This window comes from Mycoplasmopsis agalactiae 14628, from assembly GCF_000266865.1.
Taxonomy (GTDB): domain Bacteria; phylum Bacillota_I; class Bacilli_A; order Mycoplasmatales; family Metamycoplasmataceae; genus Mycoplasmopsis; species Mycoplasmopsis agalactiae_A.
In genome coordinates this window covers 115,343-173,013 of the sequence record NZ_AJPR01000011.1, presented here as the reverse complement: position 1 = coordinate 173,013, position 57,671 = coordinate 115,343, and the positions used below count along the sequence as shown (strand labels likewise).

The following is a 57,671-nucleotide window of genomic DNA, read 5'->3' as shown; positions in this document are numbered from 1 at the left end:
CGCTATAAGCAAGCAAAGCAGCCCCTATTATAAAGGTTAAATCCTTAGCAATTCTTTTAGGGCTGTATATTTCAGGTTCTTTTTGTCATTTAGCAAAATAAAGAGACAAAGTAACAATAAGTATAATTAAAGCAGCAGCCACAAAATGCATACATTTTTTTCAGGTAAAGGACTTTCTAAAGTATTCTGCATTCATTTTTAATTTCATATGTTTATATTATAAATTGTAATTTTTACAATAAGTAAATTTGAATAATAAAAGCAAGCTTAAGCCTGCTAATATCTTTTTACACACTATCAGGTGTATTTGTATTCATATTCTTTGTCAGAAACAACTTTAGTTTCCTTACCTTCAGAATCAAACAAACTAGTTTGTAGTTTGAACTTGATTGTGGCTTGTTTATCGCCAGTTCCATTTGTAACATTTATATCTGTCAAAATGGTGTCGCCAGCATTTTTTAACGAAATGTATGAAGTAGGCTCTTTTTTAATCTTTTCAAAAGTTACATCAGTTGCCGATGATTTTTCAATGAATTTATCAGCACTAAAATCTTCAAATCCAGTAAAGCCATCAATTTTGAAGTTTTCAACTTTTTTAGCTAACTTAATTGGAAAATCATTGCCTGTTTCTCTTGCATTATGTTCAACATTATAAGTAAATGATACATTAACAAAGCCTTTTTTAATACCTTCATTATTTTGCCCAAAGTCTATTTTTAAGTCTTTAGAAATCTTAACTCCAGTTTGTGAAAGTAAACTATTGCCTTGCAAATCCAAAAGCAGTTTATCATTAACTAAATCAGTTACTAGTATTTCTTTCTTATTAACATCAGCACCTAATGACTTAGTTTTTGAAAAATATAATTTTGAATTTATGCTTGAGAGCTCTTCCTTAATGTTTGACTTAAAGTTTTGTAAGTAAATAAACTTTTTAGGAGTCGTATTTTTCTTATTATTTTTATCAAAAAGCTTGTATTCAACAAACACGTAGCCATAATTATCATTTGCTCTAATATTGACTAGCTCAAAGCCGAATTTGTCTGTTTTATTGCCCTTTTGGTGAACTTCTAAGACATTTGTATATGGCTTTTTAAACTTAACAAACTCTGATGGAGAGATCTTGCTAAAGTCATTTTGGGCACCAGAAGCCAATGCTAATTTAACGTCTTTAAAATCTTGTGGCTTAAAGTCGTCTTTTTTTTGGCATGAAGCTGATAAAACAGGAGCAAATAATGCTACTGGCATTGATAACATAAATAATTTAGCTTTTTTATTCATATTATGCTCCTTTGACTTTATCTTCTTCTTTAAGGTCAATTACATCTGTATTTTTAGGTGTTCCTAGACGAAATGGTCTTACTCACTCTTTTACCTGTTTGTCTGTTCCATAGACATAATGGTCATTTTCAACAATGTAATTTGATGGAATATCAGGATATTGTTGTTCCTTTAGATAATCTAACTCAAAGCTAATGTTTTCAAACTTTTCATTAGCATTAGAAATCTTAGGAATTGCTTTAAATAAGTTTTTAGTATATGGGTGCAATGGTCTTTTATAAACTGTTGCAGTATCACCTGATTCAACTATTTTACCAAGGTGCATAATTTGCACATTGTCAGCTATATACTCAATCATAGATAAGTCATGGGCTATAAAGATCATACCTATGTTTTTCTTCTCGCATAAATCTTTTAATAAGTTAACAACTTGTGCTTGAATAGAGATATCTAAAGAGGCAATTGGTTCGTCAGCAACAATAACTTTAGGTTCAGTTATTAAAGCTCTAGCTATAACAATTCTTTGACGTTGACCACCAGAAAATTCATGTGGATAACGGTAGGCAAATTGTTTTAATAAACCAACATCTTCTAATGATTTATAAATCATTGATCTAGTTATTAACTTAGTAATCATTTGCTTTGCAAATAGTCTGTTATATACATTAAATAATGGATTTTCAAACTGTTTAATTCCTAGCAATAAGTATATAGTTCTAACATCTTTAAATAAGTGTTTTACTTCTACTTCAAATGATTTTAAGGTTGATAACTTGTTTGAAACTTTTTGTTTGTAAATCTTAATTGTTTTATTAATGTCATGCACTTTTGCATGATCTTTTTGTGCTTTAGCTTGCTTTAAGTCAGCATTTAGTTTTGCAAAAAATGTTTCATTAATTTTCTTGAACTTAAGATCATTGATGCCTTGTTGGGTTTTTAAATTTTTGTATAAAAGACTTTCAGTAAGAATTTCTTTATCTAATTGCTTAATTTGCTTTTGAATGTTCTTGTTATATTTGTCATTCTCAGCTTTAAACACTCTTTCAGCATCTAATAGTTTTTTCTCAGCAGCTTCAAGTTCTTTTTTGCCATAAGCTGGCTTTTCAGATTTTGAATGAATAATTTCTTTTTGCTTTTTAATAGATTCTTCAACATTTTTAATTGAAGAATTAAATTCTAATTCATTAGCATGATTAGACTTTAAGTATTCGCTTGCATCGAAATTATAATGAGATTCGGTAATGGTTTTAGCAATAGCTTTGAAGTTTTTAGTAATTGCAAGTGGCTCTAAAAATTCAATGTAAAAGCTGTTAGTGTATTTGTTCAATTCAGCTATAAAATAACGAATTTGGTCAATTGAAAGGTAGCTAAGTTTAGCTTTGTATTTTTTTACAAAATCAAACCTTATTTTGTTTGTTAGCTCTTTTTTATAGTTAAAAAAGTAAAAATCTAAATCATAAGTGTTTAATCTTGCGTAACGGCAAATTTTTATCTCATTTTTGTACTCAGAAAGAAAGTTGTTGAAAGCATTTTTGTTAGTTAACAAGTAATCATTTTGATTGCTTTTTAACTCTTGTAATTCTTTTTCAAGCTCGCTTAATTTTTGCAATGCATCATATTGCTTTTGCGAATATTTGCATAGTTTTTTGACTACTTCTAACTCTTTAGCAGCATTTAAATAGTCTAGTTCATCAAAAGTAACGTCTTTGTTTCTGTACTGAGCTTGTTTTTCATAATAGAAAGCCATAAGATGATCTGTATTTGTGTACATCTCATTAATAATTGCGCTTTCCATTGTTTGCTTTTCCTCAAGGTAGTTAAAGTAGGAAACAAAGTTTTCGTCAACTGAAAGATTTTCTCAGTCAAATTTAAAGTCAATTAATCTGTCTGATCATTTTGGAAAAAACTTGCTAGAAGGCTCATTAATTGCTTTTAGGTTATTAATTTTTAACTTTTTAGCATAAAGCAAAAAGGTAAAAGGGAAGTTTTCAGTTACTTTTTTTCAGTCGCTGAATAAATCACCAGTTTTTTGCTTAATTATGTTATTAACAACTAAAGGTTCTTTTAGTATGCTATAAACTGTTTTTTGACCGTTTAGAGATGCATGTGGATCTTGGAAGATCATTTGCACTCTTTTACGTAAGAATTTTTCGCGTTTTTTAGAAATACTTTCACCACTAATGATTTGATCATCTAAGGTCACAAAACCATTATAATCATCATAAAGTCTTAAAATTGAACGTCCAACAGTGGTTTTTCCACTACCAGATTCACCAATAAGGCCGACTATTTCACCTTCATGTAATTTAAATGAAACACCATCCACAGCTTTATTTACTTTGCCGTTGTTTAAAAAGTACTTTTTAAGATCTTGAATTTCTAAAATGACTTTTTTATTATCACTACTCTTCATCGTCTTTAAATACCTTTCTGAAACTTTTTAGTCTGTGTTCTAATTCTTTTGGTCTTTGAATTTTTGGTGCATCAGGGTGAAGCAATCATGTTGCCGCTTTATGATGGCTATTTATTTCAATTAATGGTGGCTCTTTTTCATAATCAATTTCAAGTGCATAGTCATTTCTAGGTGCAAAAGGATCGCCTATTGGTAAGTTTGCCATATCTGGTGGTGTGCCTTGAATTGAGAACAATCTCTCATCATCATTTTCAGGTATGGCTGATATAAGTGCTCAAGTATAAGGGTGAGCTGGATTGGTAAAGATGTCTTTTCTAGTTCCTCTTTCAACAATCTTGCCAGCGTACATAACATAAATGTATTCACAGAATTTAGCAACAACACTTATGTTGTGCGAAATTAGAATAATCGAAATGTTATACTCTTGCCGAATTTGTTCAAAAAGGGCTAAAACTGAGGCTTGCACAGTGGGGTCAAGTGCTGTTGTTGGCTCATCAGCTATTATTAATAATGGCTTAAGCGCAACAACCATTGTTATAACAACTCTTTGCTTCATCCCACCACTTAATGTGTGAGGATATCTGTCATAAACTTCTTCAGCATCATGAATACCAAATCTTTCCAAAAGGCCTATCAAATAGTCTTTTTTCTCATCTTTAGACCTGTTTTTTCACTCGCTGTTTAAGTTTAATGCATCTAATAGTTGTTTACCAATTTTTCTAGTAGGGTTAAGCGAAGTAAGAGGATCCTGTGGAATATATCCAATATAGTGTCCTCTAACTGATTCTCATAATTTAGCTTTTTTAATCTTCGACAAATCAATGTCACTTATTACTAATTCATCACAAGAGACTAAAGCATTTTCATTAACATTAATTAAAGCTTTTGAAGTAACTGATTTACCTGAGCCAGATTCACCAACTAGCCCAACAATTTGTCCATTATTAACATCAATATCTACGCCTCTAACTATTCTTATAAGCGAATTTCGCCCGTTTTTGAAGTCAACTTTTAGATTTCTGACTTTTAAAAGCTGATTATTGTCTAGTTTTTCGACCCTAATTGAAGATAATTTGTCTTTTGAGTCAATCATGACTTCATCATTAGTCGTTGTAATAGACTGAATATTTGTATCCATTGTATCCATAATTGCTCTTTCTAATTATCTTTTAATTTTTATAACTTTAGGATCTAAGGCGTCATGAAGCCCAATTGCTACAAATTGTAAGCTTAAACTTAATAATAATAGTGTTGTTGCTGGAATAATAACTATTCATGGGTTTTCAGCTTCCTTACCAATGTTGTCAAACAAGAACTTACCAAGGTTGTATGAATCAGGTGAGTTGTAAAAACCTAGGAATGATAAGGAAGCAATACTTAAAATTACCCCTGGAATTCTACGCACATAGTTCATTGCAACTTTACCTAAAATTGCTGGCAGTGCATGGAAGAAAATTTGTCTATTTTTTGAAGCACCAATACTTCTAGAAGCTAAAATGTACTCTTCATCTTTAACAGTTATTATAAATAGTCTAGTTGAGTGAATTGGTCATGTTCAACCTGTAAATAGTAAGCCAGCTATTAAGATTCAATCATTTGGGTTGCCTTGGCTTAAGGAAATGAACATTAATAATCAAATAATTGATGGTGGTGCTTGGAAAATGTCAATCATTCTCATAAACACTGTATCAATTCATTTACCAGCGTGAAAACCTAAGTAAGCGCCTATTGTGACACCAATAATTACTTCAACTGTTGCTACAAAGAATGCTATTTTAATAGATTCAAGAGCTCCAGCTCATACAGTTGATCAAACATCACGATCTGAAAAAGTTGTACCAAAGTAGGTTTTAAGAGAGAATTGATCAACTTGGGTTTTTAAATAATTTACAAATGAATCATCAATTACATAGCCTTCGTTAAAGGCCTTAGTAATAGCTACATTTAACTGTCTTGCATAGTAGTACTTGTAGTAATCAATCACAATTCTATCAGAAGCAACTGATCTAAAATCTAGATATTCCTTTAAGTACTTTGAATAAGCATAATTAGGATCATTAAATGTATTAACTTGTTCGATAATTGATGAGTTTGTCACTGAAATATGAGGGGCAAATATAGGGGGCAAGCCACCAACATCTGAAAGTCCTTGGTCTCAGTAATTATTTGATTTAGCATCAGAAGCTATACTAACACCAGGTTTATAAGTTGGTGAAATTGTAACAATAATTGCTGTTAGGATTATGGCTAAGAAAACTAGTGTTGAAATAACAACAACAGGGTTTGTAAAAAATCTTTTTAAAACTTCAACAATTAAAACTTTTGGTTTACCAGCAATGCTGTTAGTAGATTTAGGCCTCTGGGAAGGAACAATTTTTGCTACTGATTCAGAGTCTAATTCATACTTTTTGTTAAATTCTAAGGAATTCATTAGTTGCCTTTAACCTCCTCATTAATAACTGTTGAGCTTTCTTGTTCGTTGAACAATTCTTTTAGTTTTCTTTTTCTTACTAAGTAAGCTTTAAAAATGTGTAAGTAGTTGATTCCTGAGTTTGAACCATAGACAATTCTTGGATCTAATATTACAAATGAAATATCGACCAAAATGTCTGTAAACACGCTTAATGAGGTAAATAATATTATGCTATACATAACCATATTTATCTCAGCATTTGGGAAGGCAAATGCTAATATCAGTGCAGTTCCTTCAACGCCCCAGAATCTCTCGACAATTATACTTCCTGAAAGCAAGCCAATGTATGATGGAAGTATTATTGCACTAAGTGGAATTGATATGTTTCTAAAAACATATTTTCTAAATATTTGCATTGTGCTTAAACCTTTGGTTTTAGCTATAAGCACATAGTTTGAAGTTAAAACAGTAACTGTTTGGTTTCTTGCATAAAGTGTATAAATAGCCATTGAGCTAAGTGAAACAACTAAGATTGGTGGAATTATACTTTTGAAAAAGTTTGCAAAACTATTCGTTCCTGATGTGTCATTTCTTACTCAAGCTGTATAAATAGTTGGAAAACCTAACTTAGTAAATAAGTTTATAAACATAGGAGCGATTATAAATGATGGTACAGCTATGAAAATGAAGACAAAAACATTTATTATGCTGTCTCAAATTGTTCCTCTTTTATAACCAGCTACAATGCCTAAGGTTGTTCCTAAAAGTGCACTTATAACAAAGGCAGGAAGTGAGACAAATAAACTATTTGGCATATATTCTCAGAACACTGAGACAACACTTTGGCCAAAAGCATTTTGACCCTTTACTTTTCCATAAAGAATTCCGAAATCCCCTTTAAATAAGCCTCCTAGGTAATTAAAAAGCTTTACTAAAACAGGGGTATTTTTATAGTTTTCTGCATCTCTTTTAATTTGTTCTAATACAACATCACCTGGCCTAGCATTGTTAATGTATTCAGCTAAAATCCCATCATATGGATTTTTGCCAAAAGCCGCTAATAGTGTATAAGAAAAGATTATGACAATAAACAATGTAAGAATAGCCATGGCTATTCTCTTGGATATATACTTAAACATAGTTTAAATTTTATATTATTTTATGTTTTTAATTATTTATTACCACGGATTACAAAGTCCGCATATCATAAAGCATCTGTACCTGTGTAAGGTCTTGAAAGAGATGGGCTTATGAATGAGATAATAAATTGTTCTTTGTTTATTAAGAATGCAGGTTCAGGAACTCTACCATAGTAGTTTGTCAATTCATTTGAAAGTGCAATGTTTTCTTCTAGTGTCAAGCTGTTTGCATATTTTACAAAGAATTCGGCACTTGCAGCTGAAAGATGGGTTCATTTTTCGGTAGGTTTACTATTTTTATCTAACTTGCCATCTTTTCATTCATATATACTTGGATCATCATTCAGTTCAACTCAGTATTTGCTTTCAACATCTTTTCAGTTATCAAGCGGAACACTTCATTTGAAATTATTTTTACTGTCTTTCATGAATTTTACAAATTCTTCTGAAGCTTTAACTAATTGTGGGAAACTCTTTCTTAATGAGTTTTTTAACTCGTTGTCAGAGTTAATCAACACCATTACAACTCTAAGTGATGATAAACCTAAGCCATCATATCCCGCACCTATGTTGTTTGTGTCATATCTAATTGATGCAAAGTTTGAATATGAAGTTTGTGAACCAATTGCACTAACTCATTCTTCTCGTGTATCGAATTTTTTGTAAGTTGCACTAAGTCTAGGATCTAGTGCTTTATATAAATCAGGAATTCATCTTACTAATTGTTCCAATAATGGTGGGTTAAATGAGCCAACGTTTCGGTTAATTAATGTTCATTCTACTTTGTCTTTAGTTGCATCAAGTTTGTTGTCTTGGTAGTATTTGTCTAAAATTTTCTTAACTTCAGCTTGAATTTCTTTGAATTTAGCTGATTTGAATCTTTCAGCATCACTTTGAACATTTGATTTGTCTCTGTTTTCTTTTACTGAAACAGTTGCAACTTTATTTCCTTGTGCATCAACAAAGAATTGTTCGTTGAATTTATCAGCAAATTCTTCGGGTTGAACAATTTTGCCATTTTGATCACTAGCTTGAATTACTGTATTCGGAGCAATTAAGCTGTATCATGCAGTTTTTTTGTCATTGCTAATGTATTTAGCTAAGTATTCTCAGTTAATTGCAGAGTTAATTAATGTTCTAAATGCTACAGCTGTTCCGCCTAATTTATCTTTTAGATTTGTGGCTTTAGCACCTGTTTTAATTTCTTCAATTGAAGCGCCAAATGCTAACTTTGCAAAGTGTTCATTGAAGTTAAATTTAGTGTCTTTAGTATGTGTTTGTGCATATGGAATGTATGATGTTAAGAATGTATATGGACTAGTTGTTGGGTTATTTTCTCTTATAAAGCTTGCACCATAGTCACGTTGTCTGTTGCTAAAGTGATCTAAATCTTTTTTCTCTAATAATGATTGAGGAGCAAATGACAACGTTCCTTTTAAGAATTCGTTCTTTACGGCTGTTTTAAAGATGTTTTCGTTTAAAGCATCGCCTTGGTATCATGTACGATATTCTTTAACTTGTTTTGATTCTTTTCACTTAGCAATTGGATCATCTGCTCTTTCTTTTCTATAGTGAGGGTTTAATTTATATGTTTCCTCTCTATTGCTTGGATTCCAACCAGCATAGTAGTATCTACCAGCTGTTAAAATATCTTCTTCATGGAAACCATATCAGTATAGTCCGATTTTACTTGCTAGTGAGCCTTTGGTGCCTTCAAGAATCTTTTTGTATTCTTCAACAGCGCCATTTTTTGGATTAGCTCTTACAGGTTTAGCTGGGACTTTAGATGGGTCTTTATCATATTCATCTAATAGTTGTGATGGAGCTGCTGAAAAGTCTTGAGAAGTTGCTAGTTGTTCAAAAAGCAAGTCAAATGAACCTTGTTTACCTTCAGTTAATGGGTTGAATGTTAGCTTGTTATCAACAATAAAGTCTTTCTCATTATAGAACTTTGATGAATCAATGCTTAAGAATTGGTAAACATATTCATTAGAATACTTCGAACTCTTAGTAAAGAATGTTGAGTTTTGTGTTAATCATTTTTGATTTATAAATTTGTCGATTTCAGCACTCTTTTTACCATCTTTGTATTCTTCCTTTGCTGAATCTTTCAACAATTTTTCACGTTGTTCAACATTTCTACCTGTTGTTCTTAATCATGAGTAGTAAAAGTCTTTAGGAACAACTTCATATTGAGTTGCTTCGCCTTTATTATTGATTCATTTTTGACCTTTTACAACTTCAAATTGTAATTTTTTAGCTTTCTTTAATAAATCTTTAAATTGTTTGCTGTTAATGCTCTTAGCATTTGATGAAGTTGCTTCATATAATGGATGTTTAAAGGTTGCAATATTTTTGCCTTTGTGGCTAACTGGCTCACCATCTGGTTGTGGAAATTCATCGACTAGGTCATTGTCAAATTCATGAACCTTATTGTCAGCACCAGTCACAATAACTTTTGAACCTAATTCTAATTTGTATCTTCAAACAGAAGGACGGGCGTTAACAAATTTTCCGTCAATTGTTTTAATAACAATTGGTGAAAATAATACTTCTTTTCTAAGCAAGACTCCTTGCGCTGATTCTAAAGCTGTACTTTGTCATGAACCATAGCTTACAGAACCATCAAATGAATATTCAGACACTGCAGGTCTAGTTCCTGGTGCTGGTGCTCTAAGAATTCCTTGCGCTAATAAGTCATTTTTAACTAATGACTCACCGTTTTCATAAGCTTTAGATTCTAACTCTAAGTTTCATAATGACTCAGGTTTTCCATCTAAAATATTTGCTCATTTTTTGTAATCTAATTCTTGATATTCATCATTTTGACATCTAGCAGCTACTAGAGGTGTGGCTAAGCCAACTGCTGATGTACCTAAGTATAAGAATAATTTATTTCTTTTTGTTGGCATAATATCCCTTTCTTTTATATACATTAATAAGCCATAACATTTTGCTCTTTTTTATAAAAATTTAAAGCATTGAATATAAATGTATGGCAAAAAATATTTAAGGATTTAAAGTGTTAATGTAAGTAAAATTTTAAATTTGTGTTATGAACATATATTTAATAGGTAATATGTAATTTTTATAAAATTGTGCTAAATAAAAGTAGGATTTGCTCCTACTTTTATCTGGTATTACTTATTAATGTATATAAAATGTCTTTTTATAACCTAATAAATGCGGAGCTAATAGCAAAATTTCATTAAGAAGATCATCTTAATGTTAGCCATAATTGCACGTGCATTATATTGGTTGAATGTATTCATAACGTAATTAATTATAAATAAAAAAATTATTTTGCAACAAAAAAATATTTTTTTTACACTTGGCGCTGCTTCTTATCTAAAAATTAAACATTCCATTAATAAATAATAATGGCTGTTTTATATATAATTAAATTAATATAGAGGTAGTTATGAAATATAGACCAATTCATAATAGAGAAACAATGGAAATTGTGCAAAGCAACAGAGATGTTTCCTTTGCAACTGAAGCAAAAAAATCATACAGAGATCCGCTTAATCAATTTTCACCTAGAATGTATAAAGTAATAAAATCAGAAAAGAAAATAAAGTCATTTATGATCTTTATGTCTTTGTTTATCTTTTTTGCTGCGGTTGCTTTCTTTATTTTGACTTGATATAAGGTTAAGCCTTTTGGCGCTGGTAAAGACGGAAAGCCACTTGTTGGCTACTTGGTATTATTCGCAATCATAATGTTTGTCTCTTTTGCAGATGCAATTAAGAATGCAATTGAAAAAAGACAATGATCAAACACAGTGCAAAGACATAGAGATGCTATCTCAGCAGGTGATTATACTTCTAGCTCAACCTTTCACTTAGTTTATAAAAAAATTGTTTTAAAAGATATTAATTTATTATGGATGCTAATTTTTGTTCTTACTTACTTAGGTTTAATAACTTTAATTATTTTTGGTTTATATAAATCAGGAAACTGAGAAGCTGGAAGTAGAGACGGCTCATTTTATATTAATCTAGAGTGGCCAAAATGATTAGATAAAAGTTTTAAAAACACACAATTATTTTGTTTAATTTGCACAATAATAATGGCTCTATTAATTGTGGCTTATGTAATTATTAGGCTAATTGATAAAAGACGTTTAGATGATATTGGTGACTTTTTTGGCGAAAAGTCAGTTGAAATCCATGAGCAAATTGAAACCGCTAAACATAATCGTAATAAAATGTGACTAAGAGTATATCTAGTTGTAGTAGCGCTAACAATATTTTTACCATTAGCATTAATTTTGGTGGCTATCTGAAGAGGAATTATCAGACGTAAGAAAAGAGTGGTGTAGCTAAAAAAACGTTTATAGTAAAGGAAACATAAATGAAATTATTAGTAATAGTTCATAATAGATTCAATGACATGGAGCTTGTTTCTGTTTTGAGTGTTTTAAAGAGATCAAAACAAATTGAAGAAATTACATATTTTAATCCCAGCTATAAAAGTGCAACTGGCCAGCATAATATAGTTACGCTTGATCTAGTTAATAAAATTGATGAATCTTATTATGATGCAATATTTATTCCTGGTGGAGCGGGTGCTAAGGAATTAAGAGAAGATAAAGAATCGCTAGAAATAATTAAAAATTTCAGAAAGCTAAATAAGTATGTTTTTGCAATTTGCGATGCACCTAATGCATTATATGAAAATGGCATAATTACTGAAAGCGAAGTTTATAGCTCTTTTCCAATTGAAAATATTGATATTACCTGTTCTAAAAACAGAAGTGATAATCTTGTATCGCAAAGCAATAAGCTTTTTACAGGCAAAGCAGCAGCAGCTGGCACTGAATTAGGCTTATTAATAATAAAATCTCTTTATGGCTCTCAGCTATATACTGAAGTTAAAGATGGTCTAGAAGGCAATTAAAGAAACAAAACCAAGCTTTTAAAATCACAGCTTGGTTTTTAAATTATTATTAAATGGTAATTATGCTTGTGCTGAAAGGATACCCTTACGCTTCAATGTTTTAATTGTTTTTGCGCTAACTCTTAGTGTTGTTGGTGTGCCGTTACTATTTGTAATAGTAATTTTTTGCAAGTTTACATTGAATTTTCTTTTTGTAGCGATCATTGAGTGAGAACGTAAGTTACCAACAAGAGGGCCTTTACCATTGAGTTGATCTCTTCTTGCCATATGCGCTCCTTTCATAATTATTTTTTAATTCTAGAACTGTATATTAAGTATTGTACAATAAAATATTAAAAATGCAATTATAAATTTTAACACATTGTAAGCAGCCTTCTTGTTTTATTTTGCCAGCTTTACTTTAGCTAGGTTGTAGAAAAAAAATAAAAAGCGCTAAGCTTTTGCTTAGCACTTAAAACAGATTAGCTGTTTTTTCTTTCATTTAATTTTTCAGCAGTTAATTTTGATAAAGCACTTCTAGCAGCTTCTCAAATAATTTCATTAAATGTTGGGTGTGGGTGAATAATGTGTGTTAAAGCTGTTACACATATTCTCTTTTCAATAGCTACTGCTAATTCAGCAACATAGTCTGTTACATTAGGGCCCATTAATGAAGCACCAACAATGTGACCGTCTTTAAGAACTATTAATTTTATTAAACCTTTAGTTTCTTCAGCAGCAATTGCCTTACCTAAAGTAGCAAATTTGTATTTAGAAACAATAAAGTCTAAACCAGCTTCTTTAGCTTGTTCTTCAGTTAAACCAACTGTGGCAATTTCTGGGCTTGTGTAGATACATGCGGGCACAGGTTTTGTAGCTGGATCATATGGAATGCCATATAGATCTAGAATGTGGTGCACAGCTGTAACAGCGTGAATGTAAGCAACGTGAGCTAACATGTTTTGGTTAGTTACGTCACCAATAGCATAAACACCTTTAACATTAGTACGTAAGAATTTGTCAACTTTAACTTCTTTTCTTGCGCCTAATTCAATACCAACTTCAGCTAAACCTTCAGATGCTGGAACTCTACCTGTAGCAATAAGAATAACTTCAGCAGTGATCTTTTCTTCTTTGCCATCTTTTGTGTAAACTAAGTTTTCATCATCTTCTAGTTTTGTGCTTGTTGCACCGTAGATAACGTCGATTTTTGAATCGGTTTTAAGAATTTTTGCAAATTCGTCAACAATTTCTTTGTCAATGCCAGGAAGTAAGCGGTCTTCTCTTTGAATAATGGTTACTTTTGTACCCATTGATGCATACATTTGTGCAAATTCAACACCGATAACACCACCACCAACGATAACCATTGATGCAGGCAATGATTTATCGTTGTTAATAGCTTCACGTGAAGTCATTAACTTGCCGCTTTCGTAGCCTTTTTCAAATCCTTCAAGGAATTTCATTCTGTTTGAGTGACTACCTGTAGCTAAAATAACATTCTTGCCACGGTAAACTTTGCCATTAACTTCGATTTCTCTTGCACCAACAAATTTAGCAACACCTTCTTCTGTTTGTACTTTTGAAGCCTTCATTAAGAACTTAACACCACCTGAAAGCTTAGCAACAACTTTAGCTTTACGTTCATGCATTTTAACTCATGATTGTTGGTAGTCAATGTTTAAGTCTTCTAAGTTTGCAACTACACCAAATTTAGCTGCATGAATAACTTCTTCTAATGCATGTGTTGATCTAAGCATAGCTTTTGTAGGGATACATCCTATGTTTAAACAAACACCGCCTCAGAATTCTTTTTCAACAATTAATGTTTTTAGTCCTGCTTTACCTGCCATTTCAGCAGCTAAATATCCACCAGGACCTGAACCAACTACAATTAAGTCAAATTCATCAGCAACTTCGCCGTTGTATTTAAGACCTTCATCTTTTCAAGATGAGCATTCTTTAGCTTCTGAGCAAGTGCTCTTTGGACATGATGAATTGCATGATGATTGGCTTGCGCAACTTGAAGCGCAAGATGATTTTGATGCTTCACAACTAGATGCACAGCCTGTAGCACATGACTTTGTGCATTTTGATTCTGCTGTCATATTAAAATTCTCCTAATTGTTCTGGGTTTTCGATTAATTCTTTAATTCTGCCTTGGAAACGAGCCATGTCAGCACCATCAACTCATTGGTGGTCAGCTGCTATTGATAAGTACATAACTTTTCTGTTTTCAACAGCGCCTTCTTTGTTTAATTTTAATTCATCAATGATTGCACCAGTAGCTGAAATAGCTGTGTTACCTTTGTTCATGATTGGTGAACCAAATAGAACACCAGCACTACCAACGTTAGTAATTGCAAAACAACCACCACTCATGTCTGACATTTTTAGTTTTTTGTCTCTAGCAAGAGTTGATAATCTCACAATTTCTTTTTGAATGTCAATAACACTTAAGTTTTCAACACCTCTAATTACAGGCACAAATAGACCAAAAGGTGTGTCAACAGCAATACCAATGTTTAATGTACCTGGGTAGTAAACTTTACCTTCAACACCATCTCATCTAGCAGCAAAAGATGGGTATTCGCTTAATGCGATAGCAGAAGCCTTAACTATTCATGATAAAAATGTTAATTTAACATTGTGCTCAGCAAAAACTTTGTCTTTAACTTTTGCACGTAAATTTCAAAGGTTAGTAACATCAGCTTTTAAAACTAATGAACAGTATGCTGATGATTCTAAAACTTCTTTTAAGTTTTTAGCAATAGCCTTACGAATTCCTGAAATAGGAGCTTCTTTTTCTTCTAGTGGTTTAACTTGTGCAAGCTCAACAGCCATTATTTACCTTCTTTTCTTGCTCTAATAGCTCTTTCACGAGGTGTAAGGTTTTCATCATCTTTTGAGCAAGTTCCACTTTCTTTGCATGATGATTCTTTCTTCTTTGGCTTAGCGAATGCAGAAAAATCAAGTAATTCGTCTGAAACTTGGATTTGTCCTACAACAGCAGGAGCATCTGCTTTTTTGCAGCTTGACTTTTCTTCGCCAGTGTCTTTAAATAACATATTTACCTCCGTACGGTTATATTTATTATTAAGTTTTTAAATTTAAAAACGTAGATTTAATAAATAAATCTACGTAAATTATAATATAAAACAAAAAGCATAATCACTTTTTGTCTTATAGTTTAGCTAATGAATTAAATTAGCCTAACATTTCTTCAATAACTTTAGCGATTTGTTCTTTGCCAAAGAAGAATTGTTTTTCTAATACAGGAAGAGGAATTGTAACGTCTGCTGTATTTAATCTTCTTGGTTTAGCAATAAGGTCATCGAAACATTCTTCATTAACAATTGTAATAATTTCTGAGTTGATTGAAAGTGTTTCAACAGCTTCAGAAATTGCTAATAAACGACCTGTTTTCTTAACTGAAGAAACTATAGTTTCTTTGTCAAGAGGTTTTAGAGTTCTTAAGTCAATAACTTCGATTGAGTAATCTTTACCTTTTTCTTGTAATAACTTAAGTGCACCTAATGTTTCGTGTAGAACGTGACCATATGCTGTAATTGTCAAGTCTTCACCTGGAACAACAACATTAGCTTTACCAATTTCAATGGTGTAGTATTCTGCAGGGATTTCTTGTTTGAAAGCACGGTAGTCGTGTTTGTGTTCTAAGAAAATAACAGGGTCATTATCTTCAATAGCTGCTAACATTAAACCTTTTGTGTCATAAGGTGTTGAAGGCATTATAACCTTTAGTCCAGGAACGTGTGAGTAAATTGTTTCAAGAGCTTCTGAGTGGTGTTCAAGAGCTTTAACCCCTCCACCACAAGGCATTCTAACAACCATTGGACATGAGTAAACACCGTGTGATCTTGTTCTATAACGAGCAGCGTTTGTAAAGATTTGGTTCATAGCTGGGAATGAGAAACCTGAGAATTGAATTTCAACAACTGGTCTAAGACCTGCAGCTGAAGCACCAACAGCTGATCCTGCTATACCACCTTCAGAAATTGGTGAGTCTCATACTCTTTGGTCACCATATTTCTTTTGAAGACCTTCAGTAGCACGGAATACACCACCTTCAAAACCTGCATCTTCACCATAAATAACTACATTAGGGAATTTTTCCATTGCCAAGTCTAATGCGTGATTTAAGGCACCAATGTTATTTAATGAAATTTTTTCCATTATATATCTCCTTTAAAAATCAAAAATGGGAACAATTATTTGCCAAACAATTTTCTGTTTGTTTCTTTTTGTCTTACTAAATCTGCAGGTAATTTTTCGTATGTGTAGTCGTAAATGTGATCAAATGTTGTACCTTCACATAATTCTTTTGAAAGAGCATATGCAGCTTTAGCTTCTTCAGCGCCAGCTTCTGATCAAACTTTGATGTCTTCTTCAGTAATAAGTTTTTCTGAAAGAAGGTAAGCTTCGATACGGTGGAATGGTTCTCATTTTTCTTTTTCCATTTCTAGTTCTCTAGAACGGTAAACTCTAGGGTTGTCACTAGTTGTGTGTTGACCTTGACGTCAGGTAACCATTTCAACTAAAACAGGACCATTCCCTTCTCTTACATATTCATAAACTTCTTCCATAACTTCGTTAACAGCAATTAAGTCATTACCATCTACACGAACACCTGGCATGTCATATGACTTAGCTCTTTGTGAAAGTGTTTTAACAATGTAGCTGTTGTGTTCAGGAACAGAAATTGCTCATTGGTTGTTCATAACAACTGTAACAAGTGGTCATTTACGAACTGAAGCCATGTTTAATCCTTCATGGAATTCACCTTCGTTTGTTCCACCGTTACCGATTGTAACCATAGCTAATGCTTTTTTGCCTTGGAATTTTAAAGCTTGTGCAACACCAGCTGCAATAGGAACTTGTGAACCAATAACAACGTGAATAGGTAATGTGTTTGTGCCAGCAAATGCTGAACCAATTTCAGAACCTTGTCAGTATGAATAAATTTTATCCATTGAAATACCACGTGCTAATTGAGTTGGTAATACACGGTAGTGTGGAATAAATCAGTCTTCCTTGTTAAGATTAAATCCAATACCTGTTAAAGCAGCTTCTTCACCTAAAGCAGGTGCAAAAGTACCTAAACGACCAGTTTTTTGTAATGTTAATGAGTATAGGTCTCATTGACGAGATCTAATCATGTTTTTGTACATTTCAACTAGTTTTTTCTTGGTTTCTGCTGATGGTTTAAATTCTTGAATTAGTTTTCCATCAACGTCAAGAAAACGAACTGTTTCATTTGGGTCGCTAACAGCATGACCTGGTTTAACATATTTATAATTCATTCGCTTCTCCTATAATTGAATAAATAATCTCAAATTTAATCGCAATTTTGCATGCTAATTAATAGAGATATTAATATTATACTTATAATAGTTAAAAATATTTAAAAATGTAATTTTTGCCATTTTTTTGCTACCATAAATAGATTTATACAAAATAAAAGTATAATTTGACTTTAATTAATTATTGTCAAAAAGCGAATGAATTTATTATGCAAAATATGTCTTTAATTTTATTTATTGTTTCTGTTTCTTTAACATTTTTAAGTGGGCTAGCTGTTTATATTTTGGTGTCTTTAAATTGATATAAATTTAATAGTTATCGCTATGCTTTTGTTAAGTCATCTATTGTTTATAACAAGCAAAAAGTTAGAGAAAGCTATATTGATGATTTACTAAAATCATTTATGAATATTGTTATTTATTTTGTATGCTGTTCACTTTTAAATCTTTTTGGGATAATCACTTTTATTTACTCATTTATAGCAAAAATAAATACAGCTATAACTTGGTATCAACTTATGTGTTTTTTAGCTTTTGCAATCTTTGTATATATAGCTATTTCTACGGCTATGCAAGTTGGCGACATTAAAAAATGAAAATTGTCTAATGAGTCTATTTCACAGGCTTATTTGATTGAAAATACAATCAAAAGAGATACTGAAATTATGCAAATGAAATTACCTAAAAATGAATTAAGGCTAATAGCATTTTCTGGCAGAAGAAGAATTAGTTTTTACATAAAATTATCTAAAAATTTTGAGACAAAACCTTTTGAAGATCAGCAAGAAGAAATTTATAATAAGCTAATTTTAGACTTTGAAAATACAAAGTTTGAAAACGGCACTATTATAAACATTAACATGTTTAAAGCAATATTTAGCAAGTATGAAATTATTTAAGGATTTATTGCTTTATTACTATAAAACAATTGTTTTGGTAAATTTAGGGGATCTAAAGCAAATAAAAAAATTGGGCACAAGCCTAATTTTTTTTGTTCTTTGTTTTTTAATTATTTTAATGAATTTCAGATTTCTTTAGCAGCAACAGCTCCATCAGAAGCAGCTGTTACTATTTGACGGATTTCTTTGTCTCTAATGTCGCCAACAGCATAAATACCTTCTACTGCTGTTTGCATTTTTTCATTTGTTTTTATATAACCTTTTTCATTAGTTATATTTAATTCTTTAGCAAATTCTGATGTAGGAATAAAACCAATCATTGGGAATAAGCCATCACAATCTAATGTTGTGATTTTGCCGTCTTTGCCTATTAAATTGATCTTTTCAACAAATTCATTGCCTTCTAAACTCTTGATATAAGTGTTTGTAATAAGTGTAATTCTTGGCTCAGCTTTTACTTTTTCAACAGTTATGTCTTCTGCATAAAATTTATCACTTCTTGTGATTAAAGTAATTTTGTCAGTAAATGAAGTTAAGTATAAAGCTTCCTCAAAAGCAGAATTACCGTCGCCTAAAACAAATACATTCTTGCCTCTAAATAATGGGCCGTCGCATACTGCACAATAGCTGATGCCTTTTTTATCAAATTTAGCAAAATTTTCAATGTCAGTAGGCTTACGATTTACTAAACCAGTGGCTATAATAACTGTTTTAGTTGAGACGCTATCACCGTTTTTTAATACTACTTCTTGCAATAAAGGATTAATGTGTTTAATTGAAACCACTTCAGCGCTTTTGAACTTAGCACCAAAAGCCATAGCATGAGAATACAAAGTATCTGATAGCTCAAATCCGCTTATTTTTTTAAATCCTAATCAGTTTTCTACTTCAGATGTCGAGTTAATTTTGCCACCTGGCACTTCTTTTTCAACAATTAAAGTTTTTAAGCCGCTTCTTGATGCATATAATGCAGCATTAAGACCACCAGGGCCAGCACCGATAATAACTACATCATACATTGCTTCATTACTCATTTTAAGATACCACCTTTGTTATTGGTTTTGAGTTTTTTGTCTTAATTCTAGTTTTTTCAATTCAAGCAATATATTCTTCAGGATGAGCATATTGATAAATAAATCTGCCTCTCTTTCACTCTCTTACATAATGTGTAGGATTAAAGAACTGGAAGAATATAAATGCAATTCCACCTAAAACAGCAAATGCATAAGCAGCGCCAACATAAATTGCTTGTCTATAGTCTCTTAATGGCTCCATGGCAATACGCACTAAACCATATCATACAAAGTATAAAGGAGCTGTTGCACCAGGTTTTAGCAATGACATTTGATTAATAACTCATACTAAAATTATATATGCAAATAAGTTAACAATAGATTCATACAAGAATAATGGGTATCTGTATCCTGTTCCGCTTTCATCTTTTAGGAACATATTCTCAGCAAATGCTCTACCAAAAATTAATGAGCTAGCGCCGCTGTAGTCTATTCTTCCATAAACTTCATGGTTAGCATAGTTACCTCAACGGCCAATAACTTGCCCAATTAATATTGTAGGGATGATAATGTCACAAGCTTTTCTAATGTCAATTTTGTCTCTTTTGAAATATACATAAGTAAGATCGACTACAACAGCAAGCACAACCCCACCTTGAATACTAAGTCCACCTTCTCAGACTTTGTATCAATTACGCCAGTTGTAATTTGGATTGTTTATTGCTTGATCAACTTCATTTCATATACGAGCGCCTAAAATAGCCATAGGAATTGTTAAAAATATTAAAGTAAGTAAAATTTCTCACTCATATTTTGCACGTCTTCAAAAAATAACAATTGTCAAAATTGCTGCAATCATACCAAGCATCATTGTTAGCGAATAAGTATGAACTGGCAATGAGCCAATACGGAATAACACACTGGCTTCATTAGCAATTTTGCCCGCTTCAGGTGTTCAAACACCAGGGTAAACATGTCAGTCACCTATTTTTTCAGCATTATTCATATTCTCCTCCTTTATCTGTTTCATTTTCTAGTTCAATTGACCTAGCAGTAAGCAAGGACAATGCATCAAAGCCTTCTTTTTTTGCCTTAAAAGCTATAACTGCAGCTTCAATTAATGAAGAAACTGATGCGCCTTCTTTAATTGGTACTTGAACTTTAGGAATTCTGCCACCTAACACATCATAAAACATTTCTCTATCACCCAAACGGTCTAATTTATCATAGTTTACGTCGGCTTTATCAACTAACTCTACACATAAACTTATGACTGTACCACGTGTTACTGACTTAACTCCATATAATTGCATTATACTAATTAATCCAGTTCCTCTAACTTCTAATAAATCTTTAGTTAGATATGGGCTAGAGCCATAATAATTTGCCCCTATATGTTTTACCAAGACTGCATCATCAGCAATGAATAAATGCCCTCTTTGAATAAGCTCGTGAGTAGCTTCAGACTTACCAATACCTGATTGGCCAACAATCAGCACACCTATGCCATGAATTGAAACTAAGCAGGCATGCACTTGTGTCTCTTCAGAATAAAAATCACTTAAATATGTACCAATAGTAGAAGTTATTTTAGAAGTACTTTTATCAGAAATATATAAAGGAATTTTATATTCATTACATACAGTCTTAATAACTTCATATTGGTTGGCTAGAACACCTTTGGATAGGATTAATAGTGGTGGCTCTACAGATAATATTCTCCTAAGTAGCGCAATAAAATCTTGTTTTGTTAAGGTATTAAAATACAAAGATTCTTTTGTTCCCCAACAAATAACATTTTCACTGTATCTTTTGTTGTCTATAATTCCAGCTATTTCTAGACCAAGCCTATGAATTGATGGCAAATTTATGTCTCTGAATTTCAAATTATGGTCAGCATTAACTAATTTAATTTCAAATTTATTAATGATTTTGGAAACATTTATTACTTTGTTAGACATCTTTTCCCCTGTTGCATTATTATTTTAATTATATATAAATAATTAAATGCTTAAAATGTCAATTTGTAATAGTCTCATTTTCTAAAATGCCTGTAAATTAAGCATTTTGGCAAATTATGTTACGAAGTAATCTTAACTTGAATAATCTATATAGCTGTGTGGATACTTTTTGCAGCCAGCTTTAACATATTTTCTTACTCAGTATTTTGCTTTTATTTCATCATATTTATCTATAGCAATTATTGTTTTGTGCAAATAAACTTTTATTACTATAAATCAGAGCGATAAGCTTATAATAAGCGGAAATAAAACATTGACAACAACTAATGAAATAATATTAGAAACATTCATTTCAAGTCTTGCAATAATAACATCTGACCAAATCATTAAACCTAGAAGCACTAAAATAATTGGGAAAATGCTCCGATATGACATATGAACATCTCTTTTCATTGTAAGCTTATTAACTTTAATAACTTCATACCAGACATTTATTTTCTCTTCAAGTGTGTATTTTTTCATAATTTATCTTTCGATTAACAAAATAAAAGTTAATCAAATGTTACTCCTTTTAGGTTTCTAACTCAGTTTATAAAATGAGTATACACTTTATTAAAGTCATGCTTATTATTTTTTGTATAACCCTTTAAAACAGCGATTTTGGTCAAAATATTATATGTTTTTATCTCATCTAAATTGTTTAATTCTTCATCACTTAAATTAAATTCATTTTTAAGTAGCTGTGGATAATAGTCAGCCATTACTTTTAAAAAGTTAGTAAAAATAAACTTCTGAGGAAAAATGCTTGTTTCTATTGAACCAATCATAGCTAATTTAGTCGCTGCATACTGATCGTTTAATTTAGGAAGCAAAATGCCAGGTGTATCCATAAAAAAGAAATTGTCTACAACAACTCATTTTTTAGCTCTAGTTACTCCAGGATAATTAGCAACTTGGAGACTTTTTTTGCTACTAAGCAAGTTTATTAATGTGCTCTTGCCAGCATTTGGTATGCCCATAACAAAAGCTTTGATCCTTGAATTTATAAGTCCTTTGGCTTTATCTTTTGCAACTTTATCTGCAGTTATTTTTTTAAGCTTGTTTATTATGATATTTTTGCTCTTTGGATTTCTTAAATCTAATCATAATATCATTGAAGATCCAAATCTTTTTTCTATTGCACTTTTTTTAGAAACATCCATCAAGTCACTTTTGGTAACTATAAATAATCTTGGTTTATTAGGTGAAATAGAATCAAAATCTTCATTGTAACTACTAATTGGACACCTAGCATCCAAAACAATAATAAAAACATCAGCTATTGATGCATTTTCTTTAATTTCACGCATTCCTTTAGCCATATGTCCAGGATATCAGTTTATTAATTGTTGGTTATCAGTATCAATATTCATTATTTTCTTTCGCTTTTTAGTAAAGATATTTCAGATTCTAATTCTGTTATTTCATTTTGGTGTTTAGAAGCTATTTCTTGTTGTTTGGCTTTATATAACTCAATTTCTGATTCTAAATTACTTATTTTGTCTAAAAGTGTGCTTATATATGTATTCACTTCAGTGACTGAATAGCCATTAAGTTCTCTAGAAAATTTTTTAGTTTGGTAACTTTCATTCAATTTCTTTTGCATTTTATCCTACTTTTTTGCTTTATTAGCTTCATAAAGAACTATTCCGGCGCAAACAGCTACATTTAGACTCTCGAAATTAATTGGTACATAAATTAGCATGTCAGCTATGTCAGCTAAAGCACTGCTTATTCCCGAACCTTCATTGCCAAAAACAATTACTGCTTTATCACTTTCAAATTTTACTTTTTCAATTTCAACACTGCTTTTATCTAAACTAGTAGCGTAAATTTTAAAGCCATTTTGCTTATATTTTAGGAGTATATTGGTTAAATTATCATAATTATAATTTACCAAATTAACTGTAAATAAGGCTCCTTGGCTAGAACGAATGACTTTGTCATTATAAAAATTTACATTAGATACAACTGTATCAAAACCAAATGATTTAGCTACTCTTATTATTGTGCCAACATTGCCAGGGTCTTGAACATTGTCTAAGAAAACAACTTTATTTCCTAATTGCTCAAAATTTGGCTTTTTGCGACATAAGGCAACAATTCCTTCAGGATTTTTTGTTTTAGTTAAAGCCTCTAACACATTTTGGCTAACTAATATAGAATTATTGTATATGGCTGTTTTATAGTCTGATTCGTACAATTCTATCACAAGATTTTCTTTTAAAGCTTCTTCAACTAAGTGATATCCTTCAACTATAAAAAATTCTGAATTTTTATCATTGAAAATTTTTCTAAGTTGCTTAATTTTAGGATTTTGTACGCTAGTTATTCTTTGACTCATTCTTTAATAAAATCTTTTCCTTTTTGAGTTTCGTAAAGTGATAAATCCTTAAAATCGATTTGCCTCATAACCTCAAAACCAACAATGGCGACACAGTTGGCTAAATTTATGCTCCTCATTTTGCTTATCATTGGAATTCTTAGGCAATTGTCAATGTTGTCATGTAACACTTGCTTGTCTATTCCAGTAGATTCTTTGCCAAACATTAGTCATATTTCATCATTATTTTCATATTCTTTTTTAAAATCGACATCAGTATATGTTTTGAGTCCATATCTAGTTATGTAATAAATATTTTTGTCTTTATATTTACTATAAAAATCAGAATATGAATCATGAACTTCGTGCTCAATATCACTTAAAAGTCTGCCTGCTGCTGGGCGAGATAAGTATTTAGGATCTAAGCTAAATGAAATAGGTTTAATTATGTGCAATTTAGCCCCAATTGCAAAACATGTCCTAATGATGTTGGCTGTATTTGGTGGTATTTCAGGCTCGAATAAAACAATATGTACCATAAATTCTCCGTGAAATATTATTATATATTATTTTAAACTCTACCCTTGCCCTTTGTCCAAAAAGTGCAAATTTGGCTGTTTTTAAGGGGTAAAAGTCTATGTTTTTGCCCAATAAAACCACAATCATTCCATATAAATAATTTGTAAAAACAGCTTTTTTATAATTTTTTTTGTGCAGTAAATAGCAAATAGAAAATCAATAATTCACAAATGGAGAACATATGATTGCAATTATACAAAATGACGAAACAACAAAGAAGGAAGCACTTTCAGAAAACAATGCTGATATACAACTATTTTTCGAAGAGCAGTTAAAAGAATTTAATAAAAAAATATCATCATTAGTGGGTAAGAGAACTCACGGCAGCGGTCGTAAAAGAAGATCACTATCATATGACACTAATACATCTGAGCACTCAGAACTTAGTAAATATATAAAGGATTCTGATTGAACTGATATTGAAAATCAATTATGATGAAAAAGTGAAACATTTTATAACTTTCACTCTGGTATAGCTGGCGCTATTTATAAAGTAAAAGAAATATTAAAAGATTTAGATCCTGTTTTAGAACTTGCGCAACTAGGCGGGGATACATTGTCCACAGTATCTGAATCTCTTGATGGATTTCCACAAGTAGCTGCTATATTTAAGGGTCTATCAACTGTGGGCAGTCTGCTCGGACTCCTTAGACAAACTGAATTACAATTTAATTATTCAAAGAACTTTATTTTTACAATTTTTGGCGAGATAATTAAAGTTTCTAAAACATGAAACATTGAGACTATACACAAGGCATTGCAAATAGCTAAAGAATCTTTAGACAGCGTTAAATCAGAATGAAACACCTGGCTTTCGCTAATAATTGCTAAGCAAAAAGTTAACAGCACAATAGACTTTTTGAATGATTATATTAAAATTGCTGAGCAAAAAAAGGCAGATGAAAATAGAGTTTATGTATGAGGAAGTTCATGATACTAGAAGACAAAATACATATTGCAGAAAAATATAAAAGAAATAATATAGCCGTATACTTTTCCTCATTATTTTTTGCACCTGTTATTTTCAGTTTTGTTTTCTATGTCTTTCTAATCTTTTTTGACAGACTTCCGTTGTATTTTAATGAGCTTACTAAGCAAAGTTTAGAAAAATTAATGAATGAGCATATTGCTGAAAATGTATATGTTCTTGCAATTGCAACAATCTTTAGGATTCTAATTCTTTGGCTTCTACTAATGTGAGCAATAAATTCATTGTCTAACATTCTTTTTAACAAGTTTTATGACTACAACATATTTAAGTCATTAAACTGGCTAAAAGTTAAACTTTTCACTGCATTTAGGTTTAAAGATTTTGCAAAATTATGTAAGAAAAATAATTTTGTTTCAAATGAGCAATTATCGCTTATTAAACACATGCAAGATGTGGGATTTTTAGTTCAAGGAAGTAAATCAATTGCCATAAAATATAACGATTATTTTAAAGGAGCTAGCGACATAGACTTTGTCTCTAAAAATGCATCATCTAGAATATCAAATTTGGATCAGCTTTCTAACATTACATTTAACTTTAAAGATCAAATAATTGCCAAGTCAAAGCACAATGATACTGAAATTGAAGTATTGTCTCCTAAAATTTTGCCTAAAGAATTTGCGGTTTATAAATCTGGTATAAAAGTCCCTAAATTGAACTTTATGATTGCAATGAAAGTTCATAAACTTCTAAGGCTTTATAGATTAAAATCAGAAGGTAAAGAAATTCCAGCAGCCAAAATTAAAAATAGTTTACTTGATCTTGGTTTCTTGCTTTCAAAATCTTGTTGTTTAGAATATAGAAAAATACTGTGATCGTTTAAAAATCTATCCTTGCTAAATTTATTTTCTTCTTATCATTTAAACACTTTTGCATTTGATGATTTTGACAATGTCAAAGCAACACTTGAATTTGCTAATTCATACGTTCAAAAAATCCAAAACATTGAAGAAGTTTATGACTTTTTAGATAAATTTACTGATTTACTAAAAAATGACAAGGAAGCCTTATTTATAGGCAAAAGAGTTAATTTAATTATTAAAAATAAGAGAGTCATAGAGGAAAAATATTTACAAAATTCCTCTGCTTTAGATAAGTCTCTTTTAGATTTAGAAAGAAATTTTGCAAGCAATAATGAGAAACTTATGTACCTTAAAAAATTTAAAAAGCCTATTGAATTAAAAGCATTACAAAACATAATTAACTTGTTTGAAAGTTCGCCAGATTCTTCATTCTTTATTGACATAAGAAAAATCCTTTTACTTGAGCTAAATGAAATTGAAGAGGTTAAAAATGAAAAGATCTAGTCTGCGTAATATGTTTGGTTTCTCAATAGCTATAATTATCCTAGTAGCGGGGTCGCTAATAACTGATTTATTCAATTTAATAGCAAAACTGGATGAATTATTCAAACTTGGTACACTCTATATATTGCAGGAAGTTGCTTATTCAGTATATTTTGCATTTCTTGTGCTAATATGCTTCATGGCGCTGTTCTTCTTTTTAGAATCATTAACATTTGTCTCTTTACGCAAAGACCGAATTAAACTGCTTTCAACATCAAATGCATTTCTATTATTTTTTGTGGTTTACATAATTACTGCTTTATTTACCTTTAACAATAAGGATATTAAAGTTAGGCAGGCTGTTAGTTTCATTATTATGCTGGTTAGAATAACAGTATCAATTCTTCTTATAATTTTTGCTGTTCACTCTATAAAACAGGTTAAAACTTTGCTTGCTAAGGTTTAAAAAAACAAAATTCCGCTTTGTGTGGCGGAATTTTTTGCTTTAATTATTTTTCAATCTTAACTTTAACACCTGGACCCATTGTTGCTGAAAGAACAATGTTTTGAATGTATGTTCCTTTAACAGCAGATGGTTTAAGCTTTTTAATTAGGCTAATAACAGTCTTGATGTTTTCAACTAATTTGTCACTGTCCATAGAAACTTTACCAACTAGTGTGTGAACAACACCAGCTTTGTCTGTTCTATAGTTTGCTTTACCTTTTTTAAGTTCTTCAACAGCTTTTTCAGGAGTTGGAGTAACTGTGCCTGTTTTAGGATTTGGCATAAGACCTTTAGGTCCTAGTTTTTTACCATATTTACCTAAAAGTGGCATCATTGCAGGGTCAGCAACCATAACATCAAAGTCAAAGATGTCTTCTTTAATTTTTTGTTCCAATGTTTGACCATCAACAACTTGGTCAGCACCGGCAGCTGTAGCTAATTTTTGTTTTTCAACATTATTTGTAACAACTAAAACTGAAATTGACTTACCTGTTCCATTTGGAAGTAGAACTGAACCACGTAATTGTTGGTCAGCTTTTCTAACATCAAGGTTTAACTTAAATACTAAATCAACTGAGGCATCAAATTTTGCATATGAAGTTCTTTTAACAATTTCAACTGCTTCTGCTAAATCGTAAGCAATATTTTTGTCAAATGAGCTTCTAGCGTTTTGAATTTTCTTTCCGCCTTTTGCAGACATTATTTATCTCCTTCAGTTTTAGTAGATTTTTTAACTTTTCCGCCTTCGTAGCCGTCAATTAAAATTCCCATGTTTCTTGCTGTACCAGCAATAATTGCCATTGCAGCTTCAACAGAATCAGTATTTAAGTCAGGTAATTTGTATTCAGCAATTTCTCTTAATTGATCAACAGTAATAGTTGCAACTTTAGTTGTCTTAGCATTTGAGCTTCCACTTTCAATCTTTGCAGCTTGTTTTAATTTGTAACTTGCTGGTGAAGTGAATAGTTTAAATTCGAATGATTTGTCATTGTAAACGGTAATTTGAACTGGAACTGGTTCATTACCTCTATCACGTGTTGCGTCGTTAAATGCACGTGTAAATTCTGGCATGTTAATACCGACACCTGCTAAAGCAGGACCTGGTTTAGCTTGACCAGCATTAAATTGTAACTTACGAACACGAACAATATCAGCTTTTGATTTTGCCATATTTTGTTATCCTCTCGATAATGTGGTTCTAGCGATTTAATCTCCCACTAGTAAAGAACAATTTATAATAAATTGCTTTTAAATTATATATTTAAATTTTGAATTACACACAAAAATTTATGGTTTATAAAAAACGTCTTTTTGCGCGTGTTTTCAAATGTTGATTCTTTGACTTTTTGCTTCATTTTCTAATGATTTAAGTTTATAAAAATATTCAACTAAGTTTTTTTCATTTACTGCATATTTGTGCTTAGAATCAAGTGATATATAGTGAACTCTTGCTAGTCCATTTTTGACTAACTCTAAGCCTGCGTCATAATATTCATTTATGCCTGTTTTATAGTACAATATGCCAATAGTTCTATTATATTTATCATACTTGATAAATTTATAATGCAACTCTTTGTCATTTATTAAATCAGTCAAGAAAATTCTTGCCTGGTGTGCATAAAAATTTTCAAATTTAGCTAACTTTTGATTGCTATTCTTAAAAGTCTCAGGCGCATCAATACCAAAAAGTCTTATTGTTCTCTTTTTGTCATCTTGCAAAAATGAAATAGTGTCACCATCTATCACACTGACATTTGAAACAATTTTAGTACTTTTTAAATAATAATCAGCAATGTTGTTGCAACTTACTAATTGATATGCCAATGCTAATGTAGGTATTAAAAATCTTAGAGCCTTCATATATTAATATTTTTTAAAAAGCTAAACGATTAAAAAAATAAAAAAAATTGGGAAAATTAAGCAGTTTTTCCCTAATTCTAATTATTTAGTATCTGTTTTGTGAGTTAAAAGTAGTAATTTTCTCTTTCACTGCTTCACATATTGCCTTGCATCCTGGCGCAAGTAATTTTCTAGGATCAAAATTCTTGCCTTTTTTTGATTCGCCAGAAATAACAAATTTTTCAACTGCCTCAGCAAATGCTAGTTGCAATTCAGTATTTACATTAATTTTTGTTACACCTAAGCTTATTGCTTTTAAAACTTGTTCAGTAGGAATTCCGCTTCCACCATGTAAAACTATTCCAATGTCAGTAGCACTAGCAATTTTACTTAATACTTCAAAATCTAATGACTTTCAAGATTCAGGATACTTACCATGAATATTGCCAATTCCGGCTGCTAAAACATCTATTCCGGTTTGTTTCATTTTCAATGCATCATCAACATTTGAAATCACTCCAGCTGAAGAAATTCCATCTTCTTCGCCACCAATGGCACCTACTTCAGCTTCTACAGATACATTGTGCATTTTTGCAAAACCGACAACCAGTTTTGTTTTTTCTAAGTTCTCTTGCATTGAAAGCATAGATCCATCAAACATAACTGATGTAAAACCTGCTTCGATTGCTTTAAAGCAAGCATCGAAATCTCCATGATCTAAATGTAGTACAACAGGTACATCAATTCTTAAATCATAAACTAGTGACTTAACTAAGTTAGCCACTGTTGAGTATCCACCCATGTACTTAATTGCACCCATACTTGCACCTAAGATGACAGGAGATTTTAATTCATTTGCCGTAATTAAAATATTTTTAGCTCACTCTAAATTATTAATATTTATGTGTGGCACCGCATATTTGTTTAGTTTAGCATCTAGCAATATTTCTTTCGCATTAACAAGTGAGTATTGTTTTGCCATTTTTTACTCAAAGCCTTCTCTAGTGATTCATAAACCTTGGTTGTTTCTTTCAAAACGTGAATCAACAGTTAGCAAACGGTATAATTCACCGATCTTATTTTGACGAATCTTGCTATAATCAAGCTCTTTTTGTGCAGCTTCTTTTTCTCATTTTGGTTTAAGTTGTGCTTCAACTTCATCAAAAATAGTATTAAATTCCATATATTGGCTGCCACCTGATTTTTCTAATAAAAACTCAACGGCAACGTCTAACATTGTTTTCATATACTTTCCCCTAATTAATATTATTTAAATTATATATTTAGTTTTTGTAATTTTTAATTGTAAAGTTAATTTTTGCACTCACATCAATGAGCTCTTGAAATAAGTTTTTAAATACAAACGCAAAATCGTTGTAGTCTAAGTCGCTTGGATAAAGTTTTATATTTCATTTTTCTTTATCATCAACTAAAGAAAGAATAAATTTGTCAAAAAGACTCTCAAACTCAAATTCCTTTGTTTGGCTTTGTGAGTCAGATAATTCATTTGCTTTGAAAAATCTTAAAATTAACTTGGAATTATGCTTGATTTTAACTTCTTGGGCTGTTTTATAGATGTTTTTGAAAAATTCAACAGTTTCAAAAATTTTATTATTTTTTCACAATCTTTTGTCATTTGAATTAGAAGAGTCATCAACTTCAGGCAAGATGACTTTATTTCATTCATACCATAAATTAACTAATGCGTGGGTATGGTATGTATTGCCTTCGGGAGTAATTCCCCTAATATTTTTATAGTCAATATTCACTTTCTGAGAGTCAAAAAACTTACGAGAGTATTCACTTTGCATTCCTGAATATTTTTTAACTAAACTCTCTAAAAAAAGATTCTGATATCTATATCTTTCTTTATCACTCAAATTTTTAAATAATGGTCATCCTGGCAAAATGTCAAATTCATTATAAAAGCTTTTAAATAATGAATCAGATTTGTTCCTTCTTAAATCTTGCACATAATCACTAATTATGTTATTAACTTCTTCATTCAAAATTGCAATGTAACCAATGTTTGTTCTAATATTTATCTCTTTATTTTTAGGTTTGTCTGTTAATTCATTTAATAATAAGTCACCTTTAATAGAACTATTTATAGGTGTAAATTTTCCATCCGTGCCTGTTTTATAGCCTAATTCTAACTTGTAAGTTGGCTTGCCATCTTTATCTGCTCCCATATAAGGCAATATTTGATCAACTACATTTTTTCATTCTTTAGTTATATGATCAATCTTATTGTAGTTATCTAAATAATACTTTTTATATGAATCATTAGATATAAAGTTAGTTATTTGCTCTCATGTGTTTTTGTACTGATTATAGTACTCAAACATTTCCTTCGAAAATTCAGTTTCAAACACATCTTTTTGTCTATAAAAACTGCCTTGGCAACTAGCTGATAATATTGACAAGGAAGCTAATGAAATAGGAATAAAGGTAAATTTTACTTTTCATTTTGACATAATTTTTTTTCTTGCTGTTCTACAAGGAGCTTAAGATTTTTAACTTCTTTAATTGTTAATTCCCGATACATTCCCTCAGGCAATTTGTCAACAGTTAAATTTGCATAAGAAACTCTTTTTAAAGTTAAAACATTGTGGCCAATTTTTTCAAATAATTTCTTGACATGATGATATGAGCCAACGTGAAGTGAAACTAGATAGCTTTTTGTATCAACCTGATCAACAATTTGGTAACTCATTTTTCCATCAATTTCAACACCTGCATTAAGTTCTTTAAATTCTTTTAATGTTAAGGGAGAATCAATTCTAGCTCGATAAACTCTTTCGATTTCATATTTAGGATGGGTTAATTTGTTAACTAGCTCATAATCAGTTGTGAGTAATAAAACGCCAGTTGTGTTGCGATCTAGCCTACCAACAGGCACAATTCTTTCGCTTGTACCAATTAAATCAATAACAGTATGACGCCCTTTGGGATCTTTAGCAGTTGTTATAGTGTTCTTAGGCTTGTTAAGCAAATAATACTTAAAAACAGTGTTTTTGGTCAAATTTAATATTTTGCCGTTTACTTTTATTTCGTCGTTTATGCTTGCTTTATCCCCAATAGATGACTTAATTCCATTAACAAAAACTAGTCCCTTAGAAATCATCTTTTCAGCATCGCGCCTTGACATTAAGCCTGATTGTGCTATTAATTTTTGTACTCTTACTAATTCTGACATATTATAATCACATTCTACTTAGACCATTTATTATTGATCTCATTCTGTTCATCACTAAAAGTAATGTTTTTAGCAAGATTATAATCAATATTTCTTTGCACAACTTGCTTAAAACACTCATCAAAGTTTTCTAGTGCTAGCTGTCTTAGCTTTTGTACGCCTGCAAAAGCTCGTCCATCGCATATTTTATCTGCTATATATAAAATTTTATCTAAGGTTGATAATTCTAATGCTAGTGATGTGTGTATCTTGATAGCATTATAAATTTCTTCATCATCATTCATATAAATATGTTTAAACCATAGTGCACCAGCAAGCTGATGAAGCTTATAATTTGGAAATAATTTCCTGTCATAAGCATTCTCAACAAATTGACTTATAAATGCTCTGGACTCATTTTCATCTAGCTCCTTGCAAATATCATGAAATAAGCCTGCATAATAAGCTTTTTTAGCATCATATTTGATTGATTTTGCTAGCAAAACAGCAAATTCAGCAGCAGCCACGCAGTGCTTTGCTCGTTTTGCTGTTAATAATGAATGAATAATCTCTTTTGCATATAGAAAGTTATTTCCAATGTAATTATTGACTTTAACATCCACTAGTGCTAATTGACCTTGTCTAACCTTGGTTGATGATTCATCAAAAATTGGGTTATTCATAATTTTAATGCCATACTTTTTGGCATTAATTTTATTAATATTTTTGCTTCGTTTATAAACTACAAATTGGCAACTTTGAGTCATTTCTTCCACATATTCTCATTTATGAAATTTAGGAAGCAAGTCAGAACCCATTATGAAAAAAAGTTCATCATTTGGAAACTTCTTTTTAAAATATCTTATTGTTTCAAAAGTGTAACTAACTCCACCTCTTTTTATTTCAAATAAAGACACTTCAGAGTTGTAATTAAAGTTTTCTAAAGCTAAATTTAGCATATTAATTCTGTCATTATCTGCAGCTACTTGATTTTTCTTTTTGAAGGGGCTAATAGCAGTAGGTATAAAATAAATTTTGTCCAAACCTAGTGTTTTATAGGCAAATTCAGCAATTTTAATGTGCCCATTATGCACAGGGTTAAATGAACCACCAAATAATCCAATTTTCATATTTCCTACTTTCTTATTCCTAAATCGTCTTCAAGATATCTACTTTGCACAGACTCTTTTATTTTTTCTTTAGAAACTCTATATCCAGTTTTTAAAACAACTTTGCCAACTTTTTTGTTTATATCATTAATTATATTATTTACTTTTCTTTCCTGCTTGTAATCATCATATGTGTCAAAAATTGTAAGTTGCTTAAAGTGCTCAAATTCATTAATTAAATTAGTTAACCTTAAGCCAACACCACGAATTGGTTGCTCTTTTCATAATTTTTCGAAAAGTATAATGGCATTTTTATAAATTTGCTCAGCGTCATTAGTTGGCTCAAGCAATTTCATTTGCTTGCCTTTTCAAACTTTAGACACACTTCTAATTATTACTGTCAAGGTAAATCCTACAACATTACGATTTTGCGCTCTAAGACTAACTTTATTGGCTATATTTTTAATTACTTTATATATTTCACCTCGTTCATAAAAATCATAAAGAGGGAATGTTAGCTCATTGCCAATACCTTTTAGATTGTTGTGCTCATATGTTAACTTATCATTACCATTGCCGTTAGCCTCATTAATAAAAGCAGAAAGTCGGCTTCTAAAAATCATGTATAAATCAGAATTTAGCTCACTTGAGCATGCTAACTGTCCAATGGTTTTAACATCTGCTTTAACCAGCTTGTCAGCGGTTTTTTCGCCTATTCCATAGTACTTTTGGATATTTAACGGCCAGATTTGAGACTCTAAATTATCCTGATTTTCAATAAATTTAACTCCAAATGGCTTAGCTAAATCACTGGCCATTTTTGCAGCTCATTTCGAATAAGAAATTCCTATTGAAATAGGAATGTCAAATATTTCATTGATATCTTCTTGTAATTTTCTAGCAAGCGCTACAGGATTTTTGCCTTCTGCTATTGCAGTAACATCAACTCAACATTCATCAATTGAACCAACTTCAATATTGGCTGTGTAATTTGATGCAATGTAATCAAAAATATTATTCGATGTTGTATAGTATAAATCAAAATTAGGTTCAACAAAAATTGTCTCAGGAACCTTTTTTTCTATCATAAATCTTGGTCAGCCAACTTTAATGCCGGCATTTTTTAACTCATATGAAATACTAGAGCAAATTGAACGACTTAAGCCATTTGAAACTGCAACGGGTTTATTTTTCAGTCTATGATCTTTTGATCTGTGCGCGCTGACAAAATATGAGTCAAAATCTATATGGAATATAATGTTTTTATTGTTCATTTTTTATTTTTTCTTTTAGTGGCTTACTTAGCATTTGTACGCAGTCTAGCCTATTTGCATGCTGGTTTACATTATCAAAAACTAATAGCTCTCCAAGTAATGTTTTTTCTTCATCGCTTAAAAATTTACCAGAAATATTTCTTTCAAATAAGTCTATAAAATAGAGTGATTCGGCTATATTTTTATCATTTAAATATTTGCAAAGCAAGTTTGCTGATGAGATAAAATAAGCACATCCATTGCCATTGAAGTGTAAGTTTTTAATAATCCCATTTTCAACTATGTAATCAGCTTCTAAATAATCACCACAAGAGTTGCTAAATGATTCTATTTTTTTATTTTGCACTTCTTTTTTAAAAGAAGGCTGTAGGTAATTATTCATAATAATTTCCCTTTTTTGTTCAAAACTATAAGACAATGAAATCGCCTCCTTTCTTTAACGCATCAACTAGCTTATTAATATCATTTTTGTTGTTATAAACCCCTAATGAAACTCTGACAAATGAATCGTTGCAGGCAAAATTTTTTAAATAATGTGCACAAAAGATTCCTGATCGCACATATATGTTGTTTATGCCTAAAAAATGTGCTACATCTTGTGAGTTAATTCCATTTATGTTGAATAAAATTATGTGATCACCTCTTTTTGAATAGACTTCGATATTTGGCACTTTTAAAAGTTCATCATATGCATAATTACTTAATTTTTTCAATATTTGCTTGCTTTTTTCATATCCAATATACTGGTTAAAAAAATCAATTGATTTATTAAACATAAAAATAGCTGCAAAATTAGGGGTTCCTGGTTCAAATCTTTCAATATTATTTTTAATTATAAAACTATTATTTTTGTTTATTGAATTGACTGTGCCGCCACCAAAAGTAACGGGATTTAATTCTTTTAATATCTCTTCTTTAATAATTAAAGCACCTAGTCCAGTTGGCCCATAAAATTTATTTGTGCTAAAAGCTATAACATCGCAATTTTCCAAACTGACTTTTTCATAGACTATCGCTTGAGCTGCATCGTTTACTAATATTGCACCAACTTTATGGCATTTTTTATAAAGGCTTTTTAAATCTACTTTTACTTGAAAATTGTTAGTTAATTGTGAAAATGCCACCACTTTGGTTTTGCTATTTATAGCACTTTCTAAATCAGGCGAGTCAACAATTTTAACCTCTATATTGTGTTCTTTGGCTAGCACAATTCAAGGAATCATATTAGAAGAGTGATTATAGCCGTGCAATATTATTTGATCGCCAGCTTTCAATTTTTGTATATACATTTGTGCAAACTTATTAAGTGAATCAGTTGCGCCTGATGTAAAAATTACCTCGTTTTCTTTGGCATCAGTTAGTGAGGCAACTTTGCTTCTAACTTCATTTATTATTCTATTGGTATAAATACCTAATGGTGAATTATTAGTTCTTGTGCTAACTGAGTATAAACTATAAAAATTATTGCTCTCAGTAATAGCCGGTTTAGGCTTAAGCGCCAAGGCTGCTGTGTCCAAATAGACTATTTTATTGGCTAATGGGAAAAATGATCTAATTGATTTAGGCATTATTTATCCTTTAATAAAATTCTCTATTGCGTATTTATCAGTAGCTTTAACTAACTCATAAACAATGCTTTCAGATCATTGCGAATGCCCTGAATCTTTAAGTATCTTGAGTGTAGAATTAGGCATGTTTTTATGCACTAAATATGCACCATATGGTTGACAAATTAAATCATAAGCACCATGAATAATGTCGGCTGAAATGTGTTTGATTTTATAAATATTGTTTAATATATAGCCTTCTTCAAAGAAACAGTTATTGACAAAATAATGATTTTCAATGAGTGCAATTTCGCTATTTGCCTTGATATTGGTTTCATCAAAATCGCCACCAAGCAGTTTTACATTAATAGATTCTCATCTAGCTCATTCATTTAGTGCTTTAATTCTAATGTTAGGATCGCTATCGTTCATTAACTTATGATAGTAATTTATAACATCGTTTCTTTTTTCAACTGGAACAAGGTCTATATATCTTTCAAAATCCACTGGGTTCATTCTATTGGCGCCATCTTGATAAAGCCAAATAAGATCATGTTTTGTACCTAAAAAAAGTCCGCGTAACACTATGTGTAATACTCTATCAGGGTGATTAATTGCATAGCATAATGCTAATGTTGTGCCTCATGAGCCACCAAATAGCATTCACTTGTCTATTTTTAAATGCTTTCTAAGCATCTCAATGTCATTAATTAAGTATCATGTTGTATTGTTGATTAATGACATTGATGGCTTACTTTTCCCACATCCTCTTTGGTCAAATAAGATTATTTTATAGGCTTTTGGGTTAAAAAATCTTCTGCTATTTTCATTACAGCCTGCACCAGGGCCTCCATGAATATATAAAACTGGTATTCCATCAGGATTGCCTGAAACTTCGTAGTAAATTTCATGCATACCGTCTTCAGTTTTCAAATAACCACTTTCATATGGGCTAATTGAATCATACAAATATTTAATATTCAAATTTACTTCCTAATATTTTGTGATAATTGGGAATTCAGTAGTAAGAGCTTCAACTTGTTTCTTGAGTTCAGAAATTCTGTCTAAATGTTTAGATTCATTTTCACTAAATTCAACACAATTTTGCAAAATCTCATGCATAATAGCACCAAGTTCATTTCATTTTGCAAACTTTCTTGAGCTCATAGCTGCAGTGCCTATTCTAATTCCTGAAGTGACAGCAGGGCTTAGTTCATCAAATGGAACAGTATTTTTATTCACAGTTATATTAAATTTGCCTAATATCTTTTCAGCTTGTAGTCCTGAAATACCATAACTTTTGTTTACATTTATTGTAAATAAATGATTATCAGTGCCGCCTGAAACTATCGAAACTCCCTGTTTTATAAAGTAATTAGAAAATTCCTTGGCATTATCAACAATGCTTTTTGCATATGCAGCATATTCAGGTTTTAGCGCTTCACCAAAAGCAACAGCCTTGCCTGCTATTGCATGAAATAGTGGACCACCTTGATATCCAGGGAACACTCATCTATTCATTTTTTTAGCAATTTCTTCATCATTAGTCATAATGATAGCGCCTCTAGCACCTCTTAATGTTTTGTGGGTTGTTGAAGTAATAATATCTGCATAAGGCACTGGCGATGGATGCACTCCACCTGCTATTAATCCGGCAATGTGAGCTATATCTGCCATTAATTTTGCACCACAAGCATCAGCTATTTCTCTAAATTTTTTAAAATCAACAATTCTCGAGTAAGCTGAATAACCGCAAATAATTACTTTTGGTTTTTCCTTAATAGCTAGCTCTTTGATTGCTTCATAATCTAAAACGCCTTCTTTATTAACTGAATAAGTTATCGAATTGTAAAAAATGCCACTAAAGCTTATTTTATATCCATGGGTAAGGTGACCACCAGAAGCTAAATCTAGCCCCATAATTTTGTCGCCTTGACTTGCTAGTGTTGCTAAAGCTGCTGCATTAGCAACTGATCCTGAATAAGGTTGAACATTAGCAAACTTAACTCCAAAAAGTTTTTTTAGCCTTTCGATAGCTAGTGTTTCCACAACATCAACATTTTCACAGCCACCATAATACCTTTTGCCTGGATATCCTTCACCATATTTGTTAGTTAAAACACTTCCTACAGCGGTTAAAACATCTTCACTAACATAATTTTCTGATGCTATAAGCTCAATATGCTCATTTTGTCTATCAACTTCATTGTTAATTGCTTGTTCAATTTCTTTATCATTCATTGATATTTTCTTGTACATAATTCCCCCTATTTCTTGTTGAAAATCTCATTAATTTTGTTAATTTCTTCGAAACTACCAGTTATTCTTAGTGTGACATTTCTTTTATCAGCATTAGTAAATGAATCAATTTGCATAATGCTAAATGAATTAGATATTGCATTAATTTCACTAATTTTTGATGCGATTGCTTCATTTTGACCAATTGTAAATGTTAAGTCTATTGACTTTAAAGGACTAGGGTCATATACATTAAACTCTACTTTTGGCTTGCTATTTACATTCATGAATTCAGCAACTGAGAAATTAGAAGCATTATATGATGGATGCACTTTTCCGATTCATCCTATAAAACAGCCATTGTGGATAATTTTAGCTGATACATTCGGATGAATAAGTTCATTATCTTTAAAAGGAATAAACTCTAAATTATCAACTTTCAAAAAGTTATAAATATCTTGTTTCATTTCGTCAAATGATTTTTCATTTGACAATAAGCCATAAACAAATTTATTTTCATTAATCATCCCGTGCTCAAAGAATGAAATATTATTTATTTTTCTTTTTAAATTAAATTCAGCTGATTCTAGCAATGATGGAATTATAGAGTTTCTAACTTCCTCTCTTTCTTTAGAAACAAAAGTCATTAGCTTAATTGTGCTTTCAAAATTGAAAGGATTAAGTTTGTTCATTTCAGAAGAAATTAAGCTAAAAGTTCTTGTTTCATTATAACCTAGTGACTGAAGTATGTTTTTATTATCAACTGTATGGGCAACTTTATATGATGCTAATTTTGGTGCTTCAGGCTTGAAATTGCCATAGCCATAAAATCTAAAATACTCTTCTATCACATCTTCATAATGTTGTATATCATTTCTGTATGTGGGAGCTATAACTCTATTTTTGTCCATTGAAAAACCAATTTTTTTAAGAGTTTTTTCAACTTCATCAAATATTGATAAATCTTTAATATTGCAGTTAGCATAGATTGATAATTTCTTCCTGCTTTGGATAACTGATTTGCCTTTTTTAACTTTAGGAATATTGACAATTTGGCTAACAGATTGGCCGTCTGTGGCTGATTTATACTTTAAAAAGGAAATTCCATTAAATACAATTTGTGAGTTAAGCGCTCTTCCTGCTTGAATTGATGATGCTGTATCCATTTTGATTTCTCTAGCACCATGTCTAACTAATAATGGGTCAAATAACCCTACTTCAAACACAACTTCTTTAGTATTCTCATCAACTGCAGAATTTTCACAGCCCATAACTGATGCTAAAGAAATTACACCAGTTTCATCCTTAATTGCAAGAACATCAGAAACATTAACTTTCTTCCCACCTAAAATTTCAAGTTCGCCACTAAATTTGGCGCATGATAGTGATTTTCCAATCTTGTTTTTGTCATACACATGACATGGAGCACCTGTAACTAATAGTGCAATATTTGTCAAATCAACAGCATAAAGACCTTTTGCACTAATACCATGCTTAGTTAAAAACAAAGTGTCTTTTAAGCATGTTTTATTATTTTTAAGTCTTGCCTCAAAAAATGTTAATTCTGATGCTTCATTTTTAGAAACCTTGATGTTGCTTCTAAAACGGTAGTTATCTTTTGGCAACAAATTTGGCCAAACAAATTTGGTTTTATAGTATGCAGCTAACTCCATAGCAAGGACATAATATGAATTAGTTTCAGCTCTGTTAGCAGGCGTGGTAATATCAATGATGTAGTCATCTAAATCAAAATATTTAATGGGGTCAGAATCTTCATTAATTGACGAATCATCCAATAAAATAACACCATTGGGGTCAAACGGGAGCAATGAACTGTCATAACCTAACTCTGAATAACTTGCAAGCATTCCATTAGATACGACTCCAGCCATTTCTTTTTTACCAAAAACTATGTCGCCTTTGCTTGCGCCTTCAACAAAGGCAACAATTCAATGATTCTTTTTCACATTTGTAGCAGTTGTTTGGATAGTTATAATGCCTGTATTTGTTTTTATACTAACAACATTAAGATTCTTGCTATTTTCATTTTTAAAAACATCAAGCACGTAGCCAAATTTTATGCCTTTTACATCGCTAAATTTTTTGATACTCTCGACTTCATAGCCTAAGTTGTTTATGCTCTTTTCAATTGAGATATCTAAATTTACATCAGGCATATATTTATTTATTTCTCTAAGAGAAATGATCATATTAATTTTCCTTTCTAATGCTAAAATCAATTGGATTGGTCAATTTTGCATTAACTTTTTTGAAAAAATGTGAATCCTTAAAACTACTTTTTGTTTTCGAATAACTTAATGGTGAAGGATGGGATGTAAATATTATTCTTTCCTCTTCAACCTTATCCTTAATTAATAAATAGGCTTTGTTACCCCAGGCACCAAAAATCACATTTTTATTTTGCTCTAAAATAAAGTCCAATAAATTAGAAACAAAAATTTTTCACCCAAAATTGCTGTGGCTATTTGGTTTGTTTTCGCTAACTGTTAGCACACCGTTAAGCAATAAAATATGATTTTTAGCTCAGGATTTTAAGCTGAATGTTTCAATTACAGCTTCCGGGTAATCCTTTTTTAGCTCAATTAAAATGTTTTCCAAGCTTTTTGGACATTTTTGGCTTTCCGTACTAAAAGCCAAGCCATCTGCATATCCATTTTTGTAATATGGATCTTGCCCAATAATAATTAGTTTTAATTTTTCAGGACTGCTATACTTAAGACACTCGAATATTCTCTCATCACTAGGAAATACATTGAACTTACTTTTTTCCTTCTCTATTGAAGCAATTAGCCCTTTAAAATAGGGTTTTTGGGATTCCTTATTAATAAATTCAGCAAACTTATTTTTCATTCTTAAACTGCAAAAGTGTTCTTAAATCATTTTTATATAAATATCTAATGTCGCTGATTCCATACTTTATCATTGTGAGTCTTTCTAGTCCTAAACCAGCCGCAAATCCATAAAATTTTTTGCTGTCATAGCCTGCTTTGTTCATCACATTAGAGTGTAACATTCCTGCACCAAGAACTTCAATTCATTTATTTTTATAAAAAATGTCAACTTCTACACTTGGTTCAGTAAAAGGGAAATAACTTGGCCTTAGTCTTATTTCTAACTCTTCTTCAAAAACATAAGACAATAATGACTTAAGAGTTCATATTAAATTTGGGAAACTAACTTGCTGACCTACACTTACAAAATCAAGCTGTGTAAATTGATGTGAGTGTGTTGCATCATCTTCATCATTTCTATAAACTTTACCTATTGAAAAAATATTGGCACACTTATTAGAATTTTTCTCTAACTCATAAGCAGTTATTCCGGTGTTATGAGTTCTTAACAAAATATTATTTGAAATATAAAGTGAATCATGGCTTGCCCGCGCAGGATGATTTTGCGGAATATTTAGCCTTTCGAAATTATATTCTTCATCAGTTATTTCGCCGCCTGTGGCTTCAAAATAGCCATTTTGGACAAATCAATCTCTAAGCCTTTGCTCAATGATACTAATTGGGTGAAGCGAACCTTGTTGCTTTAATGGCTTAGTTACATCAATAAATTCATTTTCAATGATTTTATTTATTTTTTCTTTTTCAAGCCTCTCTTCAACTTCCTTAAACTTGTCTTCATAAAATAACTTTAGCTCGCTAATTTTAATACCAATTAATTTGCGCTCATCAGGACTTGAGTTTTTTATTTTTGCTTTTAATTCCTCAATCTCGCTTCCAGCACCAAAGGCAATGTTTTTAGCTTGCTTATATTCTTCAAAACTTTTGATTTCATCTCAATTTATTTTAGAACTCATTATTTTTCTCCTTGTAGTAGTTTTACAAACTTATAGTATTCTGCGATTTTCTTAGAATCTGTTTCTTTTGAAAAAAAGAACTGTTTTCCTTTAGCCTCTTTTGGCAAATACTCCTGTTTTACAAAGTGATTGGGAAAATCATGCGGATATTTATAGCCTATAGAATCTCCTAATTTAACTGCTGATGCATAATGCCCATCTCTTAAAAATTTAGGAACATCATAGATATTTCCCTGGTCAATATAGCCTTCAACATTTTGTATAGCTTCATAAACTGAATTGCTCTTAGGCGCTAATGCCACAGATATAATTGCATAAAAAATAGGCAATCTAGCTTCAGGTAAGCCGAGCATTTCAGCACAATCGATAGCATTTTTTACCCTAATTTGCAAGTTAGGATCAGCTAAGCCTACATCTTCATAGCTACATGCTATGAGCCTTCTGAACAATCCTTGTAAGTCTCCAGATTTTACAATTATTGCTCCATAATACAGCGCTGCGTCTACATCTGAACCACGAAGCGATTTATGAAAGGCTGAAAGATTGTTATAGTGAGCAAATGAATTTTCATCACTATAAAATGAGATATTTGGCACAAATTTCTTAATATCATCTAAACTTATTTGCTTACTTTTAGTCATCAGAGTCAAAATTTGCAAATTATTAAGACACGATCTATAGTCGCCATTAGATAGTTTGACAAACACTTTAATTGTTGACTCATCCATTTGGTAATCTGTAAAATGTTTTTTTAAATTATGCTTTATACCTTCAAACATTTCTTGTTCACTTAATTTAGTAAATTGTAAAATTTGCATCCTGCTTCTTAAGGCTGGATTTACTCTAAAATAAGGATTTTCCGTAGTTGTTGCATAAATAATTATTTTGTCAAACTCTAAGTAGGAAAGCAAAATATCTTGCTTGTCTTTATTTAGCCTATGAATTTCATCAATTATTAAAACATCATTATCCGCAAGCATCTTGACTAATTCAGCTTTTGAATTGACTGAAGCATTAAAATAATCATATTTTAGACCTAGGTCATTTGCTAATGCAACTGCTGCTGATGTCTTACCAGTTCCTGATTCACCAAAAAATATAAAGCTGGAATAAATTTTGTCACTGGCAACTCTTTTTAGTAACTCTACAACAGATTTTTGTCCAATAATATCATCTAATGTTTTAGGTCTTAACTCATTTGCTAAATTTTTCATATTAATAAATTTTAAAGCTTTTTAATGAGTTTTTAACTTTTTTTAAAAAATCCCAAAATAATGCTGAAAGCGTAAAAAAATAAATAAAAAAATGGCGTTCACAATGGGAATTGAACCCATTACCCCAAGCTTAGGAGGCTTGTGCTCTACCTGGTGAGCTATGTGAACACTCAGTTATAAAATTTTATTATAAAAATGAATGCTGTTTTTTATTTTTTCTTACAAAAATAAAAAAATGGCGATCACGAGAGGATTCGAACCTCTGACAACAAGCTTAGAAGGCTTGTGCTCTATCCTGCTGAGCTACGCGACCACTGTAAATTATTATAGTAAATTTTTTTGTTTTCGTAACAATATAAATATAAAAAAATAGAGATGTCTTATATCCCTATTTTATAGGCTTATTGGTTAAAAAAGAGTCAGCTGATCAGAATCATTTAGGCTATCTAAAATCTTCATTCTGTTCATAGTATCAAAAACAGTTTTAGAAACTCCTGTTCTAATTTTAAAATCTTCTTTAGATAAAAATGCTTTTTCTGCTCTAGCATTAACAATATCGTTGGCCTTAACTGACCCTAAGCTCTCGATTGTAGAAAATGGTGGAATTAAGCAGCCTCTTTTTTTATCAATTAACCACTTTTCAGCTTGTGATTTATCTATATCAACATTAGATATATAAAATCCGCGTGCGTATAATTCTTCAGCAACTTCGAAAACACCAATAAGATCATTTTCTTTATTGCTTCTATCCTCAGTTTTCTTTAATTCATAAAGCCTTTTTGACACTTTGATACCATTTGGTTTATCAATCATATTTTCAATATCATCAGCCTTTGAGTGAGCTGTAAAATAACTAGCATAAAATGCTAAAGGTTCATAAAGTTTAAATCAAGCTATTCATAGTGCCATTGTAACATAAGCTGTAGCATGTGCCTTTGGGAAAAGGTATTCAATTTTTTGCATACTTTTAATTAGCCAGTTTGGAACATTATGTTTTTCTAAAAGCTCTACTTCTTCATTCGAAAGCCCTTTTCCTTTTCTAACTTTTTCCATTAAGGTAAAAGACATAAGAGGTTCAATGCCTTTTGCAATTAACATAGGCATAATGTCGTCCCTACAACAAACAACTTCATTAAGCTTGCGGCCTTTTTCTAAAACTAGCTCATCAGCATTGTTTATTCAAACATTAGTTCCGTGACTAAGACCCGAAATTGAAATTAAGTCAGCAACAGTTTTTGGCTTAATATCATTAAGCATCTGTCTAACAAAGGAAGTACCAAATTCAGGTAAGCCAATAGCTCCCGTTTTTTCATTTGAAATTTGATCAGGCTTAATCCCCATGGGCTCAGTTGAGCTAAATAGTTTTATAACATTTTCATCATTTTTGGGAACGTCATAAATGTTTATTCCTGTATATTGCTCCAATAATTTAATTGAAGTAGGGTTATCATGACCTAAAATATCAAATTTTAGAACATTATCATGAATTGCCTTGTAATCAAAGTGAGTTGTTAATCATGATGAGCTTTGATCATTAGCAGGATAATTAATAGGAGTAAAGTCAAAAATATCAAATTGCTTAGGAATAATAATTATCCCTCCAGGGTGCTGACCAGTTGTTCTTTTAACATCTTTAATTCTGTTTGCCAAAAACTCAACAAAAATTTGCGGAATATTTTGTCTAGTTTGCTCTGCATATGATTTTACATAACCAAAGGCTGTTTTTTCAGCAACTTTTGATATTGTCCCTGCTCTAAAAGTGTGACTGTTTCCAAAAAGTTTACGAATTTCTTCATGAACTACACCTTGAAATTCTCCGGTAAAGTTAAGGTCAATATCAGGAACTTTATCAGCATTAAAGCCCAAAAATGTTTCAAATGGGATACTTTGTCCATCTCCCTTAATTTTCGTATTACACTGTGGGCAAGTCTTATCGGGCAAATCATATCCACTAGTTATGCCTGGGATGTTAGCTATTTCAAAATATTTACACTTAGGACAGCAATAATGAGGCACTAATGGATTGACTTCAGAAATACCTATTAATGAAGCCACAAAAGATGAACCAATTGATCCCCGGCTTCCTACTATAAAACCTTGATCAATTGACAACTTCACTAGTTTATAACTAATCCAATAAATAACATCAAACCCATATTTAATAATCGGATTAAGCTCAGAATCAATCCGTTTTTGAATTAATTCAGGCAAGTTTGCTCCATATTTTGCATGAGCATTTTCATAAACTAAATCATGCAATTTTTTCTTAGAATCATCGAATTCAGGTGTAAATAAGCCAGATTTGATTACTTCAATGTTTTCAGCCATATTGGCAATTTTTTTAGTATTGTCAATAACAATTTCTTCAGCTAACTTTTTATCATTTAAGAAAGCAAACTGTTCTAGCATTTCATCAGTAGTTAAAAACCTTTGATTAGGTATAACTAATTTGCCTTCTTCAGCTTTTTTATAGTCAAATAAGTAATGTCTTGCATTCTTTATGCCTTTAGCATAAACTAAGGACATAAAAATATCTTTATCCCATGGATCCAAATACTTGACATCAGCAGTCGCTATGCAAATTTTTGAGTGCTTTTTAGCCTCAAAAATTATTTCAGTTAAGCCATCATATAGTTGTTTTGAAGTTATAAAGCCATATTTTATTCAGTGTTCAAAACACTGTGGAGCTGGCACCTCAATGAAGTCATAAAATTTTAATTCTTTTATAAAATCATCATGTGAAGAATAAAAATATTTATCAATCAAAAGGCCTTTTAACGTTCCTGATCCTACTAAAATATCAGATCTGTCTAAGTTGACAAAATCTTCTTTAAAAGTTATTGGGCCATTGATGAACTTTTTAGTTAAACAATCAGTTATAAGCTCAAATTGCTTTTTTAATCCCCTGTTATTTAAAGCCACAGTAGAAACTTCATAGCCATGCATTTTTGAATATAACTCATCTGAACCAAAGTTATTAAGGTCATCAAAGGTGAATATATTTTTGGCATTTAGCTCTGAAATTATGTTAACTCAAACATTTGCAAGAACTTTGGCATCATAATCACCGCGGTGTGCCACATTTGGATCATAAACAACACCAAGCCTTGATGCGACATCTTCTAATTTATGTCTTTTGTAATTTGGAAAGCCTATTCTAGAAGCTATTAAAGTATCAATAACTGTGACATTTGGAAAAGGCATATTATTGAGCCTAAATTGTTCTTTTAAAAAATTAAAGTCAAACTTTGCATTGTGTGCAATTGCGACTTTGCCATCTAAGCAATCATAAATTCTTTGCAAACCTTCTTTAATACTTAAGCCTTCAGAATCAAGCATTTGCTGGGTAATGCCAGTAAGCTCAATTGTAAAAGCACCTATTTTTGCTTGCGGCTTAATGAAAAATTGAGTCACTTTGCCAATTTTTAAGTCTTGATTGATATCAACAGCACCAAATTCAATTATTTCATGAAACTTTGGACTTAAACCAGTTGTTTCAATGTCAAATGATACATATGAATAATCTTTAAAATTGCCATTTGGAACATTTCCTAAAATTGCTTCATTTGCCTTGTTTATAGTAGTAAAAGCAGTTCCATAAATAGCTTTTATTCCAGCTTTTTTAGCTTTATTAAATAGCTTTGGATATCCTTGCGCTCCGTCAGTATCCATTATACCAACTGCAGGCATTTTTCATTTTTTTGCTCTTTCTACAAAGTCATCAGCATTAAAAAGGCCATCCATTGTATTCATTTTTGTAGAAATATGAAATTCAACTCTTTTCCTGTCTTCACTCGCTTTGTCATCTTTAATATTTAAAGGCGAATCAGTCAATTCAAGCGAATCAACATAAATAAAAAAGTTGTTTCCTTTTATTTTATCGCTGCTAGGAATTGAACCTTTAACTCTTACTCAAGATTGATTATCTGGATTAATCAAATTTTTCTGTTCATTGCTAAGTCAGTCAGTGTCTAAAAATCATGTACAGTTAACAGCACTTTGAAAATCACTGACCTTAAACTGAATGGTAAGTTTTTTATTTTTAGAAAAACTTTTTTTAGATGCAAATAATAAGCCAACAAACTCAACGTTTATTTTACTTGGAGCAGTTGCCAAATCTTTTATTGAATAAGTTGTATAACTTCTGTTAAAGTTTCTTTTTACTTTAAGTGGGTTTGCATCATTTGAATCATATTTATCAGATGCAGAGTCTAGTTCAATCATTCTTTTCAAAAGTTCTTGCTTTATTTTTTCTTTGTCTTTTGCTGCTTGCTCTAATTTTGAGTAACTTTCTGGTGAAACTTGAGCATAGTCATAAGAAAAGTTTAACAAAACAAAGCCATATTCTTTTAGTTTGTTAAGCAACTTGTTTAACAAAATACCATATTGATTTTCAAAGTCTCTGTCAATGTTTTCAAAATGGCCAATATAGCCTTCATCTACATAAAACTTGTTTTCCCAATTAATCTGATTTAATGGCTTAAAACGCATTTTGTCTATTATTTGATAAACATATTGCAAAATATGATCTTTGTTGTATGAATCATTCGAAACAACAAAAGACACGTCTAATCTATCCTTATTTAAACGTATAAATGATTTTATTCTTTTTATAGTTTCATATGAAATAGGATTTTTAAAACGAAACTCTATTTTAAGCTTTTCATTTGAATTTTCATCATATTTTTGATTAAAAAGAACCAGTTCGGTTCCTAGTAATTCGCTATTAATTTCTATGTTGTTAGCTTTGCAAAACGCTTCAAATCTTTTATAACCAACAGAACTCATATATATATTATATTAAGACTAAATCTATATATAAAATTAATTTCTTTATTTTTGTGTTATAAATTGTTTAAAAAGAAACTCAATAAAACAAAAAAGCCTGTTTTATAGGCTTATTTGTAAATTTAATTAAAGCAAGTTAACACCTTGTTCTTCAAAAGATTCTTTGTGTTCATCAGGCCAAACACTTGCTTGAACTTCACCAATATGCTTCTTTTCTAATAAAAACATACTTAGTCTACTTTGTCCAATTCCGCCGCCAATTGTAAATGGTAATTTTTGATTTAGTATTGCTTTATGATATTCGCCCATATCATTATCACTTTTATTACAGATTTTTGCTTGCTTTATTAGTGAATTGGCATCAACTCTAATCCCCATTGATGAAATTTCCAATGCTGCATCATTAACACTATCATAGAAAACTAAATCGCCATTTAAATTTCAGTCATCATAATCAAAAGCTCTTTTTGAATGTGCTAATCCATCTGGCAAAATGTGACCAATTTTGTAAATAAAAACTGCTCCATACTTTCTTGCAACTATATTTTCTCTCTCTTCTGGACTAACGCTTGGATATTCTCTATATAACTCTTCAGAATTAATAAATGTTAAGTTAACAGGAAGTTTTTGAGACAAAGCTGGGTATTTGAAATTGATTTTGTTTTCGACGTATCTAATTGATTTATAGATAGTTTCGACAATTTTTTTAAGGAAATTAAGATTCCTATCCTCTTTATTGATAATTAATTCTCAATCTCACTGGTCAACATATAATGAATGCTTATAATCAACTTCATCATCCTTACGAATTGCATTCATATCTGTTCATAGACCTTCGCCTGGTAAAAATTTATATCTTGATAAAGCTGATCTTTTTCACTTCGCTAATGAGTGAACAATTTCAATGTTTTCGCTTCATTTATTTGGCGAGAAAATTACAGGAATATCTCCGTTTAATCCATCGTTAATTTTTGAGTTTGAAGTAACAAATAAAGGTGCAGAAACTCTTGTTAAATTTAACTCTTGGTTGAGCTTTTTAGTAAATGCAAATTTAAGATCTTGTATGGCTTGTTGTGTTTCTTTAAGTGTTAGCTTTGATTTATACATAAATTTCTCCGTTGGTAGTATTAGTTTTCTTTTTATCAATTTTTGCTTGTAAATTCATTTTTATCAATAAAAATGAGTATAGTAAAAGGGATAGAATTTGTCATATTATGGCACTAATTAATTGTGGTGCTATACCGGCATTAATGATAAAAAATGCTCAATATGAGGTTCAAAATATATTGGCTAAAATGAATGTTCACACCATTGAAACAGACATTCCGGAATAGTCCTTAGTATCTATAGCCTTGAGTACTTGAGGCAAGAATGCAAAGGTTGTAATTATTGGTACTATTTGTGCTATGCTCATTTGCGCAATTTGCGGTAATTTTCATTTTAAAATAAGTGCTGAGATAGCTAAACAAATCACAAAAATAGATAGTGTTAATGAGGTTATCAATACAATTCATTGATTTTTTCTGCGATTGGGATCATTTGAATATCTATATGTCAGTCATAATGTAATGACATAGATTAAAGAGCAAATGCAATTTGAAATAACTATAGCAAACATTTTTTGAACAGGGTCAAAGGCGCCTAAAAATATCCATGATAGTATGCCAATTAAGAACATTCAGTATGAATAATATTTAACATTACCTGTTTGCTTGCATTTGTATAAATGTATAGCTTGCGGAAGCCCTAAAATAAGAGTCATTGACATTCCTAAGAAGCCAAAAATTATTACAAACCAGGCAGAAATATAGTTATTTCCATTAACAAAAAAAGCATCATAAATTGCATTAATATTCATATAAATATTATAAGAATATTAATAAAAAAATAAAGCAAGAAAATTGAACATATTTTCTGCTTTCTATGGCTGTTTTATAGGGTTATTCGGCTTTTAGAACTTTTGCAATATTACTTACTATTTCATTTACTTTATTAGCTTTTTGGAAAAACACAGCATGGCCGCACTCTTCTAAAGCAAAAGGAGTTATGGTTGGTATATCATCAATTAATTTAAGCATTTCTGATTCAGTAGTAAATAAGTCGTTTTTAGCATAGATTAATGTATATGGTTTTTTAGCATTATGATAAAGAGGTTTTAATACATTTTCTAAGTATGATTTATTAAAAAACTGATTGTCAACAATGTAAGAAAACATAGCTTTTGTTTTTTCTTTATTTTGAATGTCTTGCATAGCAAAAGCTTGTATGCCTTTTATATAGAATATATTTGGATTATAAACTAGAGCTTTATATGCCTCGATGGCATCTTCGATATTTTCAGGAAGCATTCATCTTTTTCCTTGCTCATAATCAGCATTAAGACCAGCATAGTAATTAAATGGTGCAACTAAAATTAACTCATTTACATTAGCAATATCAAAACACATTAATGACACTGCAGCACCCATTGAATGGCCCATTAATATAATTTTTTTGTTTGGCAATACTTTGTTTATAAATTCTCTTACAACTTCTGCATAAAATTCAATTGAATAGGCGCCTAAATTGTTTGATGATTCACCACATCCGGGCATGTCTAAAGCATAAATAGAATAATTCCTGTTTTTTATGCTTAAAAGCGGTTGAATTGTTTTAGATCTGTCTTTGAACCCATGAATAAATAAAAGTACTGGTGTACCTTCTGAAGCATCTTCATAAATGTAATGAATTTGCTCATTTTTAATTAAAATTGTTGCTTGCACTACTAACCTAAAATAATTTTAACGATTTCGTCAACTGTTAGAGTTCCAAAGTAGTTTTCTAAATCAATCTTTGCAAGAACTTCTTTAACTGATTTTTCATCATAACGAATGCCCTTGAATAATGGTTCAACTTCACGAATATCTTTTTTACTTAGGAAATCCCCTGCAAAAATAATGTCTTTAATAATTGAGTTTTCAATTGTTCCATAAACTGTCACAAGTCCACCAGGAAATTTTTCAGTTTTTGTATAAGTAAAGTTTGCAGAACGGTCATATATTCATTTTTCAGAGCTAAATAGTTTTCTTAACTCTTCAAATTTTGGTGCATACTTTTCATATGGAATTTCTTCAAGTGTGCTATCTTCGTTTTCAACAAAATATTTAACTAAAGCATCTCTAAATTCATCAACTGTCATTTTCTTAGGTAATAAGTCATTAATATTTGCCACTCTAGAGCGAATTGATTTAATACCTTTTGATTCAAATTTTATTTTATTTGGATTTAGTGCCTTAGATAATATTGTCATGTCAACATCAAAAAGTAATGTTCCATGTGAAACAATTCTGTGGCCACTTATGTATTGTGCATTACCGCTGATTTTGCATCCGTTTGCATGAATGTCGTTTCTGCCATGGAATTCTGATTGTAAACCAATTGAATTTAAGAAATTAAGAATTGGTCTAAGAAACTTTTGATAACTGTTGTTGTCTGACTTATCAGAAATAAAGCTAAAGTTTAAGTTGCCTAAATCATGGTAAACAGCGCCGCCACCTGATTTTCTTCTTGCTAGCACAATGTTGTGGTCTCTAACATATTCACGATTAATTTCTTCATAGGCATTTTGGTTGTTACCAATAATTATTGCATTTGCATGTTGATAAAGCACTAAAACATCACCTGTAATAGTTGGATCTTCCATTATTATGTTTTCATATGCTAATGTTTCATATGGTGAAGTGCTTTTAACAATATAAATTTTCATAAAACTCCTTTTTGTTTTAAGTTATATATTAATTTTAATACTTTATGTTATTTTAATAATAAGAAAGTATTAAAGCCATGAAACTTTAGCGTTCCTTTGTGGCTTTTTTATAGGTATAAACAAAAATTCCAAGCTCATGCAAGGAATTTTTACTTTAAGCTTTGTGCTTATCTAAATATTTTCTTCTATAGTAAGCTGACTTCTTAAATTGGTGAATACTTAAGGTTTGAATTATGGTCCATATACCAGAAATTATTCAATAAACTTGAAGACCAGCAGAGAATATTAATGTTATAAAGAAGAAAACAATGGTCATAATTCTCTGAGTTCTATTAGCTTTCTTGAGTGCTTTTTCTTCCTCTAAGCTAGTCCGCTCTTTGAATTTCTTTCTATTCAGTATCTGTGGTAAGAACTGTGCAACACCTTGTACAGCAGCGACCACAACTAAAAGTCCTAAATATTGCCATTCAGCTGAGAAGAATAATCTTCTTCAGGACGTTTCAGCAAATGAAAGTCCTAATCATACCGTTGATTTAAATTCAGGTAAGGATTGAATAACCCTTCACATCATAATGAACACAGGCAAGGAGATTATCATTGTCACAAAGGCATCTAATGGATTAATTCCATGTTTTTTGTATAGTTCAGCAACTTCTTGTTGTTGTCTAGCCTTCATTTGTTTGTTGTTTTTAAAATCTGCATATTTAGCATCAATTTTAGCTTTTTTAGATTTTAGTTCTTCTTGCTTAGATTGGTTAACAGTTTGTTTAAATGTTACGGCTAACATAGCACTACGTAAAATAATTGTTAGCACTAATATTACTATAATTGTGCCTCATCCGCCTAAATGAGATAAGCTAGTTGATAAATGAGCAGATAATCAAGCTGTTGGGAAAACTAGTAATCCATAGAATGGGCCTAATTTTCATGCATCAGATCAATTATGTATAACTCTTTGCGGTTCATCTCCAGAATATGGGATATTCACCGCATCAGTTAATTTAACTGTCATTGTTGAATATGGCGCTGGAGAAAGCAATCTACTTGTGTTTCTTAACTGTTCATTTAAAGATGTAATTTTTTTCTTTAATTCAACAGCCTCTTTGCTATTTTTATCATTTATTTTATTATAGTCATTGCTTAAGTTATTAATTTCTTCAATAACTGAATTTTTAACAGGTGAAATCTGATTTAAAGCACTAAAATTCAACTCAGTAGCATATTTGTTTAGGACCTTATTATAGTATTTAAGGGCATAAAATACATTTGGCGCAAACTCTAATTCATTTGCTTTTTTATTCTTGATTTTATCTACTAAATATCTATTAAAGCCATTATAGTCAACTGAATAGTTAGCTTCTTTTAGCTTGCTTTCAACTTGTGATAAAGCTCTCTTATAATAAGATGATTTATCAGAATAGAAAGTATTTGTTGCTAAGGTTTCTAAAATGTCTCTTCTGAATTTTGCAAATCCAGTAAAGTCATTTCTGTTTGAAAATGTTAGGTATGAAAGTTCTTTGTCAAAAAGAAATGGAGTGCTATTTCTATTGTTATTGACTTCTAATTTACTTGTAAACTTACCTTCATTAATTAATTTAGAATTTTCAGGGTTTATTTTGAATACATTTTTATCCTTGTCATAAACAAAATTGCTATCAAAATTAAATGTAGGGTCTATTACTAATCATTCCTTATATTCATTTGGTTTGTAAACGGTTTTATAACTACCTTTAGCATTATCATCTTCTACAGGTTGAACTGCAAAAAGATAATTATTTGAATTTTCCCCAGTACCAGTAATAATAGGTCTGTTATTTCATAATTTTTTATCGTAATCTCTTAATTGAATAGCTGTGTTTCAATTTTTATAAGCGCCATAACTACCTGGATGTGCACTTCTAAGATTATCAATAATTTCTTTGTAATTTTTGTGCGATAAATGGAAGTTGGCTCCATCATTTTTATCAAAATATAATTGATCTTTTTCGCCAAGTCCTATATCAACTTTATTTTTGTGTATATGCTCACTTTCTTCTTTTGTTAACTTATGCGTAGCATCAAAAGTTGTGACATGTGGGCTGACATTCTCTTTGCTGGTATAGAATTCAATGCCATTTCCTGTATAGTTAGACGATTTGACAACACAGCTCTGAACGCAACCAGTCATTGCAATACCAAAAAGAAGGACATAAAAGACAATTTTTATTCAAAATCACACTTTCTTTCAAGCGCTTTTTTTCTTTTCTTTTTGTCTGTCCTCATTAGAGAAATAATTGAAGTTGCTTGATCTATATTCTTTCATTTGTAAGCTTCTCTTAATTTATTCTTAATTTGTTAAAAAGTTTTTGCGTGGCACTAAATTTAGCCTCAAACTTCTCGTTCAAAAACTCTTTTCGTAAAATTAAAACACAGTGAAATTTAAAATCATAGACATTTAATTTATGAATAATTGCCTTTACTTGCCTTTTATAATAATTTCTTAGAACTGCATTGCAGAACTTTTTAGGAACGGTAATACCCAACTTAAAACTATTAGCTTCCTTGTAGTATAAAACCAAAAAATTATTTGCAAACTGTTTTTTAGACTTTATTATTTCATCAAATTCTCAACTTTTTTGAAGTCTAAATTCTTTTTTCATAAGGTGTTAAAAATTATTTGTCGTCTGAAACAGTTAGTCTTTTTCTTCCTTTAGCTCTTCTAGCTGCTAAAACTTTTCTGCCGTTTTCAGTAGCCATTCTAGCACGAAAGCCATGAACTTTAGCTCTTTGTCTTTTTTTAGGTTGATATGTTCTTAAACTCATATTGCCTCCTGTTAAAAATATATGTGGAATTAGTAATGGTTAATATTATATATAAAACTTTGAAATTTTAAATCATAAATTAACAATTTTGCAACAACAAAAAACTGCATTTCTTTTAGGCCTAGAATACTATAAAACAGGCATTAAGGACTTTTTAGTTTAATAAATAATTTATAGATAATTATTTTTTTAATTGATGTTTTTTAATTTTGAAGCTCCAATAAAAGTTACATAAATCACAAAAGTTGCTTTATGCATACTAAAATGTATGCTAATTATGGAAACAACACTACACAATAGAACTAAACAACAATTTATAACTGACTATATTGGTATAATTAAGCTATGAATAAGAGTAATAATGTTAAGTCAGGCGACATCAATAATGCCAATCCTAAAATTAGTATATTAATTCCTTGTCACAATATAGAAAACAACTCTTATTTTTCTTTGGATAGTGTTTTAAAAAGCTCATATAAAAATTTAGAAATTATATTATTAAATGATTACTCAACTGATAATACACTGCAAATAATTAACGAATATGCTACTAAAGATTCAAGAATCAAAGTCTATGATTTAAAAGATTATCATGAACATGTAGGCATAGGTTTTAACAGACACTTTTTAATTGAAAAGGCAACTGGCAAATATTTTATTTTTGTTGATGATGATGATAAATTACACAAGAATGCTATTCAAACTTTTGTAAACAATTTAGATGATGACTATGATGTTTTAGTTGCTGAAGCTTTATATAGTTATGAATATGCTAAAAACTTAAGAATTTCTGTGCCTGAAGTGCCTCGTTTTCTTAATTATGATATTAACTCTCCAATTGAACACTACTATAACAACACTTCAGTTTGTTGAGGTAAGCTAATCAAAAGAGATTTTTACCTTCAAGTTGTTAAAAAATATAATAAAAATTTTTCTGATGGAATATATGAAGATATTCGTTTTATGCATTTGCTTTACTTTACAAACGTTAAGTTCAAAAGAATAAAAAGTAAAGTTTATACATACCAAATTCGTAAAAATTCGTCTGCAACTAATCTGAGTGCTTGATCTGACAAACTTAAATTACTTTTTGCATCATACCAAAGTGTTTTTAATGATTTTTCTGAGCTAAAGTTAGTTGATGATAACAAAATATTAAAATCACTAAAAAAAGGTTTGTTTGTCCAGCTTTTATCGCTTTGTTATTTGCTTTGCATGATTCAGAAACCAGAATGCAGGACAAAAATGCAGCAAATTTGTTCTTTAATGCTTAAAGAGTTTATAAAAAATAATGACATTGATACTTCTGTTCCTTCAAATCTATCATTATGATCACTAATGATTTATAAGTTGTCAATAAAACGTTTTAAGTTGTAAAATAATATAAACAAAATTAGAGGTCTTATGTTAAGTATTAAGTTTATAAATGATAATCGTGGTTATGTGAGAAAGGCACTAGAAAATAGAAACTTTGATGTTTCTGTTTTTGACACTCTTTTGTCTTATCTTGACAAAAGAGGAGCTGCTATGCATAAAGCTCAAATTAAGAGATCTGAATTGTCAAAATTAAGCAAGCAAATTGGTTCTTTTAAAGATGACAAAGCCAAAATGAATGAATTAAAGTTGCAGGCAGCACATTTAAAAAAAGATGTTGTTGAACTAGAAAAAAATGCTGATGAATTTGACCAAAAAGCCTATGAAATAATAATATCCATACCAAATATATCTTTAGATTCAGTTCCTGTTGGCAAAGATGAAAATGATAATCAAGTAATTAATACACATGATAATTTGGGTAGAAAATTAGTTTCAAACGTTTTACCGCATTATGAAATAGGCAATAAATTAGATATTTTTGATTTTGAAAGAGCGGTGAAATTATCAGGGTCAAGGTTTGTAATTTTTAAAGGTGCTGGTGCTAAGTTAGCTCGTGCGTTGCAAAATTTTATGATTGATTTGCACACTGCAAATGGCTATAAAGAATATTCAGTTCCAGTTTTAGTAAAACCTGAAATACTTTTTGGAACAGGACAGTTACCAAAATTTAAAGATGACTTATTCTTTATGGAACAAACAAATATGTACCTTATTCCCACTGCTGAAGTTCCTTTAACTAATTTATATAATAATGAAATTATTGATGTTAATCAGCCTATTAGACTCACCGGATTTACTGAATGCTTTAGATCTGAGGCAGGTTCAGGCGGAAAAGACATGAAGGGCATTATAAGAAGTCATCAATTTAAAAAAGTTGAATTAGTAAAAATTACTTCTGAAAAAGATTGAGAATCTGAATTTAAGCAAATGCTGGAACAAGCTAAACTGGTTTTAGAAGAACTAGAACTTCCATATAGAGAGCTTCAACTTTGTACAGGCGATCTTGGTTTTTCATCTAGAACAACAATTGATTTAGAAGTGTGACTTCCTTCGGAATTAAAATATAGAGAAATTAGTTCGGTTTCTTATATGGGCGATTTTCAAGCACGAAGAGCAATGATCAGATACAGAGATGATAACAATGAGGTTAAATTTGCTCATACAATGAATGGTTCTGGCCTTGCAATAGATCGTTTAATTGCTGCTATCTTAGAAAATTACCAAAATGCTGATGGAACAGTATCAATTCCTAAAAAATTAATTCCATACTTTGGCAGTGACAAAATTACTTATTAACTTATAAAACAGTGTTAAAAGCATATGTACTGTTTTATTTTTTTCATAAAAATAGTGGAAAGATTGCCATATATTTAATCTCCCGCCTTATATCACTATGCATAAAGCAAAATGTTTAAACTATAATTTTAATAGAAAATAAAATTTGGGGGAAAATATGAAAAGAGTCGCTATCAATGGTTTTGGACGTATAGGTCGTCTCGCCCTTCGTTACCTTTTAGATACAAATAATAAAGAAGTAGAAATTGTTGCAGTTAATGACTTAACTGAACCAAAAATGCTTGCTCACTTATTAAAATATGACACTGCTTTTGGTCCACTAAAGGCTGATGTAGTTGTTAAGGATGATGCTTTTGTTGTAAATGGCAAAGAAATCAAGGTATTTTCTGAAAAAGAT

General features: G+C 30.7%; 54 protein-coding genes, 2 tRNA genes and 1 pseudogene (2 of these 57 running past the window's edge). 9 read left to right on the top strand and 48 right to left on the bottom strand.

The genetic code is table 4. The features are described 5' to 3' along the window. From MAGB_RS02795 to MAGB_RS02765, 7 genes are all read right to left on the bottom strand, one after another. Positions 1-196, bottom strand: the start of a protein-coding gene (locus MAGB_RS02795; protein ID WP_235750739.1) for a DUF3899 domain-containing protein. Its footprint begins 284 nt before the window's first position; 196 of the gene's 480 nt are visible here — the first part of the coding sequence; the start codon lies at positions 194-196; its stop codon lies beyond the left edge, outside the window. A gap of 98 nt (positions 197-294) precedes the next feature. Further along, positions 295-1,278 carry an MAG1050 family protein gene (locus tag MAGB_RS02790; protein WP_004024288.1) on the bottom strand — a complete coding sequence of 328 codons (984 nt, stop codon included), beginning with the start codon at positions 1,276-1,278 and terminating at the stop codon, positions 295-297. A 1-nt stretch (position 1,279) separates the two neighbouring features. Further along, positions 1,280-3,691, bottom strand: a complete 2,412-nt coding sequence (locus tag MAGB_RS02785; protein WP_004024287.1) for an ATP-binding cassette domain-containing protein — start codon at positions 3,689-3,691, stop codon at positions 1,280-1,282. Further along, a complete protein-coding gene (locus MAGB_RS02780; RefSeq protein ID WP_004024286.1) occupies positions 3,681-4,829 on the bottom strand; it encodes an ABC transporter ATP-binding protein in 1,149 nt (382 codons plus the stop codon). Before MAGB_RS02780 ends, MAGB_RS02785 begins: the two co-directional genes overlap by 11 nt. A 24-nt stretch (positions 4,830-4,853) precedes the next feature. Then, positions 4,854-6,122 (bottom strand): ABC transporter permease, encoded by a 1,269-nt coding sequence (locus MAGB_RS02775; protein WP_004024285.1) that lies wholly within the window; start codon positions 6,120-6,122, stop codon positions 4,854-4,856. Beyond that, a complete protein-coding gene (locus MAGB_RS02770; protein ID WP_004024284.1) occupies positions 6,122-7,243 on the bottom strand; it encodes an ABC transporter permease in 1,122 nt (373 codons plus the stop codon). Before MAGB_RS02770 ends, MAGB_RS02775 begins: the two co-directional genes overlap by 1 nt. 32 nt (positions 7,244-7,275) lie before the next feature. Beyond that, a complete protein-coding gene (locus MAGB_RS02765) occupies positions 7,276-10,155 on the bottom strand; it encodes an OppA family ABC transporter substrate-binding lipoprotein (RefSeq protein WP_004024283.1) in 2,880 nt (959 codons plus the stop codon). Positions 10,156-10,664: 509 nt separating this feature from the next. Here MAGB_RS02765 and MAGB_RS02760 point away from each other — a divergent pair. Both MAGB_RS02760 and MAGB_RS02755 read left to right on the top strand, forming a co-directional pair. Then, entirely contained in the window at positions 10,665-11,567 is a 903-nt protein-coding gene (locus MAGB_RS02760) for an MSC_0882 family membrane protein (RefSeq protein ID WP_004024282.1), read from the top strand. 32 nt (positions 11,568-11,599) lie between these two features. Continuing rightward, positions 11,600-12,145 carry a DJ-1/PfpI family protein gene (locus MAGB_RS02755; RefSeq protein WP_004024281.1) on the top strand — a complete coding sequence of 182 codons (546 nt, stop codon included), beginning with the start codon at positions 11,600-11,602 and terminating at the stop codon, positions 12,143-12,145. A 60-nt stretch (positions 12,146-12,205) separates the two neighbouring features. On the opposite strand, the gene rpmB is transcribed toward MAGB_RS02755, so the two are convergent. The 6 genes from rpmB to MAGB_RS02725 form a co-directional block, all read right to left on the bottom strand. Then, positions 12,206-12,412, bottom strand: coding sequence for a 50S ribosomal protein L28 (gene rpmB / locus MAGB_RS02750; RefSeq protein ID WP_004024280.1), 207 nt, complete (start codon positions 12,410-12,412; stop codon positions 12,206-12,208). A 194-nt stretch (positions 12,413-12,606) separates the two neighbouring features. Next, positions 12,607-14,232, bottom strand: coding sequence for a dihydrolipoyl dehydrogenase (gene lpdA / locus MAGB_RS02745; protein WP_004024279.1), 1,626 nt, complete (start codon positions 14,230-14,232; stop codon positions 12,607-12,609). Position 14,233: 1 nt separating this feature from the next. Next, entirely contained in the window at positions 14,234-14,968 is a 735-nt protein-coding gene (locus MAGB_RS02740) for a 2-oxo acid dehydrogenase subunit E2 (protein WP_004024278.1), read from the bottom strand. Next, positions 14,968-15,192, bottom strand: coding sequence for a hypothetical protein (locus tag MAGB_RS02735; RefSeq protein WP_004024277.1), 225 nt, complete (start codon positions 15,190-15,192; stop codon positions 14,968-14,970). Before MAGB_RS02735 ends, MAGB_RS02740 begins: the two co-directional genes overlap by 1 nt. A gap of 139 nt (positions 15,193-15,331) precedes the next feature. Next, positions 15,332-16,318 carry an alpha-ketoacid dehydrogenase subunit beta gene (locus MAGB_RS02730; RefSeq protein WP_004024276.1) on the bottom strand — a complete coding sequence of 329 codons (987 nt, stop codon included), beginning with the start codon at positions 16,316-16,318 and terminating at the stop codon, positions 15,332-15,334. Positions 16,319-16,353: 35 nt separating this feature from the next. Continuing rightward, positions 16,354-17,445 carry a thiamine pyrophosphate-dependent enzyme gene (locus MAGB_RS02725; protein ID WP_004024275.1) on the bottom strand — a complete coding sequence of 364 codons (1,092 nt, stop codon included), beginning with the start codon at positions 17,443-17,445 and terminating at the stop codon, positions 16,354-16,356. A 209-nt stretch (positions 17,446-17,654) separates the two neighbouring features. Between MAGB_RS02725 and MAGB_RS02720 the strand changes: the two genes are divergently transcribed. After that, complete coding sequence (locus MAGB_RS02720; RefSeq protein WP_004024274.1) at positions 17,655-18,344, top strand: MAG0920 family protein; 690 nt, start codon at positions 17,655-17,657, stop codon at positions 18,342-18,344. A 110-nt stretch (positions 18,345-18,454) separates the two neighbouring features. Here the strand turns inward: MAGB_RS02720 and MAGB_RS02715 are convergent, their stop codons facing one another. From MAGB_RS02715 to MAGB_RS02680, 8 genes are all read right to left on the bottom strand, one after another. Further along, entirely contained in the window at positions 18,455-19,378 is a 924-nt protein-coding gene (locus tag MAGB_RS02715; RefSeq protein ID WP_004024273.1) for an NAD(P)/FAD-dependent oxidoreductase, read from the bottom strand. 1 nt (position 19,379) lies between these two features. After that, positions 19,380-20,363, bottom strand: a complete 984-nt coding sequence (gene lgt, locus MAGB_RS02710; RefSeq protein WP_004024272.1) for a prolipoprotein diacylglyceryl transferase — start codon at positions 20,361-20,363, stop codon at positions 19,380-19,382. Next, on the bottom strand, positions 20,356-21,318 hold the full coding sequence (gene hprK, locus MAGB_RS02705; RefSeq protein WP_004024271.1) for an HPr(Ser) kinase/phosphatase: 963 nt from the start codon (positions 21,316-21,318) through the stop codon (positions 20,356-20,358). Before hprK ends, lgt begins: the two co-directional genes overlap by 8 nt. A gap of 132 nt (positions 21,319-21,450) precedes the next feature. Next, on the bottom strand, positions 21,451-21,840 hold the full coding sequence (locus MAGB_RS02700; protein WP_004024270.1) for a hypothetical protein: 390 nt from the start codon (positions 21,838-21,840) through the stop codon (positions 21,451-21,453). Positions 21,841-21,869: 29 nt separating this feature from the next. Continuing rightward, positions 21,870-22,730, bottom strand: a complete 861-nt coding sequence (gene ylqF / locus MAGB_RS02695) for a ribosome biogenesis GTPase YlqF (RefSeq protein WP_004024269.1) — start codon at positions 22,728-22,730, stop codon at positions 21,870-21,872. Then, positions 22,730-22,963 (bottom strand): MAG0865 family DivIVA-related protein, encoded by a 234-nt coding sequence (locus tag MAGB_RS02690; RefSeq protein ID WP_004024268.1) that lies wholly within the window; start codon positions 22,961-22,963, stop codon positions 22,730-22,732. Before MAGB_RS02690 ends, ylqF begins: the two co-directional genes overlap by 1 nt. 6 nt (positions 22,964-22,969) lie before the next feature. Continuing rightward, complete coding sequence (locus tag MAGB_RS02685; protein ID WP_004024267.1) at positions 22,970-23,701, bottom strand: TrmH family RNA methyltransferase; 732 nt, start codon at positions 23,699-23,701, stop codon at positions 22,970-22,972. Next, complete coding sequence (locus MAGB_RS02680) at positions 23,686-24,219, bottom strand: tRNA (cytidine(34)-2'-O)-methyltransferase (protein ID WP_004024266.1); 534 nt, start codon at positions 24,217-24,219, stop codon at positions 23,686-23,688. Before MAGB_RS02680 ends, MAGB_RS02685 begins: the two co-directional genes overlap by 16 nt. Before the next feature lie 221 nt (positions 24,220-24,440). Here MAGB_RS02680 and MAGB_RS02675 point away from each other — a divergent pair, with 221 nt between their 5' ends. The 3 genes from MAGB_RS02675 to MAGB_RS02665 are packed head-to-tail and all read left to right on the top strand — an operon-like array spanning position 24,441 to position 27,002. Next, positions 24,441-25,199: a hypothetical protein gene (locus tag MAGB_RS02675; protein ID WP_004024265.1), complete on the top strand. Its 759-nt coding sequence runs from the start codon at positions 24,441-24,443 to the stop codon at positions 25,197-25,199. Then, a complete protein-coding gene (locus tag MAGB_RS02670; RefSeq protein WP_036433302.1) occupies positions 25,190-26,557 on the top strand; it encodes an MAG4530 family protein in 1,368 nt (455 codons plus the stop codon). The genes MAGB_RS02675 and MAGB_RS02670 overlap by 10 nt, the downstream gene beginning before the upstream one ends. Continuing rightward, entirely contained in the window at positions 26,544-27,002 is a 459-nt protein-coding gene (locus MAGB_RS02665) for a hypothetical protein (protein WP_004024263.1), read from the top strand. The genes MAGB_RS02670 and MAGB_RS02665 overlap by 14 nt, the downstream gene beginning before the upstream one ends. Before the next feature lie 43 nt (positions 27,003-27,045). Here the strand turns inward: MAGB_RS02665 and rplA are convergent, their stop codons facing one another. The 27 genes and pseudogenes from rplA to rpmH form a co-directional block, all read right to left on the bottom strand. Beyond that, positions 27,046-27,741 (bottom strand): 50S ribosomal protein L1, encoded by a 696-nt coding sequence (gene rplA / locus MAGB_RS02660; protein ID WP_004024262.1) that lies wholly within the window; start codon positions 27,739-27,741, stop codon positions 27,046-27,048. Positions 27,742-27,743: 2 nt separating this feature from the next. After that, positions 27,744-28,211, bottom strand: a pseudogene (gene rplK, locus MAGB_RS02655) (50S ribosomal protein L11); the annotation flags it as partial. 117 nt (positions 28,212-28,328) lie between these two features. Further along, entirely contained in the window at positions 28,329-28,901 is a 573-nt protein-coding gene (locus MAGB_RS02650) for a thermonuclease family protein (RefSeq protein WP_004024260.1), read from the bottom strand. Positions 28,902-28,986: 85 nt separating this feature from the next. Continuing rightward, positions 28,987-29,862, bottom strand: coding sequence for a class II fructose-1,6-bisphosphate aldolase (gene fba / locus MAGB_RS02645; protein ID WP_004024259.1), 876 nt, complete (start codon positions 29,860-29,862; stop codon positions 28,987-28,989). Positions 29,863-29,865: 3 nt separating this feature from the next. Beyond that, the gene (rpoE, locus tag MAGB_RS02640; RefSeq protein ID WP_004024258.1) at positions 29,866-30,126 is read right to left on the bottom strand and encodes a DNA-directed RNA polymerase subunit delta; all 261 of its coding nucleotides are present in this window, start codon (positions 30,124-30,126) and stop codon (positions 29,866-29,868) included. Positions 30,127-30,163: 37 nt separating this feature from the next. Continuing rightward, positions 30,164-31,357: an MAG0770 family lipoprotein gene (locus MAGB_RS02635; RefSeq protein WP_004024257.1), complete on the bottom strand. Its 1,194-nt coding sequence runs from the start codon at positions 31,355-31,357 to the stop codon at positions 30,164-30,166. Beyond that, complete coding sequence (locus MAGB_RS02630; protein WP_004024256.1) at positions 31,339-32,079, bottom strand: pseudouridine synthase; 741 nt, start codon at positions 32,077-32,079, stop codon at positions 31,339-31,341. Before MAGB_RS02630 ends, MAGB_RS02635 begins: the two co-directional genes overlap by 19 nt. 14 nt (positions 32,080-32,093) lie before the next feature. Beyond that, positions 32,094-33,188, bottom strand: coding sequence for a nicotinate-nucleotide adenylyltransferase (locus MAGB_RS02625; protein ID WP_004024255.1), 1,095 nt, complete (start codon positions 33,186-33,188; stop codon positions 32,094-32,096). A gap of 5 nt (positions 33,189-33,193) precedes the next feature. Beyond that, entirely contained in the window at positions 33,194-34,441 is a 1,248-nt protein-coding gene (locus MAGB_RS02620) for a DNA polymerase IV (RefSeq protein ID WP_004024254.1), read from the bottom strand. Then, on the bottom strand, positions 34,431-34,823 hold the full coding sequence (locus tag MAGB_RS02615; protein WP_004024253.1) for an iron-sulfur cluster assembly scaffold protein: 393 nt from the start codon (positions 34,821-34,823) through the stop codon (positions 34,431-34,433). Before MAGB_RS02615 ends, MAGB_RS02620 begins: the two co-directional genes overlap by 11 nt. A 25-nt stretch (positions 34,824-34,848) precedes the next feature. Continuing rightward, a complete protein-coding gene (locus MAGB_RS02610; protein WP_004024252.1) occupies positions 34,849-36,009 on the bottom strand; it encodes an aminotransferase class V-fold PLP-dependent enzyme in 1,161 nt (386 codons plus the stop codon). A 3-nt stretch (positions 36,010-36,012) separates the two neighbouring features. Further along, positions 36,013-36,972 (bottom strand): prolyl aminopeptidase, encoded by a 960-nt coding sequence (gene pip / locus MAGB_RS02605; protein WP_004024251.1) that lies wholly within the window; start codon positions 36,970-36,972, stop codon positions 36,013-36,015. A 9-nt stretch (positions 36,973-36,981) separates the two neighbouring features. Beyond that, positions 36,982-38,247, bottom strand: a complete 1,266-nt coding sequence (gene glyA / locus MAGB_RS02600; RefSeq protein WP_004024250.1) for a serine hydroxymethyltransferase — start codon at positions 38,245-38,247, stop codon at positions 36,982-36,984. 8 nt (positions 38,248-38,255) lie between these two features. Continuing rightward, positions 38,256-40,436: a phenylalanine--tRNA ligase subunit beta gene (locus MAGB_RS02595; protein ID WP_004024249.1), complete on the bottom strand. Its 2,181-nt coding sequence runs from the start codon at positions 40,434-40,436 to the stop codon at positions 38,256-38,258. Position 40,437: 1 nt separating this feature from the next. Continuing rightward, positions 40,438-41,097 carry a uracil-DNA glycosylase gene (locus MAGB_RS02590; protein WP_004024248.1) on the bottom strand — a complete coding sequence of 220 codons (660 nt, stop codon included), beginning with the start codon at positions 41,095-41,097 and terminating at the stop codon, positions 40,438-40,440. Beyond that, entirely contained in the window at positions 41,087-42,052 is a 966-nt protein-coding gene (pheS, locus tag MAGB_RS02585) for a phenylalanine--tRNA ligase subunit alpha (RefSeq protein ID WP_004024247.1), read from the bottom strand. Before pheS ends, MAGB_RS02590 begins: the two co-directional genes overlap by 11 nt. Then, a complete protein-coding gene (locus MAGB_RS02580; RefSeq protein ID WP_004024246.1) occupies positions 42,052-43,266 on the bottom strand; it encodes a replication-associated recombination protein A in 1,215 nt (404 codons plus the stop codon). Before MAGB_RS02580 ends, pheS begins: the two co-directional genes overlap by 1 nt. Positions 43,267-43,358: 92 nt before the next feature. Next, positions 43,359-43,434: transfer RNA gene (locus MAGB_RS02575), tRNA-Arg, on the bottom strand. Between the two features lie 68 nt (positions 43,435-43,502). Then, positions 43,503-43,579, bottom strand: a tRNA-Arg gene (locus tag MAGB_RS02570). A 95-nt stretch (positions 43,580-43,674) separates the two neighbouring features. Further along, positions 43,675-48,054 carry a PolC-type DNA polymerase III gene (locus MAGB_RS02565; RefSeq protein WP_004024245.1) on the bottom strand — a complete coding sequence of 1,460 codons (4,380 nt, stop codon included), beginning with the start codon at positions 48,052-48,054 and terminating at the stop codon, positions 43,675-43,677. Between the two features lie 126 nt (positions 48,055-48,180). Beyond that, a complete protein-coding gene (asnA, locus tag MAGB_RS02560) occupies positions 48,181-49,161 on the bottom strand; it encodes an aspartate--ammonia ligase (protein ID WP_004024244.1) in 981 nt (326 codons plus the stop codon). After that, a complete protein-coding gene (locus MAGB_RS02555; protein WP_004024243.1) occupies positions 49,154-49,912 on the bottom strand; it encodes a PQ-loop domain-containing transporter in 759 nt (252 codons plus the stop codon). The genes asnA and MAGB_RS02555 overlap by 8 nt, the downstream gene beginning before the upstream one ends. A gap of 82 nt (positions 49,913-49,994) precedes the next feature. Beyond that, positions 49,995-50,816 carry an alpha/beta fold hydrolase gene (locus tag MAGB_RS02550; protein ID WP_004024242.1) on the bottom strand — a complete coding sequence of 274 codons (822 nt, stop codon included), beginning with the start codon at positions 50,814-50,816 and terminating at the stop codon, positions 49,995-49,997. A 2-nt stretch (positions 50,817-50,818) separates the two neighbouring features. Next, complete coding sequence (locus MAGB_RS02545) at positions 50,819-51,799, bottom strand: lipoate--protein ligase (RefSeq protein WP_004024241.1); 981 nt, start codon at positions 51,797-51,799, stop codon at positions 50,819-50,821. Between the two features lie 154 nt (positions 51,800-51,953). Next, on the bottom strand, positions 51,954-54,101 hold the full coding sequence (gene yidC / locus MAGB_RS02540; protein WP_004024240.1) for a membrane protein insertase YidC: 2,148 nt from the start codon (positions 54,099-54,101) through the stop codon (positions 51,954-51,956). Positions 54,102-54,114: 13 nt separating this feature from the next. Further along, positions 54,115-54,438, bottom strand: a complete 324-nt coding sequence (gene rnpA, locus MAGB_RS02535; protein WP_004024239.1) for a ribonuclease P protein component — start codon at positions 54,436-54,438, stop codon at positions 54,115-54,117. 13 nt (positions 54,439-54,451) lie between these two features. Continuing rightward, complete coding sequence (gene rpmH, locus MAGB_RS02530) at positions 54,452-54,601, bottom strand: 50S ribosomal protein L34 (protein ID WP_004024238.1); 150 nt, start codon at positions 54,599-54,601, stop codon at positions 54,452-54,454. Positions 54,602-54,946: 345 nt separating this feature from the next. On the opposite strand from rpmH, the gene MAGB_RS02525 reads away from it, so the two are divergent. The 3 genes from MAGB_RS02525 to gap form a co-directional block, all read left to right on the top strand. Then, positions 54,947-55,978, top strand: coding sequence for a glycosyltransferase family 2 protein (locus MAGB_RS02525; protein WP_004024237.1), 1,032 nt, complete (start codon positions 54,947-54,949; stop codon positions 55,976-55,978). 27 nt (positions 55,979-56,005) lie between these two features. Next, a complete protein-coding gene (serS, locus tag MAGB_RS02520) occupies positions 56,006-57,274 on the top strand; it encodes a serine--tRNA ligase (RefSeq protein WP_004024236.1) in 1,269 nt (422 codons plus the stop codon). A gap of 157 nt (positions 57,275-57,431) precedes the next feature. Then, on the top strand, positions 57,432-57,671 hold the beginning of the coding sequence (gene gap, locus MAGB_RS02515) for a type I glyceraldehyde-3-phosphate dehydrogenase (RefSeq protein WP_004024235.1). Its footprint extends 771 nt past the window's final position; 240 of the gene's 1,011 nt are visible here — the first part of the coding sequence; the start codon lies at positions 57,432-57,434; the stop codon falls past the right edge of the window.